We start from the raw sequence: 57,671 nt of genomic DNA, 5'->3' as shown, positions 1-57,671 counted from the left end.
TTTTCGAAAAGTTATAAGCAAAAGCATTATACTCGTTTATGGCGGACGGTAAAATGTCTTTGCCGAAATCATGGTTCGTATCTTTTTTTGCATCGTCTTCAAGTAGTTTTAACAGGACATCTGTGTTAAATACGTAGATACCCATGGAACAAAAAACCAGGTCCTTTTTATTTGGTATTGATTTCGGATGCTCGGGCTTCTCCTCAAAAGATTTTATCTTACTGTCTTTATCCACCTCAATCACGCCGTAAGAGCTCGCCTCTTTAACAGGCATGGGTATGGCGCTGACGGTGATGTGGGAACGTTTCCTTATGTGAAAGTTCAACATAAGCCTTACATCCATCTTGTAAATGTGATCGCCTGCAAAAACGCAGACCAGATCGGGGTTCTCATCATGGATTAGATTCAGATTCTGGTAAACGGCATCCGCGGTCCCTTTATACCAGTCTTTCCCTGTGCGCATCTGTGCCGGCACGAGATCTATGTAATGTCCTATCGATGTAGATAAATGCCATGCCCTGACTATATGGGAATTAAGAGACTCCGATTTATACTGTGTGAGAAGTTTCAATTTGTATAAACCGGAGTTGATAAAATTACTGAGAACGAAATCTATTATTCTATACCTGCCTCCAAAAGGCACAGCGGGTTTTGCCCTGTCTTTTGTAAGAGGGTACAATCTCTTTCCCTCACCGCCTGACATGATCATGACGAGTATCTTTTCAGTGAGCATGTAAAAAGTATACAGCTTTAAAATGACTGTAGTCAACAAAACCGTGCTTTATATCAAAACACCGGCAGCGATCTTTCCTGACGGCGTTATTTCACATGCACTTTGGAGTTAACCTTGACAGTCAAAAACCGGCATGATAGAGAACTACAAATATTATTTGGAGGTAATAAGAACAAATGGCACAAACTGGCAAAACAAGAAAACCGCCTAAGCGATCAAAATCGGTTTTGAAAAGGCAAAGACAGAATATAAAAAAGAGGGCCCGGAACGGCTCGTACATATCGGCAATGAGAACAGAGGTTAAAAAGTTTAACAGCTTAATTGAAAATAAAGATATTGATAAAGCAAAAGCATTTTTAAGTGAAGTTGTTTCCACAATAGCAAGGCTCGGGGCAAAAGGTGTACTGAGAAAGCAGACCGCGAGTAGACGCATATCAAGGATATACAAAAGCCTTAATAATCTTACAAACGTAAAAGCCCGGTGATAGTTACATAAAGTCAGTGAGTTGTTGAGTTTGTGCCGACGAAAAGCCTCAGATACTCATGCCCTGATATCGAATTCTGCCATAGGCCGGCGAGCATGGCTGTACCAACAATGCCAAAATAAATAAGAAGCATAATCAATGCGTATTGGCGTTGTGTTAAGCCTTTGGATTTTGATGTTAAGGAAAATTTTAATGTATCCTTTACAGGACAGATCTCTACACAGGAATAGCATGACGTACACTCTGGTGAATAGACCGTGCTAAGCTTATCAACCGGTAATAAAGAAGGGCATGCCGCATTACACTTCCCGCAATCAATGCATGTATCTGGATTTCTTCTGATCTTGAACGGGCTGATCGATCCCATCAGCCCGAGCATCGCACCGTAGGGGCATAGGTACCTGCACCAGAAATTTTCAAAGAAGATGGATAAAAGAAGCAGCATCCCGATAACCATCGCAGAAAGCTCTGAGATGTTCGCAAAAAACAGGAACATCTTTATGTCTGCTGACTTGTTGTAATTCGAGTGAATAAAGTTGTGTATCTCCGATACAGACATTGTTGAAATACTTATAAGAAAGAATGCCATTAGCAGATATTTTAGAGACCGGAGCGGGATATCAACCCATTTTGGTAATATAAAGTTTCTTTTGAAAATCTTATATCCAAACTTGTGCAGCCACTCGGATAACATACCGATCGGGCATATCCAGCTGCAGAATCCCTTCTTTAAAAAAATTGAAATCAATAAGACGGCTATAAGTATAAAAAATCCTGCGGGATGTATATGATTGATAACACCCGTAAACAAGAAAAACTTTAAGCTGATCAATGCACTGATTGGCAGGAAGCCTTCTACCCCGGCAGGCCTATGGATCGTAGGAATTACGCCGTTTTGAAGCTGATTTACAAATAAAACAAAATCAATGCCGATCCACAGACTTAAAAAGATGAAAAATAATTGAACGTAAACCCTGACATTGGATTTATCTCTTTTAAGCATGGACTTGTCTAATACCCTTTTTCTGTTTTGCTGTAACGGGGCGATCGTATTATGGGTTTGATGAGTTTGTTTTTTTCATGTTTGTATAATGTAAAATTGTCCATTGAATGAGCCGGTGCGGCAGGTTCGGGTTTTTAACACGTCCCTGCAATAAAATACCCGATCAGAAAAAGATTTTAAAACATACCGATCATTCTATCGAGGATCACGTCTGCAAGTTCCGCCTTTGACATCAATGGCAGTTCTTCCGCACTGTCATCTTTGTATATTAGCGTGGCTCTGTTCGTATCAACGCCGAACCCGCTGCCTTTAGCCGCAACATCGTTTGCAACGATCATGTCCATCCGTTTACTTTTCATCTTCTGCCTTGCGTATTTCTCCAGATCATCCGTCTCGGCAGCAAAGCCGATGATCACTTTTTTACCTTTATCTTTTGCTATGGATTCAAGTATGTCAACGGTGCGGTAGAGTTTTATTTCAAGAGAGTCATGCATCTTTTTGATCTTGTGCTGCTCTACCGTAACCGGGGTATAATCAGAAACGGCGGCAGACATTATTATTCCATCCGACTCGTTGAATAATTTGCTTACATGTTCGAGCATCTGTTTTGCCGATTCCGTTTCTATGAACTTTACTCCGTAAGGCGGTTTTACTGCTACCCTGCCCGAGATTAACGTTACCTCAGCACCTCTAAGTCTTGCTGCCCTTGCTATCGCATAGCCCATTTTGCCTGATGACGGGTTCGATATAAACCTTACGGGATCCATATACTCACGCGTAGGCCCTGCGGTAACGATGAGTTTTTTTCCTTTGATGTCCTTTTTACTTAAAATAGATTCGATCTCTTCTACGATATCCTCTGGCTCTGCAAGCCTTCCTTTACCCTCGTATCCGCATGCAAGCCAGCCCGAATCGGGCTCTATAAAATAAAAGCCGTACCGTTTTAGTTTTTTTATGTTGTCCTGAACTATGCCATTCTCGTACATGTGAACATTCATTGACGGTGCTATGAGTACGGGTTTTGTAATCGCAAGCATCATGGTGGTCAGAAGATCATCCGCAATGCCGCCGGCGGCTTTGCCGATAAAATCTGCGGTAGCAGGTGCTATGACAGCGAGATCCGTATCGCCTGGTATTGAGATGTGTTTTATCTCGGCACCGTATGCGAGATCAAAGGTATCCGGAATAACGGGATTCCCGGAGATTGTCTGGAATGTCAATCTTGTAACAAACTTCTCCGCATTTTCCGTCATTACCACGTTGACAGCGGCTTTTCGTTTCGTCAGCAGTCTGACAAGCTCTACCGCTTTATATGCAGCAATACCGCCTGTTACTCCGACAAGTATGTTTTTGCCTTCAAGTTTCATTTCTATAAAACTCTGTTAAAAACGGGTTGTACGCCTTCTCATGGCCCACCGTTGTTTCGTTTCCGTGTCCCGATAATACAAGCGTATCATCCGCCATCGTGAGTATACGATCTTTTATGCTGAGAAGCAATGTTTTGTAATCACCGCCAAAAAAATCTGTTCTGCCGATGGATTCAAGAAACAATAAATCCCCGACAACGGCTATGCGTTCCTGTTTGTTGTAAAGCGTTATGCTCCCCGGGGAATGCCCCGGCGTATCAAGCACCATAAATCCGTAACTTCCAACCTGTACGATATCCCCTTCTTTAATATAGCTGTCGATGCGGGGCACCTTTATCTGGGGAAACCCGAACAACGCTGCCTGTGACGGTGCAGCCTCTATCAGGGGTAAATCCTCTTTATTCGCGAGTACAGGGACTTTCGCCTTTGAACTTACGTAAGCAGCATCTTTTAAATGATCGAAATGACCGTGAGTTATTATCACCCGTTTTAAAATTATGTTTTTTTTGTCTATCTCATTCAGCAGCATTTCTCCCTCATCTCCCGGGTCAACAATAATCCCTTCCTTTGATTCCGAATCCCACAGGATATAGCTGTTCACGTAAAGCGGGCCGACAACCATGCGGTTTATTTTAAGCATGGCTTAATATCTCTTCTACCTTTTTTATAAACCGGTCTGCTTCTTCTATACGCCTCCCCTCCGCGTATATGCGGATCACGGGCTCTGTGCCGGACAGCCTTAAAAGCAGCCATGCACCGCCTTCGAGCAAAAATTTAAGTCCATCCGTTCTATCGATGTTTACGGGTTTAAGTGCATCTACAAGTTTGGCAGGATTTTCCATAAGTGCGCGTGCATTTGCAGCGCTGTGTTCGCTGAGTTCAATGTCCTTTCTTGCCGAGTATAAGGTACCAACCATTTTATAAACGTCTTCTATAAGAAAACCAACGGATTTATTCCTCCTTGACACGGCTTCGAGTACAAGCAGCCCCGCAAGAATGCCGTCCTTCTCCGGTACGTGCCCTGCGATGGAAAGGCCGCCGCTTTCTTCGCCGCCGAACACGATTTTTTCCTCCGTTAACAGTTTACCGATGTACTTAAAGCCTACGGGTGTTTCATAGATTTCTCTTTGATGCTGGCGCGCTATCCTGTCCATAAGATGGGTTGTTGCGATAGACCTGCCGAGACCGCCCTCGTAATCCCTCGTTGAAAGTGTGTATTCCGATAAAACGGCCAGAACGTAATTCGGCGAAATGAATTTGCCGCCCCTGTCCACGATACCAAACCTGTCTGCATCGCCGTCCGTTGCAGTGCCGAGTGCAATCGTCTCATCTTCTTTTAGAATCTTTATCAGTTCTGCCAGATGGGTCTCTTCAGGATCGGGTGCGCCGCCTCCAAAATAAGGGTCCCTCGCTTCATGTATTGAAACGCATTTTATGCCATAGGTATCGCATATGGATCTCATGTAGCCTCTGCCGGCCCCGTATAAGGGATCTACGGCTATCTTGAGATTGGCTTTTGTAATTATATCGAAATCGATCATGTCCGTTAATCCGTCGATATACCCGGACATTGGATCAATATACTCGATTCTGCCGGTCCTTCCGGCGTTTTGCCGGAACAGCCCTTCCCTGAGATAATGGTTTGCAAGCGTCTCTATCTTTTTTGTTTCCTCCGGCATCGCAGGACCGCCCCAGGACGGTGTGAATTTGATCCCTGTGTATGCGGGCGGATTATGGCTCGCCGTTATGTTTACGGCACCATCGAGCCCATGTTTTATGACATAGTACGAAAGCACCGGCGTGGGTGTATCCCTCATTGTCAGCAGGACGTCGATACCGTTTGCCGCAAGCAGTTCTGCAGACCTTTTTGCAAACACCTCGCCCATGAATCTTGGATCGTACCCGACTATAAGCCGCGGGGGTGTATTGAGCGGATGAGATCCCGCATAATCCGCTATTGCACGGACAGCAGCATCAAGAGTCTTAAAGTTAAAATCTGACGCGATAATGCCTCTGAATCCTGAAGTACCAAACCTGATCACATCATCCATATATAAAAGCTCCGTATTAGATTATTGTGCTATACCCATATTGCAGCCTTTGCTGCAAAGGTCACCTCATCGGTTGCAATAATGCTGTTAACACCTTTGAGCCCTAACTCTTCCGGATGCAAAACCATTATAAAGTTTATATAGTTATAATGCTGTTTTGTCAAACAAACTTTTCTCTTAGCTGGTGCACTTTAATGGTAAAAGAAACCCTTACAAAATCTGACTATATAATTATAATGAATGACCTGAATATGGGTGAGGTATACCCAATCGTTGCAAGACATAGAGGTATTGAACAGGCAGATCATTTTGTAGAGGATATACTCCAGTGCCTTCCTATAAAGGTTTTGTCCGGCAATTAATGAATTACTCTCGTTCTACCATGATCGGATCGTAAAATAGATTCTTTTTAAGAGGAGTTTTTCAACAGCCTGTTTCCATGCTGACCGAGAATTGCCTGGTACATCTCCGCAAGATACATGTATGCCGTATCACTTTCGTATCGTGCAGCTATCTTACGCCCGCTTCGCACCACTGTTGTATATCCATATAAAAGTAGCTTTAGTAGTATCCTGGGATGATAGGTGTTTTGTCCTAATTCACCGTATTTATTTTCTATACCTGAGGTATCCAATTCCTCTACCGTCTCATACACAAACTCTGTTATGTGTTCTTCGGGAACAAAATCTTCTAAACCGGGCGGCGAAGATATAATTGCTCTTTGCGATACGGTTTGAATTTAGACATCAATGCTCCTTTTGGTTTTGTATTTCATAGCTTGTTTATAACGCTTTCACTCTCGGAAGTGAAGAATATTTTGAATTTAAAAAGACTTCCCATTCTCAGTCAGCCTGTGTAGACCCCTTCCTGTTCTGCTTTCAATAGTGAAATTTTAAAACGCTGTGTTAACTTAATATTTCTGTGAAATACATTTTAAAGCTTCAGAAGGAAGCAAAAAATGAACCCCCTGGGACTGAAATGGCTCAAGTGTTTGAGCTAATCCCTCATACGAGTTAGACCAGACTGATGCAAAGAGAAAGGTTATAAGGGGCCTTTGTGAGGCAGGCTCATTTATAATATCAGTTATATGCTGGGCAATAGTCTGTGGGGTATCAGCATAGCTGTTCCCTGCCATAAGAACAGGCATACCTTTTTGTGTAAGAAAATAATTTGCTGCCCCGCCATAGCCGACCAGTACACCTGAAGGATAGCCATTTACAGTATTTCTTGAAATAGCATCCCACAGTGGAGCGGCCTGAAAATATGCTATTGGATCAATCGTCCAGTAGGTTGGGAAACCGAGCGTATAAATAAGCTGAAAACTATTTGATAAAAAGAAATCAATGTCGGGATAAAAGGATGGGAATGCATACCCTGCCCCGAGCATACCAATTAATTCATCCTGAGGGGTAGTCGTGGTTATATAATAGTTCATTGCCGCAGGTGCAAGCGTGTACAGTGCGGGAGAGATACTCCATCCCATGGGTACCTGTCCACGAAGAGAAGAATTCCAGTAAGTAGACCACGGATAACGAAGTAAGGGTATAGCTAAATTATCACCATCACTTATAGCAATAGTTACATTAACCTCTCCGGGATTGCATACTGTCGTTGACAGTAGATGATTTTGATAAATGCGAGTTTTTTTGGTTTCAGATGAATAAGGTAAGACTGCTACATGGAAAGAAAGATTTGGTGTGGTATCCGTTGGTATAAGGTATTTGCCCGCCTGTGAAAGTGTAGTTATAGCTACAAATTCCTCTTCACCTGTAAGTGAAAGGTAGCCAAAAACAGGTATATTAGGGGGAAGGCTCTGTATGATCTCTTTTACAGCAGGCCAGTCATTGGTTGTGGGCCGTCCAAAGATGGTAAAAATACCTTGCTGTATCAAAAAATCGCGCAAACGGTACTGTTCTGGATCAAGGATTGCTATAGCCGGGCTATCCATCTGCGGGTAATATTTTTGTCTTAAATCTAAATAACACTGGGATGAATCCGTCCATTTACCAATTAACGACTCTTTTAATTTAATCCCTGCTGCCTCAAGAAGAGGCTGTTGGTCACTAAAAGCTATAAGAGAGCCTGTAATACCTGCTATAGTTGTTCCTGCATTTATAGTCCATGGTTCATTATTGGAAATAAGTATATAGCCGTTTATATCATCCGAAAACTTTAAAAGTGCATTCTCAAGATTGCCTTCCCACACCTCTTTTATATTATACTGCTGTTTATAAAGATTAAGCCAGAAAAGTTCTGAAGCTTGTTCAGTTGTATCTTCCCATGGTCTGATACTTGTATTGGTACTTGAATCGCCGTCAAGAAGATATATCCTGGCTGATTTACGATTTACAATACCCTGCAGGCTTGCTGCAAGCACCTTATTTTCATAAGTTTCGCCTGTAAGATCAATTACATAAAGATTACCTATAGGAGGTCGCCGCACAATATAAAGTTTATCAAGGGTATTCATGTTATTAAGGGCAGGTAAACTTGAAAGCTCTCTACTACATCTTACGAAAGAGAGTAATACCAATAAAACAAAGATTATTTTATAAGGGCATCTCATCTTGAGAAAAGTATATCACAAAAAGATGTTTTTATAAACAGGCAGGTCATTTTTATTTTGTTGAAATAACTCAGGAAACTCCAGAGAATAAAATACTTGACAAAAATGTCAAAAAAAGATATCTCTTTTAGTAAGAGAAGATATGGGAAAAAATATAACCATTATAAATTTTCTAGTTGTAGGATGTTTTGAAATTTTCATAGTATCATGTTCAAATAGTAGTAAAGGAACAGCACCGATAAGCTTTCCAAAAGGCTTTTTATGAAGAGGTTGACGTGGCTGTTGATAGTTTTGCTGATACTTGTATATCAAGGCTGCAGCGGCAATGTGCCAGTAATGCAGCATCCAGAGGTTTTAGCTTTCTTTTATCCTTGGTATGGAACCCCTTTCTTTAGTGGGCAATGGAGACACTGGAACGAGGCAGGGCATGATCCTGATATTACTAATGCCCTTGGATTTAGAGATATCGGCACAACGGATTACCCATATCCCGATGTGTATGACTCAACAGATGAATTAAGAATAGAATGGCAGTTTGAGCTTGCAAATCGCGCAGGGATAAACGGTTTTATCGTTTCATGGTGGGGGATAAACAGTTTTGAGGATGATGCCCTAAAAAAGATATTTGAAGTAGCTCAAGATACTAATACACCGCCCAAGATAGCTATTTATTATGAGATTGTACCGGGACTAAATATAGGTAATGTAATCAGCGATATTACTTATATAAAAGAAAACTATTTTGGGATGAAAAACTATCTGAAGTATAATGGAAAGCCTGTGATATTTGTATACGGCAGGGCGATTTTCCCTGCATTATGGTGCACAGGAAACTGTCCATCTAATACGCCGGATGTGATAAACTGGAGTTCTGTAATTCACAAATTCCCTGATGTTATTTTTATTGGTGATGCCATGTCTTATTTTTTAACTTCTTATAGTGTCCCGCAGTTAAAAAACATGGGCTTTCAGGGTATTCATATATACAATCCGCTCCTGGATATACAGTCTGGAGCCAATATGGCTAATGCATATAAAGGATTTACAGAACTTGCAAAACAGGATGGGCTACTGTCTGCACTTACAGTAATCCCTGGATATAATGATTCAAATATCGGTAGAACTATAACTTCTGTCGTAGACAGGAACAATGGAGCCTTATATACCGCGCTTGTGAATGATGCTTTAAAAGCATCGCCAGCACCTAACTGGATTCTAATAACAACCTTTAATGAATGGCATGAAGGTACTGAGATAGAACCCAGTTATCAATACATGGAACAATACATAGATCTCACTAAAACATTGTTTAATTAAATTCAGACGGGTCGCCACTGAGGCCATATGTTTAAAAGAAAACCCCGTTTTGGCCTATGGATTTGGAGTAAAGAAGATCTGGAAATATAAACCAGGAGAGATATAAGTCGTAGTGTGGTTTCACACTACTTTTTTACAGGTAACTTGTTGTTAAATCAATACTTTTTATTTTAAGCTGCAAAAATGGGAAACTTAGGGAAAATCATATAAGACATTATTCAAAGGGTAAAAATAGGGTAGAGATAGTGCCTGTTATATCAAGGCTTATTGTAGAACCATTTATAACAGGTTTTCCTATTGGGTCTTCAAAGCTATCATCTATTGTTGCACCGGATGTGTTAATATTGCTGTCTGTAACAGTAATTGATGTCTGAGATGGAACTGGGGTAAGTCTGAATAATCTAAGAATAATGCCATTTCCATTCTTTGATTCTTTAACCGCTGTAATCAAGGCATTCGTATCATTTGAAGATGCAAGGCTATAAGACAATGGTAAACTACCGTTATGTACTGATGTTACTATTGCTGTTAAAGGTGAACTGAATGCATATCCTTCACGGACATCAAAGCTGCCTGATGCGTGTGATAACACAGCATAATCAAGTGTATGCGTATCATTATCTGTCCCACACGCGCCTTTTGTGAAACAACTACCATTTTCTGAAGGATTTCTTACCAATACCATTGTAATGTTGCCGGCTTTATCGAATGACCACATCTCATTGCCAATATCAAACATAGCAATACCCGCATTGGTAGAAGGATTTAACAGATCAACCCACTCTATCCCTGGCCAGAATTGAGGCGTGTACATGGATTCAAACGACCTTTGAATAATACCGTAAGGTATGGCTATCCGATCTATGCCATTGTTTATGGTGGTGCGGAACACCGCGGCAATTGTTGTTCCTGTTGGTGCGGATAAGGTTGTTGACATATCAATTCTCTTTAAAGATGCATACATCGTGTAGGTGCGGATTACATTGCCATATGGACTATTTGTCTGAACCTGAATTTCTATGTAAACAGGCCCAATTCCTAATACAGTATAAGTTGATACCGCTTGTGATAGTGAGTATATGGGTACGAATACGCCACAAGCATCAGGTTCAGACCCAATTGACCACATATCTCCAGTGTCTTCATAATACTCAATATCATTTGATGGACCTGAAATCATCTGCGTATCACTTGAATCATCAACAAGTGATGTAATCGCATATCCTGCATTTTTACCAAGCACAAGTGTTTCATATTGATTGGAAAGAACAACATCACCTTGTGCATCTGTTGTCATTGTAGGACCTGTTGAAGAAGAGGTGCCATTAGGTATAACAGAATAAACCGCATATCCAAGTGACGGAATGTTATTAACGTATAACATAACTATTGCATTATCAATACTCCCGTCATTGTATGTGGTTTCTGTAATAATCTGGGACGGAACAGTGCTACCATCCTGACCAACAATCCCGATACTTTTAGTCCCGGGATTATTAAAAGATACAGATACCTGAGCAACATCTGATCTAATAAAACCCGATGGATTAAACATAATTAAAGAGATATCAGTAGCTGTAATAGAGGATGTATTAATGTGATTTGCAATGTATGATGTAATTGTTTGCTCAAGTGCATCTGCCTCGTTTAATGTCTCCTGCATCACAGGAAGCTGTTCACTATAATAAACCGTATCTGTACCAGTCCCTGTAACCCAGTCATGATGATTTGATAATACAAATAATGACCACACATTGTTTAAGTTATCAGATGGATAAATGTAACCTGCATTACCAGCTATAATAGAGTATAGTTGTGCTGCTAATAGAGTATTTGTCGTTTCCCTTGAAAGCTTTTTTAGCTCTGGCCTACTGCCATAATAACCTGTCCAATACGGATTAAGGTCTACAGAATAAACAGGTAATTGAGCTTCGTGAAAGGAAACAAGTTTCATATAATCTTCAAATGTAGCCATGGTTATCCATACGCCTGTTGACTGATACATGGTCGCGTCCCAGTATGATATTATTTTAGGTAAGTTTGGAGCAGGCAGCATAAAATCAGCTCCAACCGGAACAAACATGTATCCTGTTGGTGAAACAGGTTTAAGTATGCTTATAAATTTGTTGAATACACCAACTGAAGTTGTATCTGTGGCAGCATAAAGTGCATCTCCAAACCCGTAGCTGCCAATTACAAAATGTGCAAGCACCTCTGCCCCGCCAATGCCTTTCCAGACAAAATCTAAAGAGCCGTTAGATATTAGTTTTGCTGCAAAACTATTTGGATCTGGTGGAACATATCCAAGCCACTGTGACATGGACTCAACTCCGGGTACCCTTGAAAACCCAACATATTTATAACCAAGTGAACCAAGTATATCAGGCAGGCTCTGTGCATGACCAAAGCTATCAGGCTGCCAGGCTGTAATAGGTTTTACTCCGGCAATGTTGTATACCCATTGATTCCCATAAAACCAATCCATCATTAAAGCCTCACCTGTTGGAAGGTTTATATCAGGACTTGTCATACCGCCGCCAACGATTCTTAATTGCCCATCTTTAAGATATTTTATGATCTTTGCATGATCTTCAGGGTGCTCATCCCAGAACTTTTTTAGATATGCTATCTCGCAAATTGAATAATAATAACCCTTGTTATTATCAAGCATGTTTAATGCCTGTTCAATTATTGGTTCTACAAATGTTGTATAATATCCATTGAACGTTTCAAGCCAGTCTATATCCCAGTGTGATGATTGGCTTACTATCATTACTTGTTTTGCGTTCAAAGGTACACCAAGCAAGTCCCTGATCTGTGATTCGCTATTCGCAGTTAGGATATTACTCTGATTATTACTATTTTTTGAACAGGCAATACTTCCAGTAATGGCAAATAATATAAGCAACAGTGATTTTAACTTCATGATTCCCCCTGAAAACATTTATTTGATTGTAAAAATGAATTATCCAATTGAAAAATATATCTCCCTTGCTTTACATCCTACACAATACAAAGTGCAGGTATAGCTCCACCAAACATAGAACCTATTATAACTGCATCATAATGCGTTATCACATCCCCTCTTATTGAGAGAGAAATATATATTTTTGACATTTTTGTCAAGATTTTATTTCTGGGTGTTGATTAAAATTGAAAAGTTATTAAAAAAAGCCCTACTATTATTTACCCTTATTTGAACCGAAAACCTGCTCATGAATATAATCAATGTGATTTAAATGACTTTCTATACCGAATCATTTATTGGTTAGAGCCCCGGCAAGCAGGTTGACCGTGTGCAGAACCTTTATGTCTGCCCCGTACCCGGCAGCTGTGGTTGATATGTTTATCATGCAGCCCGGACAGCCTGTTGCAACAATATCCACATTAGTCTCCCTTATACTGTTTATCTTTTTTTCCGATATATTGAGAGACAGGCCGTGATGTTTTATGCCGAATGCACCTCCGAGACCGCAGCACCTGTCCGCATCTTTCATCTCCACGATCTCCATCCCCGCTTTTTTGATCAGGTTTCTTGGCTGTTTATGAATGCCCATGCCCCGTTTAAGATGGCACGGATCATGGTATGTTACGGCCGCCGTATCCGAACCCTTATTTATCTTTGCCTCGTCTATGACCTCTGTTATATCTTTCACCCTCTTCGAGAACTCAACCGCATTCTTTTCATTATTAAAGAGTACCGGATAATAGTTTTTTAACATTGATCCGCACGATGCACACGCGGTTACTATGAGCTCTGTATCCTTGAACATGTCCATAACAGCCTCAGCCTGCTTTTTTGCAGCCGCCCTGTCTCCTAAACTGAAAGCTGGTAAGCCGCAGCAGGCCTGTTCATCCGGGATAAACGGCGTGATGTCCGAGGCACGCATAAGCTTTATGGAATCCGCTGCGATATCATGATAAACATAATCTATAAGGCATCCGGTAAAGAACCCCGTTTTTGTTCTGTGTTTATAGATGTTTTGTTCTGAACTGGAGAATGCCTTTTGTTTGATCCCGGGGATCAGGCGGTTCGAAGGAATGCGGTAGAATATGCCCGATCGCGTGCTTATTTCTTTGCCAGCAAATTTTTCTGCAATATGGATCAGCTTGAAGCTTAAACCCGTTTTTGAGAAACCAAATTTAGTAATGCTTAGTTCGGTATAATCAAACCCCAGTTTCCCGACAAGCATTTCCCTTGCAGATAAGATAAGCAAATCGGTTCTAACGTCGTTCGGACAAACGGAAACGCATGCTTCACACAAGAGGCACTGGGATATAAAAAGCTTTGATCTCGCAGACGGCTCAATGTTTTGTTCAAGCAGTGCCTGAATAATCGTTACCTTTCCCCTTGCAGAAGCCCCCTCATCGTTCAGTTCTTTGAAAACCGGGCAAACCGACCTGCATTTACCGCACTTTACGCATTTGTTATACTCATCATGGATATTAAAGTTCATAATTCAACTAATAATGATACTCTAATGCGGACAGCATGGCAAGCCCGATAAAAATTGTGCATCTGAGAATCAAGGTTGAACTGTTATACGATATTTCCCCGGGTCCGGTAATAACATCGCGTGCTCGTCTTTTTAAAGCCTGCCGCCTTTGATGGTTGTTTACAAAAAGATGGACGTAAGTTATATTTTTAAAAAAAGGCGCAGATTCCGGAGGTTAGACCGCCTCGTGATGAAAAACCTTTTTGTACCTTCGTAGGTACGGCCGGATGTGCCGCCTGAAAACAGGGCGATTCACCGGACCGCTCCTGCAGTTCTTATTGCATTCTTTGTGTTAAAACCAATAACGGATACAATGAGTATGAGGTTTTTATTCAACATAATATCGGGCATATCCGTCCTTGCAGAAGCGGATAACGAACGATTATTCGGGGCGGTAAGGACCTTTTTTGATGCATATCCTGTAGCCGCCGGGCATGATAAGGTGCAGAGCACGCTTATCAGACTGAGATTTTTTACAGATAAAAAACATGATATAAAAATCGATCCGGATAAGCCGCACCTGTTCTCTTACGGGCACCTGAAAGGTTATGAGATTGATGAGGGGCTTTTATTAAGTGATGGAACTACGATAGGGATTGTTGATAAAAGGAACAATATCTTTACAGGCTACGTCGGCGGGGCAATGCTCAAAAGGGGTTCCTGGTTCTCGTCCGTATTTTTAACGATCGGACTCATAGAATTATTGAGATGTAATGGATTGTATTATCTCCATGCGGCGGGTGTACGGGGTGCCGGACGCTCTATGCTGCTGTGCGGCATGGGTATGTCGGGTAAGACAACCCTGGCTCTCGGCCTTGTTTTTAATGGTTTTCAATTATGCTCCGATGACGCGGTATTTTTACGGTACGAAGATAAAAAGGCTTCAGCACTGGGGTTTAAAAAACCCATAAATGTTACCGGGGATACTATTAAGCTGTACGGCCGGTTTTTAAAAGGTGCGGTCATGCCGGACCCGCCGTTTAAAAAATCCAATATACCGTATTCTTATTTTAACACCGTGGAAGAGATCGTACCGGATACGATCATGTTTCTTGAGCGCGGGGGTGAAGATGGAACGATCATAAAGCGGATCGATAAAACGCGGGCAATGGCGATGCTTATTCCTCAGTCATTGATGCTCTTTATGGATGAGGAGTATGCCGGCAGGCATGCGGCGGTATTGAACGTACTTTTAAATCAGGTAAAGTCGTACGAAGCAATACTTGGCAGGGATGTTTTAAAAAATCCTCTAAGTGTGATAAGGGATCATTAGAAGGAGAACGGATGTCGTTTTATGAAATGAGTTTTGAGCTTACGAACAAATGCAACTTAAGCTGCCTGCACTGTTTAAGGGATAAAACGGATACAAGAAGCTACATATCTGTTGAGCTCTTCGACAGCATACTTAAACAGGCAAAGGCTTATAGTATGAAGCATGTTGCATTCACGGGCGGAGAGCCCACACTGCATCCGCAGTTCTCCGGTATAATAGATACGGCCGTCCGGTATGATTATACGTACCATTTTATTACAAACGCATGGAATTTCACTCAGGTGTGGAAGATGCTCAACGATCCTCAGCACCCGGGCAGGCGCACGAAACTCGCGGGGGTTTCCATTTCTATAGACGGGGCAGAAGAAGCATCGCATGACTACATAAGGGGCAAAGGCTCTTTCAAGCGGATAATGCAGGCTGTCAGCATACTCAGGATAAAGGGTGTAGAAACGAGCATTCAGATGACCATAAACAAAAAGAACTTTAATGAAATAGAACAAATGTCATTTTTAGCATCCGACCTGGGTTTAAAAAGGCTCTTCTATGCACACCTCGAGCCAACGCCGCCGTCATACGATCACGGCTTAGTACTCTCACCGGACCAGTACAGGGATGCAGAACAACGGGTTGAAAAGCTCAAAAGTACACTAAAACTCGAGATAAACTTTTCGCTGGGGCATTATGAACCTCTCGGTTTCCTGCAGTGCAGGGCACTCACCATGTACGCTCCGAACGTGGATTATAAAGGCAGGCTTACGTTCTGCTGCCAGCTTTCGGGCTATACGGGTTCTTCCGATGAATCCGATATTATTGCGGATCTAAACACGGCAAGCTTATACGAGGCGCACAAATTATGGGCTGATGCTATACACAAATTTAATGTTGATAAAATAGGGCTCATAGAAAAAGGCGGGCTCTCGGAGCTTGATCATTTCCCATGCTTTTACTGCTCCAAATATTTTAACAAGCTTGAATGGATGGAGAAGTACAGTGACGATCCGTGGGCGGCAGACTACACAAAAGCAAGAGACAGCCGTGCTCCGGCGAAAATACCTCGCAGGGCAGTTTCCGGGGACAGGCGGTCTACTATTTATTAATTTATCCGGGAGTGAAGTATGGTATTGGACGATGTGCGTGTTTAAACGTGATAACATGGGTTCAAATATGATAAACATGAGGAGGGAGTATGACAGAGTATATACTCGCAATTGATCAGGGCACTACTTCTACGAAGGCTCTGCTTGTAGATGCGTCGATGCAGATCGTCGCATCCGCTTCAAACGAGCTTCAGCAGATATATCCAAGACCGGGATGGGTTGAGCATGATCCTGCCGCCATATTGAAGATCACGGGCGACAGTATAAGATCGGTTATCGCAAAGTCTGGCATAGACCCGCATAAGATAGCGGCAATAGGTATCACGAATCAGAGAGAGACAACGGTACTCTGGGATAAAAAAACGGGAAAGCCGGTTTATAATGCCATTGTATGGCAGTGCAAGAGGACATCCGCGATTGTGAATAAGTTAAAAAAACACGGGTATGAAAAGATTTTTAAACGATCAACGGGCCTTGTTCTCGATCCCTATTTTTCGGGAACAAAGATCATGTGGCTGCTTGACACGATAACAGGGCTCAGGAGGCGGGCGGCCGCAGGAGAGATTGCATTCGGCACTATCGATTCATGGCTGCTCTGGAATCTGACAGGTGGTATAAACCATGCGACAGATGTCAGCAATGCATCGAGAACGCTGTTATTCAATATAAAGCATTTGAGATGGGATGATGAGCTTCTAAAGATAACAAATGTGCCGCAGTATATCCTGCCGGAGGTCAAGCCAACCTCAGGGATATTCGGTTATACAAGGGGTTTTTCGCCGCTTCCCGACGGGATTCCGATCACGGGTCTCGTGGGGGATCAGCAGGCAGCCCTGTTTGGACAGGCATGTTTTGATGGAGGCACGGCAAAGGCAACCTACGGCACCGGCTCTTTTGTCCTTTTCAATACATCCAATAAACCTGTAATGTCCAATCATGGGCTTTTAACAACCATTGCATGGCAGATCAAGAACAGGATTACCTATGCCCTTGAAGGAAGCGCTCTTATAGCAGGGGCTGCAGTTCAATGGGCAAGGGACGGGCTCGGCATCATAACCCGATCAGAGGATATTGAACCGCTTGCATCGCAGGTGACCGACAGCGGCGGCGTGATCTTCGTGCCTTCATTGAGCGGGCTTGGCGCACCGTGGTGGAAAAGCGGTGCAAAAGGCATAATAACGGGCATAACAAGAGGGACAACAAAGGCACACATCGCAAGGGCAATACTTGAAGGCATCGCATCGCAGGAATCCGCACTTCTGCAGGCAATGAAAGAGGATACGGGCCAGAAGATAAAAATACTTAAGGTGGACGGCGGTGCAAGCAATAATAATCTTTTAATGCAATTCCAGGCCGATATTCTCGGTATAACCGTTGTGAGGCCCATGAATGTTGAGACAACATCCATCGGAGCTGCCATGCTCGCGGGGCTTGCAATAGGCATGTGGAAGAATACTAAAGAATTGGAAAAGCAATGGAAAGAGGACAAAACATTTAAACCCCTCATGCCCGTTGCCCAGAGAAAATCGTATCTCGCAAGATGGGATAGTGCAATAGATATGCTGGTGAAACAAAAATAAAAAACGCTACAAAGGAGATAAAAAATATGAAAAAGAACTGCGTGTTTATTTTCCTGATGTTAATGGGTGCAGTATTGAGTTCGTGCAAGAGCTCTACATCATCAACGGTTTACGTCTCAAGCCTTGCGCCTCCGCTTGCACTGCAGGCAATAGAAAATAACGGGTCAATAACACTTGTATGGCAGACCAGCAATTACGAAGCATACTTTAACGGCTACAATGTATATATGGCACCGGGCAGTATAATTACGGCTACTGCCGATTCTCAAAAAAGTCTTGCATCCGCATTTACGGTTATAAATGGGCAGGCGCCGACAATCCCGTTAAAGCCGCCGGTAACGGGCCAACAAAGCTTTACCGTCAATGGACTCCAGAACGGTACTGTTTACGCCTTTGCAATAAGGGCTGTGGGAGAAAACGACTCTATCTTAAGCTACAGCAGTAATATTGTTCTTGCAGCACCAAGGCCGGAGGCATCAGCTCCGGTAACTTTACATGTATATTCGGCAGATGCCGCAAAATCAGGCCTGGTGTTAAACGGATTTACGGTTGTTGACTGCAGCTCATTGAATTCTAATACTTATAAGACGGCGACAGGCGGCAATATAATGGCGCAGGGGCTTACTGCTGGTACTGAATCTATATTGCTTAACGGCATAAACGGAGGCTCTATAATGGATCTGGGTTATATGTCTGACTGGGATCAGGCCGGCTCATTGCCGACAGAAGGCTATCCGATAACAGGCTATACAGTGCCGGCTTTAATCGGCCATGTGTATGCGGTGTGTACACAGCTTGTTCCGAAACCTAAAACTTATGGTTATGACTGCGCACCCGATGCCAATTATGGAAAGATACAGGTACTTGATGAGAATGATCCCAACTTTGGCGGACCCGGCACGGTGACATTTAATGCGGCTTATCAGCCGGTATCCGGGATGAATACGCTGTCCGTAAAGTAGAAGCAGCCTGTATTTATGTTCCCCGGCAGGGGCAGATACACGGTCTGCCCTGCAATAGAACTGCGATACGCTTCCCCCCCGTAACAGGCTTTTTGAAAGCGGAATTAAATGGGTGATGGTTAACCTGCTGTTATTTCATGCCGCGGTAGCCTATGCCTTCTGAAGGGCTGTTATTCTGGTGATTCATCATGTTCTCATGCTGCCTCATTTCCTGATTGCGGTTCTCCATCATTTCACGCATATTCATCTTCTCTTCATTCTGTACCTGTTCGTTTACATGCTGTGCTTCCCTTATCGCTTTTTCATTGTGCGTTTCTTTTGCGTTCTTTTCCGCCGCGTTGATGCTGGCATAAACGGATTTCATTACATCTCCGAGTTTGAGATTATACTTCCGGGCGATCTCCCCCCAGCCAAGCCCTTGTTTTCTTAAAGCGAGTATGCTGTCCACGGGCTGGTTTGTTTTCTTTGCTATCGCGGATGCGATAGCAATCTCGCCGCTGCCGAAATGTTTTGCCTCAAGCCCCTTGAGGGCTTTTGAGTTCATGCCTGTGATGTTTTCCATGGCGTTCTTGTTCACCTCTGAATTTCCCTGCGCATTTGCGTACAAACTGCAGGCAAAAACGAACGCAGATACCAATGTTATGACCGTTAAAAGCTTTTTCATATATACCTCCTTTCTTTATTGTTTAGACAAAATATAGATCAAAACGTTACGAACAGTCCAAGTGTAAATGTCGATATGGTTGAGGTGTAATAGCCGATGACAGGATAGCTCCCGCTGTCCCTGTTAGATGAACCCGGCATACCGGTACCCATTGCCATTGTACCAATGCCTCCTCTATTCTGGATCGGGTTATTGGCGGTAGTGTTGTTTGCAGGAGAGGTCGAAATACCCGTAGACAGCCTGTATATAGCATATACGCCAAAATACCGGATTATATTGTAGGACGTGCCGAGGCTGATCGCCGTATCCTGTTGAGATACATTCTGCGAGATGGCAGTGTCCATGGTTCCTCTTGCGATTATAGACCATTTATAAGCCGGATAAAGGTACAATCCGATGAATGCACCTATAAAACCTCCTATCCCGTACACATCATAATAAACAGGACCGGCTCCGATCTCTACATTATGAACCAATGAATACCTTGCTTCAAGTCTTGACAGGAAAAAATAATATCCATAAGCATTCGGTGTGGCTGCAAAAGTGTAGCTTGCAGAACCTCCAAGTTTCCAGTCTTTATACAATTTATGATAAAGGTCCGCACTGACGATATGAAATTCCATTGAGCTTGCCGTTTGAGTGACATCCCACTCATGGGTGTATCCTACGTCGGCGTACGTTTTTGGAGAAGGGGTATAGCCGAGTGTCCCGTACGCAGTATAGTATATATTATTTTGGTCCGTAAACGATACGTCGCCTCCTACTCCGGGATATATATCCGCATGCGCATTAACACCAGCACATATTACGACAAAAATGATCACCAAACAAAATCTCTTCATTTCAACTCCTTCTTGCCCTGTCTAAACAGGGGCAGTTCATGAACCGCTCCTGCTTTTCATAAGACTTTTTTATTGAAACGATATTACTGAATCGTTCATCATTCAAATTTCTCATCTACCTGCATGACGGTCTGTTACAAGGACATGCCATCCGAGTCAACTATATAAGTTTGAAAAAGTAAACCGGTTTGATTTTTTATGCACAATTTTAAACAGCAGCTGTTGAAAAAAATAGACTTGACAAGAATTTTATTGTACTGTATAAAAAACCCATAATAAAAAATTTTGGGAGGGAAATATGAAAAGCAAAAAAAGATTAGGGTTCTATCTTGCGCTCCTCATTTTAATAGGAGGGGTATCTTTTGCGAATGTAAAAAATTCTTATGCTCTGCCTGAGGTTGATCCGTACTCATTTACTCTTAGATTAACGAACAATGGACTGGGCTGGTTTAACACACAGCTCAACAACATACTCACATCCCCTACGGTTACTACCATGATCCAGAATCTGATCACAAAAGCATTTACCGATTCGACTACGGGAAATCCAAAGGCATTGGTAGATACGTGTTTGAGTATTCCGCTTGTCGGTATGACATGTCTTGCGGTTTATATTCAGGATTGGGATTATGATGGGTATGTATTTACATACACGGTAGGCCCTACAGGAATTTCTGCAAACCCGACCCCATCAGGCTTGCCAAACGCCCCGGCAGGTACCATGGGTGTTAATATCAACCTTGATAATGTTAAACTCGATGTTCATCTATACACAGGCACTGCATACACGTCGACAACCGGTGCGGCTATAACGGATTATGTACTTGCTCACGGTTGGGCAACCGTCCCGTATTTATCCATCGGTGCAAACCTTACGATCCTCGGTGGAAATCTCCCGACCTATTGGCCCACGGCAACAACCCAGCCGAACCCTCAGCCCGGTACCATGATCGGCATCCAGTTGCTTCAGGCAAATCTCGGCGTTGGATTCCACTTTGCGCTTACGCCAGATATGGCATGCCCTAATCCGCTTGTTAACGATGGGAGTCAAACCTATAAATCGTGTTTGATCTCGTCATTGATTCCTTACATAGATGCACAGTTTAATGCACAGGCACAGGACAACTTCAATTCGGCACTTGAATACTACTTCGGTCCAACGATGCTTTATGATGCCGGCACATTAATATCATCGCTAACATTTGCCGATCCGTTTGTAACGGGCGGAAAGATCACGCTCGATGCCGGGTTCTACTGGGGCTTTAAAGCGGACAACAACGGCATAGAATTCTATCCCGGCGGTTTAGGTCTCGGATTGAAATACAACCTCGGCTCCTGCGTAACAATGCCTACAGGTGCGGGACCGATTATTATGAATCCTATCCCGGCTCCGGGTTTTGAGATGGGAGGCACCACACCTACAGGCGGGTCCTACATGGCAGGTATTGCGGTCCATGAAAACGTGCTTTCAGAACTATTGTATAATGTCTACACAGATGGTATTCTGTGCCTCGACGTAAACAAGAATACTCCGACTCTCGGCAGTCTTGTGGGAACGTATCTTACCACCACCATATTCGGCTTACTTATGCCGGCACTTACCGAGTATTATCCCAAGATGCCGATGCAGATATCATTACGGCCAACGCTGATAAGCCCCGAATCGGGTGCATACAATCAGCTGATAGATACGCCGTACATAAAAACCGGTCCTGCAATGTATACAACCATGACAACGACCCTGGGTCCGGTACCGGCTCCATCTACAGGGCCTTCGGGTGTCTGGGGGACTTTAAACGCGGTTATTCCCCATTTTGTTACCGATTTCTATGTAGACACAACCGGGGCTGGTGATTATCAGCGGGTGTTCGGTTTGGATATAAGTCTAACCGCGGGTTTTGGAATTACCGTGTGGACCGATCCCAATCTTCCCGCAGCTGCGCGTGTTGTCAGGGTACTGCTTGCGGATCAACCGACTATTGAGGAATACATACCATATTCTGCAGCATTGCCGCTTACGGTTACCAGTATGCACAATGCAATCTCCCAGATACTGCCGACATTGCTGACAACCGCAATCAACGGCAGATTGGATCTCGCAGTCAATCTCGCACCGCTGCTTGGTATTACATTTGATGCACCCTACATCGGTCCCGCGGGTCTGATTGATCCAACCACAGGCAACCCGAGCTACTTTGCTTTTTATGCATCCATTGTCGGGAATATCGATCCGGGTCTGATCTTTACGCTGCTCAGCTCTACAGGGCTTACGTCTTCACTTGGTCTATCATCACCCCAGCCAAGCCCGATGCAGCTCGGTCTCCCGTATCCTGCTGCAGACGTGTCTGTAGGCGGTTTGAGCGGTTCAAACATCGTTTTGGACGCAAAACAGACGAAAGAAGCAGGCTTGACAGCATACTCGAGTGTTGTCGGCGTGTCCGGGTATGAGGTTAACGGGCAGAACACGGGGATCAACTATGTTTACAGCATGGATAACGGACCATGGTCATTCTATATTTCAGGAAATCACATTGAGCTTAGTAACTTGCTTGAAGGACAGCACACCCTTAGGGTTGAGGCGATTGATGCCAATAGTATGGAATCCGCATCCCCGGCAACGCTGACCTTTGATATTGATTCTATCCCGCCGACACTTTCTGTCACAGGTCCGCAGGGGACGGTGAATGGAAGCAGGGCAACCTTTGAGGTGCAGGCGTCCGACGATCAAACCCCGTCTAACGAGATCGCCATTTTATACAATCTTGATAACAAGGGCTTTACGACGCCGTCTACAAACAAAGATGTTGTACTATCCGGACTCAGCTCAGGCAGCCATTCGGTGGTTATACAAGCCGTTGATCTGGCGGGTAATGCGAGTGATGTCAGTGCCAACTTTAATGTGGTAAACGGTGCCAAATCAGGCTTCTTCGGCTGTTCAACGACATCCGATCAAGGGAATGCGGGCTTGTTAACGCTTCTGTTTATGATAATAGTTCCGCTAGTATTCGTGTACGTGTTGAAGAGAAGGGAAAAGGAAATAAGATAATCGTATTGGCGTCCTGCCTTTGGCAGGACGCTTTTTTAATATTTTTAAACTAAAAAAATGGTGAAGGCTGAAAAGTGAGCAAAAAACGGCGTCAAATCAGGTTAAGATTTACTTATGCACTATTTGCTGTAATTTTGATGTCAGGCTACGGGTGCGGCAGGGCATTTCTTGTAAGCCACACGAGTCCTCTCGGTATGAAAATGCTTTCAAGGATCATCGATAGCGGTACACAGATAGGTGCGTATTCTTCCCTTGCATATACTTCCGGCGGTGTGCCTTATGTGGCGTACAGGGATGGTTATAACGGTACGTTAAAGATGGCATGGCTTGACCGGTCCGGATACTGGGACAATGTTGTGGTTACCGGCGGGACCGGTTACATCGATGCGGGAAGTTACGGATCAATGGGGATATCGAACGGTAATAATTACTATATAAGCTACTTTGATCCCATTTCCAATGCCCTTGAAATGGTAACGGGCCCGTTGCCTTCAAATATAGGAAGTATTGCACAGCCTAAGATGTATACGCTCGATCATGTTACCTCGGCACAGCCTTACAATCAGACGGGCCTTTACACGTCTTTGAAACTCGGGCAAAACGACAAGGTGAACATCAGTTATATGCACGTCGTGCTTGACAGCAATGATCCTTCAAGGGTTGTTGCTGCTTATCCGCGGTACGTTTCATGGTCGTCTGGCACATCCATATCACCGCAGGTAGTTGATCCAGGCATAGAAGGCAGGGCACTGGCGCAGCCGCTCGCGTCCACGGCATATTCCACAGCTATTGCTGTAGCTCCTGACGGAACAATATGGCTTGCATATTATGATGTCTTTGATCATGCGTTGAAGATAGCGAAGAATAAAGGGGGTGCTTGGATAACACAGGTTGTAGACAATTCAGGCTACGATGACGGTCAATACCTTTCCCTCGCCCTCGACAGCAAAGGTTATCCGCATCTCTCATATACCGAGAATACGGGCACAGTAACGATAGCATTGAAGTATGCATGGTATGACGGCTCCGCCTTTCATAATGAGTATGTTGATTATGAGAGCGGTGTCAAGTTTGTCACAAACTCTATTATCCTTGACAGTAACGGCAACCCGGTTATAGCCTACTATGATTCTACGTTCAATCAGCTTAAGGTAGCATTCATATCCGACAACAGGTGGAACATCTCCATACTCGACTCTGCATTGCTGTCGGGGTTTTATCCGTCTTTGGCACTCGCACCGACAGGTACGCCCACTGTTACGTATCAGCAGTATGCACCCGGGTTTAACTTGTTTACAATAAAATTCGGTATTATTGATTACAATAACTTATGAAACGTATATATCTTTTTATTATATTGATAATGGCGGGGCTTTTTATAGTAAACTGCGGCAGAACAGGCCAGTTTACAAGCTCGGGCATGCTTCCCGGCAGTGTTATATACACGGTCGATACCACAGGGGACACAGGCTATTTTTCCTCGATGGCTTTTGATAACAATGGAAATCCATGGATAGCTTATTATGATGCCACGGACGGGGTGTTAAAGCTGGCGCATTATAACGGCGGCGGCTTTGTTACGGAGGTTGTGGATAAGAACGGCGACACCGGTCTATACCCGTCGCTCGCGATTGACGGGAACAATGTGCCGCACATCACATACTATGATGCCACTGACAGCGTATTAAAGTATGCCTATAAAACCCAGCAGGGATGGGTGATCAAGACAATAGATCCGTTTAATCCGAACGGCACATACAGCTCCCTCAAGCTTGATGTAAACGGCAATCCCCATTTTACCTACATAACCGCAGCCCCTCTTAATTACGAGTTGAAGTACGGCTTTATCAGCAGCAGTAACGGGCTTAATCTCCAGTTCGTGGACACCGGTGCTTCTTTGCAGCAGGGGTATGGGACCGGCGACATCAACTTCACGTCCTCGCTCCAGCTCACGCCACAGGGAATCCCGTACGTCAGCTATTATAACGCATCAAACGGGACACTTAAGCTCGGCAGCTATGATACGTCAACCCAGCAGTGGAACCTTCAGATCGTTGCCAACGGATCAGAGTTGCAGCCGTCGTCAAAAGACGTGGGCATGTATAATTCACTTGTGCTGGACAGCGCTAATAATCCGCATATCAGCTATTATGACGCTGATAATGGGACACTCAGGTATGCTTATAACGACGGGACGGGCTGGAATTATGAATACATAGACGCAGAGAGTTTTGTAGGGGCTTACAATTCCATTGCAATAGATCAATTCGGGAATCCCGTTGTTGCATACCAGGACGTAACGAATGACGCATTAAAATTTGCCATAAGAGGAAACAAGGGCTGGAGTACGTACTATGTCGACAGATCGGATATCTACAGAACAGGCTATTGGATAAGCATGGCTAAATCACCCGCAGGCGGGCTCGGCATAAGTTATAGAAACGCAACGAGTCATGCGCTTATGTTTGCATACATAAACTATTATTAAGATATTTTTATGCTATTGACATCCGTTATAGATTTATGTATAATGAGTTTAATAAGAAGGTAAAGGAGGGACAGCCATGGATAACAAAAAATTGTTAGTGGTTACCTTGAGTATATTTTTATACGTATTACTCATACATCCTTATAAAGGATTTGGGCAGACCTATTTTAATGGGAATCAAAACCAGCCTATCCAGCAATATGAACAGCAGCCTATGCCCACTCTTACAGGCGTCTCTCCAAAAGCATTGTATGAGCAGGGCTTTACAGAGGGCACTGCAATAGCTTTAAAGGCTTTTTCCGGCACAACAGCCACAACCCCGGCATTTACTCCGAACCTTACCATACAGGGATTGCCCAATCAATTCAGCCCTTACGGCGTTGCGCCTGACGGCGTTGTTTTAAGGCTTACATCCGGCGCTATAAACGCATTGCAGACACAGCTTGCGAACCTGTTAACATCGGAATACATGATAAAATATATAGGCACCTCACTTAATGGCGAGAACTTTGCAGGCGATTTTTGCTGGGCAACGGCAAACTGGACGTGTCCTTTTGGCTGTCTTGGAAGCTGCGGTTCATGCTCAGGCGGCACTTATACGCCGAATGGCTGCGGCGACGGCCCGTTCTCTCCTTGCAGCTACGGCGGTTCATGCTGTGCGGATGCCAAGTATGGAGTACAGCTTACGGATGATTGTCAGCCTTCAGGCTGTCCCCTGCCTGCGGGTGATGGCATCTTGATGTACTATGATAAGGCAAATGTAACCCTTGCATGGAGCCCGAACACATGTCCTGGCGGCGTGCCTACGAGCTTAAACATAGGCATTCAACTGTACTTCGACGGTAATACCCCTTCATGGGCAAGCCAGTGGTGGCCCAATAACTGTCCTGACAGCAATTGGAGCTCTGGCCCGGGATCTGCGCCGTTATATGTCGGTGATATCAACTATCGTGCCGACATATCTATAGTTGGAACGCTGACAGGTAATGGGTACGCAGCAGTAAATAACATCAGTATTAATGCGACAGCAACCCCCTCATTTACATCGGCAACCACCGCATGGGGTCCTGATACATACTTCAGCTTCCCGCCCGGTTCCGTACATGTAAACAGTGTATCTTTGCCAGGGTTCTATGTACAGGCATTAAACTGGAGCTGTAGCATCTTCGGCTGGAATCCATGTCAGTCGATTGCTACATGGATTAATGGGCTGGTATCAGGATACCTTCAGGGCACTGTTCAAAGCACGATACAAAACGCGTTAAACACCCAGCTCCCGACAATGCTGAACAGCGGGCTTGGCTTACCACTCGATATCAATAAATTGCTCGGAGAGCCGCTTAATCTCTCCACGAACTGCTATTTGTTCGGCGCCTATCCCGACCCTGCCGGCGGACTGTACGGGGATTGCTACGGCGTTAAATTCCCGCTCGATTTCGGCCTGTTGCCTGCCATATATACGCCGTACTATACGTCGAACAGTGCAAGCTGTGACAAATCCTGCGTGGACATGACGAGCTTTAATCCGACAAACGTTTTACTGACCAATCCGCCGACAACCGGCGTAAAGGTTGCGGCAAACGTATTCAACAGTACAACCGTGCCGTCCGGCACATACCTATTTGGAGGCAGTACCCATACGATACAATACGCGGGACAGCCTTATGATCTCGGCATAGGCATGTCCCAGGACGTGCTTAATGAGCTGCTTTACGACATATATCTGTCCGGGCTTGCGTGTATTGACATAAACATAAACACATACCCGTCGCTCGCATCGTATCTTAATATAAATGCGTTTGCGAGGTTTGCCCCTGCCATCGCACAGATAGCTGATCCGAATTCCTACGTTTCGATCTCTTTGATCCCGAGGTCGAGCGGGACGAACAACCCGCCTCCGACATCTTTACAGCTTGGACGCAACCTGTCCGAGACGTTTACGTCCGGTACACTTACCACGAGCATGATCTATGCGGCACTGCCGAACTATCAGATAGATTTCTATGCACAGGTAGGTGGTGTCCAGCAAAGGATGTTCACGTTAAACTGGAACCTGCAGGCAGGCGCGGACATAAGTTACCTTGTTCCCACGCCCTTGCCTCCGTCTACGTACGGCGCATTAATGGTTAATTTCCTGCTTGTTCCCAAGATTACGCAGGTAACGAACATATACCCCGGCATAACGCAGGATATGGTACACGGCATTGCCCAGATCATACCCGTTCTTCTGTCGACCGTGCTCGGCGGCTATATCCAGGCACCGATCAATCTCGGTGCGCTCGGTATAAACGTGGGTTTCTATTATATCGGTCCTGATCCGAATGCACTGGATGCCGATGCCGATGGTACACCTGATTTTCTATCGGCATACGCTTATGCGTACGGCCCGTTGAACTGGCAGGGCATACTCGGTGCGCCGAGGTACCAGGCATTGATGCAGAACGGTGCACCGCACGCTTATATACTGGTACCTGATGGACAGGACATTGGCAAGCAGACTTCAGGGCCTGTTGTCCTCAATACGCTGAATGTCAACGGCATTCAATCAAAGATGCTTGGGATAAGCTCGAGCAATACCGTGATCAATTATGCGGGCTATGATCCTATGAATTACAATGCACAGCTTGAATACACGTACAGGCTTGATGACGGCTTATGGTCGCCGTTTACTACGTCGACAGAGGCGACCCTGCCTGTTCTGACAGAGGGTGTGCATACGTTTGAGGTCATGGCAAAGAACAAGGGTAATTTCTCGGACCTTACGCCGGCATGCCTCACGTTCAGGGTAGACACTGTGCCGCCCGCGATATCCGTTACAAACATGCAGAACGGTGCAACAACGGGAACGAACGTGGAACTCGATCTCAAGGTCTCTGATTATCAGACGCCGTCGGACGAGATCGCGGTTGCGTACAGCCTTGACGGCTCTCCGTCAAAGTCCCTCGGCTCGTCGAGACAGATATTGCTCAGTTTCCTGAGTCCCGGTAAGCACAGTGTTATTATCACGGCAACGGATGCATCTGATAATACGTCAACGCTGGACTTCAGCTTTGCGACAAAGTCATCGTCAAGCTCCGGATGTGCATGGCTTGGTACGCAGGGCACAAGCGGCAGTTCCGGTATAATGTTCCTGCTCATACCTCTGACAGGCATAGGTTTTCTTATCCTTAGAAGAAGGCTTGTATTGCAGAGACACCGCAGGTAAAACATGGACTGCATGGGCAGGGCTTGCATTACCTGCAAGTATATCGCATATAACTATAACAAAGGGCGGCCCGGCGGGCCGCCCGGATAATTGAAAAACGATATTTGCGTCCACCGCATCTGCATTCCCTTTAACCACATAAGGGGAAAAGGGGTTTAAAAAATACCCTGCTGTTTTCTTTGATTGATGATGTTTACATCTGTTATAAAGTAGCGTATAATGAATCAAATGAGAAGGTAAAGGAGAATCAGTATGAATCACAAGAAATTATTATTGCTCAGCATGGGCATATTATTATATGTACTGCTAATATATCCTTATAAAGGATTTGGACAGACCTATATCAATGTAAATCAGGATCAGCCTATCCAGCAATTGCAGCAGCAGATGCCCACTATAAATGTCTCTCCAAAAGAATTGTACGCTGAGGGCATGGCAAACGGCAGGGCAGTTGCTTTAAAAGCCTTTTCCGGCACGACAGCCACGACCACGTCCTATACGCCGAACTTTACGATACAGGGATTGCCCAATCAATTCAGCCCTTACGGCGTTGCACCGGACGGTCTTGTTGTAAGACTTACGGCCGGTGCTATAAATGCATTGCAAACACAGCTTGCGAACCTGTTAACGACGGAGTACATGATAAAATACATCAGCAGCTCGCTCAACGGCATGAACTTTGCAGGGGACTATTGTTATGCAAAAACGGGCTGGAGTTGTCCTTTCGGCTGTATTGCATATTGCGGAACATGTTCAGGCGGCACTTATACGCCGAATGGCTGCGGCGATACCCCTTTCAATCCCTGCACTGTGGGCGGATCATGCTGCGGAGATGTTGCTTACGGCATGCAGCTTACGGATAACTGTGCACCGTCGAGCTGTCCTCTGCCTGTCGGCGATGGAATTCTTATATACTATGATCAGGCGTCTGTAACACTCGGGTGGAGTCCGAATTCATGCTCCGGCGGCACGCCCGCAACTTTGAATATAGGCATTAACCTGTCTTTTAACGGCAATACCCCTTCATGGGCGAGCCAGCCCTGGCCCACTAATTGTCCGGACAGCACATGGAGCCTGCTTACCGGTGCGCCGGTAAACATCGGAGACATTAACTATCGTATTGATCTGCCTTTTCTTGGGCCTATTTCCGGTGATATATATGCTGCTGTAAGCAATATTATAATCAATGCAACAGCAACCCCCTCATTTACATCGGCAACCGGTCCATGGGGGCCTGATACATACTTCAGCTTCCCGCCCGGTTCCGTGCATGTAACCAGTGTATTACTGCCCGGGTTTTATTTACAGGCATTAAACTTTAACTGTTCTATCTTCGGCATTAACGTATGCAGCCTTGTTGATAGTTATGTTAATGGAACAATATCAAACTATCTTCAATTCGTCGTCATGCTTGTGTTACAAAACGTGTTAAACAACCAGCTTCCTGTAATGCTGAATAAAACACTCGGTTTACCCATGGATATCAATGCAAAGCTCGGAGAGCCGCTTAATCTCTCAAAGAACTGCTATTTGTTCGGCGCCTATCCCGATCCTGCCGGCGGACTGTACGGGGATTGCTACGGCGTTAAATTCCCGCTCGATTTCGGCCTGTTGCCTGCCATATATACGCCGTACTATACGTCGAACAGTGCAAGCTGTGACAAATCCTGCGTGGACATGACGAGCTTTAATCCGACAAACGTTTTACTGACCAATCCGCCGACAACCGGCGTAAAGGTTGCGGCAAACGTATTCAACAGTACAACCGTGCCGTCCGGCACATACCTATTTGGAGGCAGTACCCATACGATACAATACGCGGGACAGCCTTATGATCTCGGCATAGGCATGTCCCAGGACGTGCTTAATGAGCTGCTTTACGACATATATCTGTCCGGGCTTGCGTGTATTGACATAAACATAAACACATACCCGTCGCTCGCATCGTATCTTAATATAAATGCGTTTGCGAGGTTTGCCCCTGCCATCGCACAGATAGCTGATCCGAATTCCTACGTTTCGATCTCTTTGATCCCGAGGTCGAGCGGGACGAACAACCCGCCTCCGACATCTTTACAGCTTGGACGCAACCTGTCCGAGACGTTTACGTCCGGTACACTTACCACGAGCATGATCTATGCGGCACTGCCGAACTATCAGATAGATTTCTATGCACAGGTAGGTGGTGTCCAGCAAAGGATGTTCACGTTAAACTGGAACCTGCAGGCAGGCGCGGACATAAGTTACCTTGTTCCCACGCCCTTGCCTCCGTCTACGTACGGCGCATTAATGGTTAATTTCCTGCTTGTTCCCAAGATTACGCAGGTAACGAACATATACCCCGGCATAACGCAGGATATGGTACACGGCATTGCCCAGATCATACCCGTTCTTCTGTCGACCGTGCTCGGCGGCTATATCCAGGCACCGATCAATCTCGGTGCGCTCGGTATAAACGTGGGTTTCTATTATATCGGTCCTGATCCGAATGCACTGGATGCCGATGCCGATGGTACACCTGATTTTCTATCGGCATACGCTTATGCGTACGGCCCGTTGAACTGGCAGGGCATACTCGGTGCGCCGAGGTACCAGGCATTGATGCAGAACGGTGCACCGCACGCTTATATACTGGTACCTGATGGACAGGACATTGGCAAGCAGACTTCAGGGCCTGTTGTCCTCAATACGCTGAATGTCAACGGCATTCAATCAAAGATGCTTGGGATAAGCTCGAGCAATACCGTGATCAATTATGCGGGCTATGATCCTATGAATTACAATGCACAGCTTGAATACACGTACAGGCTTGATGACGGCTTATGGTCGCCGTTTACTACGTCGACAGAGGCGACCCTGCCTGTTCTGACAGAGGGTGTGCATACGTTTGAGGTCATGGCAAAGAACAAGGGTAATTTCTCGGACCTTACGCCGGCATGCCTCACGTTCAGGGTAGACACTGTGCCGCCCGCGATATCCGTTACAAACATGCAGAACGGTGCAACAACGGGAACGAACGTGGAACTCGATCTCAAGGTCTCTGATTATCAGACGCCGTCGGACGAGATCGCGGTTGCGTACAGCCTTGACGGCTCTCCGTCAAAGTCCCTCGGCTCGTCGAGACAGATATTGCTCAGTTTCCTGAGTCCCGGTAAGCACAGTGTTATTATCACGGCAACGGATGCATCTGATAATACGTCAACGCTGGACTTCAGCTTTGCGACAAAGTCATCGTCAAGCTCCGGATGTGCATGGCTTGGTACGCAGGGCACAAGCGGCAGTTCCGGTATAATGTTCCTGCTCATACCTCTGACAGGCATAGGTTTTCTTATCCTTAGAAGAAGGCTTGTATTGCAGAGACACCGCAGGTAAAACATGGACTGCATGGGCAGGGCTTGCATTACCTGCAAGTATATCGCATATAACTATAACAAAGGGCGGCCCGGCGGGCCGCCCGGATAATTGAAAAACGATATTTGCGTCCACCACATCTGCATTCCCTTTAACCACATAAGGTGGAAAAGGGTTTAGGTCTATTTGTCATTGTCGGGGAGATAAGTGCTACTTGTTTATTGTCCAGAAATCATCGGCAAGGGTTTTAAGATATTGATAAGGTATTGTAAAATAGCCGTCCATGCCCCAGCTTTTACCCCATGAATTACGCACGAGAAAACGTTCTTTTAAATCATCATACCCGACAGCCATTACGGCATGGCCGCCGATCATCTTTTCTGAGGCGGCAGGCATATCTACAATACCGGTTTTTTTAACCTTATCCGATTCAAAACTCTCGTATACAGCAAAACCGAATATAAACGGATAGCCCCGGGCAAGGCAGGTCCGCATCTCATTGATATTGAGGATACGGTGGTATGACGTGATCAGGTGCTGCAGCCCGTCTTTGTAAGACTTTTGATCCGGTTTTTGGGCAAACCGATCGATATCGTACGGCCAGATGAGTTCATCACATGCGCCGAACCTGGCGCAAACCTTTATGCCGTCCCTGAGCATTGCACCGCTGTCTTCATCGACGTGCCCCTCAATCGCCCGTTCATTGTAATAAATAAAAAGCCTGCTTTTATCCTCGAACTTTTGTTTGAGAAGGTTTTCGATGAATTCAATGCTGCCAGCTATCGCGTTGGCAGTGCAGCTCCCAAGCTCTCCCTGATCCTCCACCCGCGAGCAGTACGCGCGCAGATCGGTCTTCTCCGGCAGTTTTTCGGGTACGCGTACAATCCTTGCATAAAGGAAATCCCTTTGATCCGGTACATCAGGCCTCCAGCCGTATTTTCTTTTTATCATATAACCTCCGTGTTTTTGCATACAATACGATTTATGTGCGTCGTGTCAACAAAATTGTTCTTTATACCTTAACCGTTATGTGATAAGTGGGAACACAGATCAACCCGTACAATGCATTCGGAAATACGGGTAAAGCCTCCATGCTGCGGTTTTGGCTTGAAGGGAAAATGAAAAAGCAAAGGATATGCGTAACAACACAATTGTATATGTTATATCGATAATGGCAGCGGCATCAATAGGCTGGTTTCTCTTTGACCCGAGATTCGGGGGGATGATAGAATACACGGTCATGCTGTTGTTCTTTGTGTTCATCGGCGGGTTTGTGATCGTGTTCTATGCTGAGAATGATGAAGAGAGAAGGTATTTATTTTTCATATTCGTTACCGCATTGTTTTTAAGAATGCTTGTTTCAATGCTTGTTCATTCACTGCTTCCGCAAGGCTATTTCGCACCCGATGAATCGGGCATTTTATTCAACGGGAAGATGATCGCGCATTATTGGTCAGGCAGCGGCAGCTATAACACAAAGATGATCGACGGGGTGCGTTTTTTTGCGGGCACCATATTTTACATCTTCGGATATAAACCGCACATTCTATTTTTATTTGTAAACTTTCTCGGTGCGATGTCCGTTCTGAACATCTATTTTATAGCCAGACGGTTATTCAATGAGCAATCTGCGAAATACTCCTCCATAGTGGCTGCCGTTTTACCGTCGCTTGTTTTATGGTCATCCCTGCCGTTAAAAGACCCTTACACACAGTTTCTTATAACATTTATAATACATCTTACATTAAGGCTCAAGCAAAGGCTGAGAATTAATAATGTATTTCTGCTTGTCGGTTCCATCTTGCTGTTAGGGTTCTTCAGGGCTTATCTGCTGTTAATGGTACTTGTTCCCATTGCCTCGTCTTTTATTCCGTACAGGCCGGATACGTTCATAAGAAATGTCGTGGTGATATTTGTGCTTGCGATTGTATTTGCTGCATTCCTTTCTTCTTATGAATCCAAACAGGTCCCGCTACAGGGGGAAAAACCGCAGTCCGTGTTTCAGACATTGGAACAGACGAGAACGGGATTTTATCAGGGCGGATCAAAAATACTCGGGCATATCAACGTATCAAATCCCGTTGATGCGATCATGTACCTGCCTCTGTTATTGACCGTGTTCCTCCTTGCCCCTTTTCCATGGAACATTTCGGGCAGTATTCTGCACAACGTTGCAACGGCAGAAGGACTGATCTGGTATTACTTTTTTTACTACGCGATAAAAGGGCTGATAAGGTCATTAAAAGAGGGCAGGTTTAATATAATGCCTGTGCTGGTGATCATAGGCGTGTTATCGTCTGCGTATGCGCTTGCAATAACAAACATGGGTGCCGCGTACCGTTTTAGAGGACAGGTGTCCATTCTGATACTCGTGTTCAGCGGATACGGGCTGTATCTAAAGCGTGTGGAGAAAGAAAAACGAATAGACAACCCCTAAATTGTCCGCCTCTTCTTGACATGTTCGTACACTTTAAATAGCATGATCCTATCATGTCCCGTATGATATTTGATGCAAAGGGTATAAGGAATTCGATTAAAGGTTATATATAAAGGAGGTTTTATGGCATTCCCATATACAGGTGACAAACAAAAGGCCGATGAGTTCTTGTATGAGTTTTTCCTGAAAACAAAAACGGACCCTTCATTGTTTGAGGGGTGGAAAAATCTCGGCATGATGGTCGGCGTTCAGATACCCGATTTAGGGCTCGGCTATGCAATCGACTGTTCGTCTCTTAAGGATGTCATCATCACAAGAGGCTATCCCGAAAAACCCAAAGCAGCGCTTAAACTGAACAGCGATGTATTCCACAGCCTATGGATAGGGAAGCTTAATATTGTATGGGCATTTTCAATGCGGAAGATCAAGACGGAGGGCAACATCGCGAGTATTATGAAATTAACATCACTTATGCCTAAAGGCATAGAGATGTATAAGGGTTATTTAAAGGAGAAAGGTATTCCAGAATAAGTGGAGGTAAAAAATGAGAAAAATGACGGAACAAAATCTCAGGTCGGCATTTGCAGGCGAATCTCAGGCACACATGAGGTATCTGATATTTGCCGAGAAAGCCGGGAAAGAGAATAAACCGAATCTTTCAAGATTGTTTAAAGCCGTTTCCTATGCGGAGCAGGTCCATGCGGCAAATCACTTCCGTGCTCTCGGTGATCTTAACGATTCTTCGAAGAACCTGCAGGCGGCTATTGACGGCGAGACTTATGAAGTAGAGGACATGTATCCTGCTTATAAGGCCGTTGCAGAGCTGCAGGGCGAGAAGTCTGCCGTAAGGTCGACCAATTTTGCGCTTGAGGCGGAAAAGATTCATGCCGTGCTTTACAAAAAGTCGAAAGAGGCGGTGGACCAGAAGGGCGGGGACATAGAGTTGAAAGATGTTTATATATGTGATCTGTGCGGATACACGGTTGAAGGCGAGGCACCGGACGTATGCCCGATCTGCGGTGCCAAAAAAAATGCATTTAAGAAGTTTTAGGTTTTTTTGAGGAGGTTTTATGGAAAAGGGTTTCCTTCTTGGCCTGTATGAAACGATGTTCAGAATAAGGAGTTTTGAAGAAGAGGTAAAAAGACAGTTTGAAGACGGCAACATCCCCGGCTTTATCCACATTGCATCAGGCCAGGAGGCTGTATCGGCAGGCGCGTGTGCAGCTCTTGAGAAGGATGATTATATAGGTTCTACCCATAGAGGACATGCCAATCTGATAGCGAAAGGCGGTAAAACGGACCGCATGATGGCAGAGCTGTTTGCAAGATCGACGGGCTATTGCAAGGGCAGGGGCGGATGCCTTCACATCACCGATATGAGCGTGGAAAGCCTTGGGGCAAACGGTATTGTTGCCGCCGGGATTATTGTTGCCAACGGGGCCGCACTGACGGCACAGCTTAAAAAAAATAAAAAGGTCGTTCTAAGCTTTTTTGGCGACGGGGCTGCAAATCAGGGTAAATTTCATGAGGCTTTAAATCTCGCATCCGTATGGGACCTGCCCATTATTTTTATCTGCGAGAACAACCTTTATGGTGAAGCGACGCCTCAATGGCAGCACATGAAGATAAAAGACATATCTGTCAGGGCAAAGGCTTACGATATGCCTGGCATCAACGTCGACGGCCAGGATGTATTAAAAATATACGAGACTGTTTCAGAAGCCGTTAAACATGCAAGGGACGGCAATGGACCAACACTCATCGAGGCGAGGACTTACAGATTCCACGGCCACCATATAGGAGATCCGGAAACCTACAGAACAAGAGAAGAGGTCGAGGAATGGATCGAAAAACGCGACCCTGTAAAATTGTATAAAGAGAGACTTAAAAAGGAATTTAAGATAAAGCCGGAAGATATAGATAAGATCGAAAACAAGATAGCAAAAGAAATCATTGATGCTGTGGAGTTCGCAAGCAGCAGCCCGACGCCGGATCCGTCAACCCTGACGGATTACGTCTATGCAGGATAGGAGTTAAAATATGAGTGAAAGATTGATTACAGGTAAGGATGCGATAAGAGAGGCTCTGATAGAGGAGATGAAAAGGGACAAAAACGTATTTCTTCTTGGAGAAGACCTTGTGCAGTCAACGTTCGGCGTTACGGAAGGACTTCTGGAAGAGTTCGGTAAAGAAAGGGTAAGGAATACGCCCATCAGCGAGAATGCAATTATCGGAGCATCGATCGGTGCGGCACTTACAGGCATGAGACCAGTGGCAGAGATCATGTTTGCCGATTTTCTTATGGATGCGATGGATCCGATTGTCAATACGATGGCGAAGGCGCGGTTTATGACCGGCGGCCAGGCAAAGGTACCGATGGTCATAAGGACCCCGTCTGGTGCAGGGCTTTCTGCCGCGGCACAGCATTCCCAGAGCCCCGAGGCAATATTCATGCACATACCCGGTATCAGAATTGCGGTGCCTTCGACCCCTTATGATATGAAGGGGCTGTTAAAAACAGCCATCAGAATGGATGACCCTGTCCTTTTCTTTGAGCATAAGATGCTTTACTACGAAGGTGGAGACGTACCCGAGGGTGAGTACACCATTCCTTTCGGTAATGCCGACGTAAAAAGGCAGGGCAGGGACGTAACGATAGTGGCCGTGCTCGTTATGGTGAAAAGGGCATTGATGGCCGCGGATACGCTTGCTGCGCAGGGCATTGACGTTGAGGTTGTTGATCCGAGAACCCTGAATCCTCTTGATATGGAAACGATAATTAACTCGGTAAAAAAGACGAAAAGGCTTATCACCGTAGAGGAGGGCGTAAAGACGGGAGGCATAGGTGCAGAAATAGCGGCAAGGGTCGCGGAAGAGGCATTGGATTATCTCGATGCACCTGTTAAAAGACTCGGGGCTTATGACATTCCGATACCGTTTTCACCTTTGCTTGAAGAGTTGATGTACCCAACCGAGGACAGCATAGTGGAAGCGGTAAAGAAGCTGCTCGGGTGACTGAAATGACTCATGATTTTTTCATCATAACGCTGCAGGGGCACCGCGGCTTCAATGACATAAGGAGGGCATTATGATTACGAATGTCCTGATGCCAAAACTCGGTCTTGTGATGAAAAAAGGCAGGATCATAAAGTGGTATAAGCAAGCCGGTGATTATGTAAAAGAGGGTGAGAAACTGTTCCAGATCTCGACAGAAAAGGTTACGATAGACGTAGAATCAAAGGGTAACGGGTACCTCAGGGCCATCTATGCCCAGACGGGAGCAATAGTTCCTGTTTCCGGCATTATCGGGCTTCTTGGAGATAAGGATGAACCTTTACCCGATATGAAATCCCCGGTTTATGAGATGGATAACGAGGGTATAGGTGACTACGCTGCGCCAAATAATGCAGGGGCAGGTTTAAAACCTGCCCCTGCGGACGTATATAAGGAGAATAACATCAAAGCCAGTCCCGCTGCAAAGAGGCTTGCAAAAGAGAAGGGCATAGACATCTTAAGGGTGAGAGGGACGGGGCCCGGCGGAAGGATCACCGAATCGGATGTGATTAACTTTAAGCCCGCGGAAACCGCGGGTATTAACGCTGAAGATTCTGTTGCACTGGCAAAGGACGCGCGGTCAACGCCTTATGCAAAAAAACTTGCACAGGAGTACGGCGTAAACATACAGCGGGTTTCACAGGCGGCTGGTGACAGGAAGATATACGCACACGATGTTATAAACCTCGCCCAATCATCCGGCTCCCTCACCAATGGAAGAGGGGCAGATAAAGGAGAGGCGGCCGGGGGTAATGAACAGTCGGCAATACTGCCGCTTACAGACATCAGGAAGGCCGTTGCAGAGCGGATGAGTTACAGCGCCCATACCGCTGCTCCTGTAACGCTCGGCATGGATGTCATCGCCGCAGAGCTTTTGAAGCTTAAGATAGCAATGGCGGTTTCGTATCCGTCCGATAAGATAACTATAAATGACATCCTTGTTAAGCTTGCCGCAATGGCACTGAAAAAACATCCGCTCGCGAATGCATCATTGGAAGATAACGGCATAAGGGTATATAACATTATCAATGTGGGTATAGGCGTTGCAATCGAAGGGGGATTGATCGTCCCGGCAATCACTGATGCGGATAAGAAAAGCATCGTCCGCATCTCAAGAGAATCAAGGGACCTTATAGAAAGAGCGAAAACGGGCAGGCTTACGTATGAAGAGTTGTCGAGGGGAACGTTCACGATCACTAACCTCGGCGCTTTTGGTATTGACATGTTTACACCCATTATCAATCCTCCGCAGTCAACGACACTCGGCGTCGGCAGGATAATTAAAAAGCCTGTTGTCATAGATGACAGGGTTGAGGCCGCACCGGCAATGGTTCTAAGTCTTACATTTGATCACAGGATTATTGACGGAGCACCTGCCGCACAGTTTTTGCAGACAATAAAGCTGTACGTTGAAAATCCTTACCTTGTATTAGGGGTATAGGCTATGGACTATGACGTTTGTATAATCGGCGGCGGGCCGGCAGGCTATCTTGCAGGCATAAGGGCAAGCCAGCTTGGTGCAAGGGCCTGCGTAATAGAAAAGGATCTGCTCGGCGGCGTATGCACAAACAGGGGGTGTATACCGTCAAAGGCATTGCTTGAGGTTGCGAATCCCATTTTAGCTGCTTCAAAATGGTCTGAAATGGGCTTCAGTATAGAACAATCAAGAATCGATTTTCCGATGGTAATGTCGAGAATGAACGGCGTCGTATCCTATGTGCGTGCAGGGATCAAAGCCCTGCTTGATTCAAACAGGGTGGACGTCGTCAATGCTAGAGCGGAGTTTATAGACAGGTACACGATTAAAATTAACGGAACGCAAACTATTACATCAAAATATATACTCATTGCAACAGGCTCTGTCCCGGCATTCCCGGACATTCCTGGTATTGAACTTGAAGGTGTTAGTTCAAGCGACGGGCTTTTCGCACTCAAAGAGATACCAAAAAGGGCCGGCATTATAGGTGCTGGTGCAATAGGCATAGAGTTTGCGACCATCCTTAAGGCGCTTGGTTCCGAAGTTACTGTTCTTGAGTACATGGACAGGCCTGTGCCTCTTATGCACCCCGATATCAGCACATTTATAGAGAGCCTCATGCGCGGCATGGCGGTTAACCTGTACACGTCATCACGGGTAACCGGCATAACGGCATCCGGAAGCAGCTTGAAAATTGAATTCGCAGGGCAGCACGGTGCAAAGGATTCAACATCTGTGGATCGCGTCTTCGTTGTAACGGGAAGAAAGTCCGGTACAAAAGGCATCGGCATCGAGGACATCGGGATATCCACGACGAACGGCTGGATCGATGTCAATATGGCAATGAGGACAAGTGTCGAGAATATTTATGCAGCGGGCGATGTGAACGGCATCAGACTGCTTGCACACGCAGCGTTTCATCAGGGGATAATCGCAGTAGAGAATATGTTTGGAATGAACGGGATTTATGAGCCGGAGCTTGTTCCGTCTGTTGTTTATTCAAATCCGCCCGTTGCACAGGTGGGCATGGATGAACCGGCATTGAATAAAAAGGGTGTGGAGTACAAGATCGGTGTGTTTGAGCTTTCAAACAGCCCGATGGCGATTGTTCACGGAGAGCCGTCTGGATTCGTAAAACTCATTGCAGATAAAAAGTATGGAACTATTCTCGGTGCTGTTTGTGCGGGCGAGTATGCTTATGAACTGTTACCTGTTTTTACGGCAGGCATCGCGGGTGAGATTACCGTGGATGAGTTGAGAAGGGCTGTTTACGCGCATCCAAGCCTATCGGAGGCGATAGGCGAATCGGCATGGGCAGTTGATAAACTGTCGATGCATACCGTTAAAAGAAGCGGTAGCTGAAACCGGTACGAAGCGGAAACCCTCTGTCCCCGGCTGCTGTTGTGTAAGGCCGGCTGCACCAGAGATGCGGTATCCATGCAAAAGCAAAAAAGATATCGCAGGGGCAACTCTGTGCAGCTGCTCCATTGACAAAAAAGCGATATTAAGAGATATGTAATAAGAAATGAGATTTAAGACAAAAATACTGATAGCTAACACGATAATAACGCTTATAGCCACATCCGCCATTTACTATGTGGCGAGAAATACGATCAGCTATACAAGAGAGCAATTAAGGATTGTAACAATGGCAGCGGCAATTATCGTCCCCATAGCCATAACAATCCAGTTCATATTAAGCATAAAGCCGTTCTCCATAATACGGGAGTTTGAAGACAGATTTAAGGACAATAAGCTTAATGAAAGTTTTGTTAAATTCGCATTCAAAACCGCACTGCATTTTCCTCTTTTATTTATGACTTTGTCGGCTGTACAGTGGTATACCGCTTCCGTAATATTTTTTATAATCGGATACGTGTTTGCACATGCAAGTCTGACCACCTCGGCAAGGATGGTCTTTGCTATAGTCAATGGTGCCACGATTGCAAACATATTTCAGTACTTTGTTTATCATAGGATATCGAGACCCCTGCTGAGGAAGATCCAGACTCAATTGCGGAATACAAATCTTGCAATAAAAATAAGGATGGGCGTAATGGCAAAGATATTCCTGAGTTTTGCCCTGCTCTCGTTACTGTTCCTTATTTTCATAAGCGATATAAGCAGTAAACTTGTTGAGAACATATTAAAAGAAGAAAACACGGCATCCGCAAAAATAGAGCTTTCCGTGTACGAACCGACAATAGATTCCATCTTAGCGGAACAGTTATCCTCAGATATAACGGCATATAAAATATCCAGATTAAAGCTTGGAACATCCGGCTATGCTCTTATAATGGACAATAAATTCAACGACGTATTGAACATATCCGATATTCATTCAACTTCATTGCCTTTAGACAAACTTTCAAACAGGGATGTTTATAACGATTATGCGGACAATGATACGTTGATCAAAATGCCTTACAAAGACGGTCTTTTTTTGGTCGGGGTTTTACCGTGGTCTGATTATGAGCCGATGCTTAATTCTTTTAATGAATCTTTAAGCTGGTTATTTCTGATAATAGGCGTATTACTGACTTTCTTTTCGCTCTTGACAGCGGTAGATACGTACTTGCCAATAAGAGCTTTGGCCGTGACCGTTGAAAAGCTTGCCTCCGGCGATTTCTCTGCCACAACAGGCTTATATGTGGAAGATGAGTCCGGTATAATGGCGAACAGTTTAAGAAAAATGATCAACGATATTCAAGAGACACTAAAAAACATAAAATCTTCGAGCTCAACGATATTGGAAACCTCGGATCAGCTGCTTAATTTTCTTGATACGTCAAAGGAAAGCATGTCCATGCATGGCAGCGAGGTAAAAGCTGGCATCAATTCCGTGATGTCCGTGCAGGATACCATTAATCAGCTTACTGAACATATAGACGGCTTGATGAATTCTATAAACGATACGATCGTAAACGGAAACAATCTTACCGAGTCTATAAAAAACACCAAAAATTCTGTGGACGCTGTAAAGAAAAACAATGATGAATACATGAAACTCAATAGCGATTTTTTGACAATCACATCGGGTATAAATAAATCTATCGCGGATGCCGTGTCCACGGCAGAGGGAGATAGAAATAACCATTTGAGGTATATAGAAGAGGAATCTTCAAAGTTTATTGCGGAGAATCAAAGTCTGATTGAGCAGATGAAAAACGATTATTCCGGTATGCTGCAGAGGCTGTCGTTAAGCTCGGGTTATTATAAAAAAGTGGAAGATAACTTTAATAAATTTACAAGCATAGCCCCTGTGTTAAACATAAACGTAAATAAAATAGTCTCGGACATTAACACGATCGATGCCGTTATAGACGATACGAACCTGCTCGCTATGAATTCATCCGTCATATCTGCCCAGGCGGGTGAAACGGGCAGGGGATTTGATGTTATTTCAGAGGAGATAACAAAACTCGCCGATGTTACCCAGAACAAGATATACGAATTCAAGGGTTTGACAGAATTACTTGTAAAAGAAAGGGATACGTTAATAACCAGCATAAATGAGAGTAGAAAATTCGTATCCATGTTAACTGAAAAATCGGGTTTATTCGAAAGCGAGGTAAATAAAATACCAGCTTCAATATCCTCTATCGATAACGGGTATGATAAACTTTACGATGCTATGAAAAATATTTTTTACGAGATACACAGCCTCATTAACCATAATTCGGCTTCCTCGGATGCGCTTCAGATCGTTAAAATGAAAACACCGAATATAGAAAATGACATAAAAAATATCTCAAAGATCTCATCGGAATACGGCGATACGTTTGACTATCTTTATAAGAACTGGTCCGACCTTACAAACAGCATGATACCGCTGCTGGCAGACCTAATAAAAATTCAGGATGCTACAAGCACGGTAAATGGTTACATGGGTACCATAAAAGATAAAACAACGGAGATCAAGAGCGTACTCGACAGCATGGTGATAATAGCCGGAGATATCGAAGACAAAATCAAACAAACCGGTGCGGAGACCTACGGTAAAGAATCCGATATTAGAAATGCAGTCTTGAAACGGGATGATAAAGATATTAAACAGGCTGATATAAGGAAACAGCTCAAAATGATTCAAGACACAATCAAAGAAGAGACAAGGATCTACAGAATGCTATGAAATACGCTAATAGGATACTGGCAGTATTTTTCTTTATAAATAGTTTGATCATTATCGGTTCATTCAGTGCGATACTGGCTTTCACATATTCGCTGCGGATAACGGACCACATCTATAACCTGATTATTATTGTTTCGGCGGTCGTAACGGGTACCGTGATTTTCTTAATCATAAATCCGTTTTTACTTAAAAGCTCTAAAGGCATATTGAACAATGATTACGGCAGTACCGATACAAAACAGATAGGCCGCATCGCATCTTACCCTTTTAGAGCCGTACCTTTGAACGTATTGATATTGATGTTCGTCATTTTCGTTTATCTCATCACCGGCAGCCGTGTTGGAGCCATAACATTGGAGATCAAGCCTGCCGGGTTTATCATCACGTTTGTTTTTATTGTGATAACAGCGGTTATCGCACAGGTATACTCGTTTAAGCTTTTCACCAATTTTTTTGTCACGCAGGCGATAAAAAAACTCAATGTCGTTAATTTGCACAGCGTATATGTACCGGTAAGATACAAGCTCATAATCATTTTCGGTTTACTCATAATCAGCTCATACTCTCTCATAATGTATGCCATCTATAAAACAGCCAACGATTATACCCGCCGCAACCTTTACGGCACTACGTATAATGTCATATCGCGCATAGACGGTCTTATAAACAACAATGTAAACGCCGACACCATACTATCCGGCATGTCGCATAGTTTGGGGAACCGGTACGGCATCTACCTGTATGACCCGGCAACAAAAAACGTAAAGAGTTACACCAATGATAAGATACCGGATGTTGTATTAACGCAGCTCGATAATAAAAACATAATAATTGATAAAAAAGATAAAAGCATATTTTTTCTTTCACAGGCTCCGGTTAATGTGGATGGGATTAAGTATTATCTTTTATTGGATGTAAAGCGGATTTACGAACAGTTGTACAGCGGGTTTATACAGGATATGGCGTTTACCGGTATATTGATGATAATCATTATCCTCATTACCGCTATACTCGTATCCGATGATATCTCATCGAATGAAAAGGAATTAACGGGTTATTCTATAAGGCTTTCAGATAAAGACCTGACAGGAGTGCCCGACGTTCTCTCAACCGATGAATTTGCTTCAATCGGGATTAGCATGAAAAAAGTCATCCTCAATTTTCGTGAGTCGTGGCGCAGGATGACCGCGGGTATTATCTCCATGAATAATTTAATAACTTCACTGTCCGAGGTCCTTTCGGAAGTGAAAACCGATATTTACAAACAAAAAAAACATACTCGGGAATTGTTGAGCACCTGTGATTTGCTGAAAGATTCCTCGCAGAGGATATTGCAAAACATAGTGCCATTGAGTGTGCAGGCACAGGATAAGAGCGAACGAATAAATACTATAATACAACACGAAAAGGAATTATCATCTTTCATTAATTTTACGCAGTCAGGCTTACAGAGGGTTCTCGGCATGATCGGCAAGAGCATCAATTTTTATGAGGAGATCAGACATAAATTATTGATCAGCAAGGATGAAATGCTGGGGCTCAATGAATTAAGCAAATCGGTTGATTCTAAGGTTGCAGCTCTGACTTCAGGAATAAATGAGATCGTCAATGAAAGTAATTCCGTAAAGACTTTTAATGAAGGGCTTACCGGGTTATCGGCAGGCATAGCAGCTGACGCTGAAGAGATAGACCATATTTTGGACAGATTAAATATTCTGTTCTCCAGTTTTTCATCGCACATACTGCAGGCAGACGATATGCTGGGCATCATTCATAACGTTGCGGAGAGAACAAACCTGTTGTCAATCAATGCATTTATACTTGCAGCCTCGCCGCAGACCACGAAGCAGAATTTTAAAGTGGTAGCAGAGGAGATCAAAAAACTGGCAGAGAGAGCAAGAAGCGGTTCGAGAGAAGTGTCCGAATCAACGAGTGCGGTGAGAAAAACTATTGAAAACGCTTCCTCCGGTATCAAGCTTGCGGATCAATTTACGGCGTTGATAAAGCAGTCATTCGATGACATGAGTTTTTCTGTAAATAAAATGAGTAATTCATTTGTAAAGCTTTCCGGGCATCTCGAGGAGGATAAAGAGATTTTCAATCGTTTGAAAACGTTAGATGCGGGAAACATGGCAGAGTCAATTAAGGCTGTAGATCGCTCGGTAGAAAAGCTGTCGTCTATCATTGAGCTATTAACAAAAATGAAAAATTCGGTAACCAATTTGCAGGATATCTTTATAAAACTTATGGAAACGAAGGAGAAAAATGGAGCAACATCAAACCTTCTTTACGATTCTGTCGATAACATGAAGGCATTCACGGGTTATATAAATGATACACTTGCTGCACAAATAAACGGTCAGATAGACGCAGCAACAGCTTTGGCACGGGAACTGGTTAATCACCTGGAGCTGAACGAAAAAAACGTAAATGAGCTTGAAGAGACCATTAAAACTCTTTCCACAGGGCTTGATTCATTAAGCGGTATCATCCGTATATTCCGGGTATAAATCTTCGATATGCATATCTTTAACTCGGAAGGTATTGTTTTAAACAAGATCAAGTACCTTGAATCGGATCTTATCGTTACTATCTTCTTGAAAGATGAAGGGAAGATAAAGGCAATTGCCAAGGGCGGAGCGAAAAGCAGAAAAAGGTTTGCCGCGGCGTTTGAGGTCGGGAATGACGGAGAATTCGGCATTGTAGAAAAACACATACATCAGCTTATGAGAATAGAGCATGCACATATAAATAATTATTTTCTTAATATAAGAAAGGATTACAATAAGTTGTTAATGTTGTTTCATTTCTTGAGTATTACGGACAATTTATTACCCGAGAAACAAAAAAACGAAAAATTGTTTGATGTGTTTCTCACGGCATTACGGCTCCTTGAGGAGGATCATCCCGTTTTGGCAATCAGGCTTTTTTACGAATCATATCTGCTAAAAATGAACGGCATATTACCCTATATCAAGAATTGCGAATCTTGCGGCGGCGGGCTTGATTATGACGATACTTACATTACGTTTAAAAACGGCAGGATAATTTGCAAATCTTGCATAATGAATGATATTGCGGTAAGGCGTATACCTTTGAACGTTATAATTCTGTTAAACAGCATTAACGAACGGATAGTGGATTTTAAGGAATTCCTGTCTATAGATATTCCATTGGATATGTTTGGGTTTACGATGAGGCACATATCCGATTACATAGGCAGACCTCAAACGATATGGCAGATGATCAACAATAATATATAAGAAGAGGAAAACATGAGCAGAGATTATATTGACAATATTCAGATAGACCTTGAAAAGCTTCATGACGATTATTATGGGTATAAACAGCCGGAGAAGGCAAAGATTAAAATTCTAACGCCCGCTATTTTATTCGTTATAACTTTTCTCGCAACAATAGTTGCAGGTGCACTTCAGGTTGGTGTGAATCCGATATCATCGCCTGGAAGTCTTTATCTGGGTTTACCTTTCGCCCTTACCATAATGGCCATCCTTTTATCTCACGAGATGGGGCATTTCCTTGTTTCAAGATACCATAATGTAGTTGCTACATTACCTTACTTTATTCCTGCACCTAACATACTCGGAACGTTCGGCGCTTTTATCCGTATGAAATCACCCATCCCGGATCGTAATGCGCTTATCGATATAGGCGCTGCAGGACCGATTGCAGGTTTTATTGTAGCACTGCCGGCCCTTATTGTGGGTATAAAGTTATCTCCATTATTGGCTTCATCGGGTGTAGAAGGTATAAAGCTGGGGAATTCGCTGCTCGTAAAACTTCTATCACACATATTAAGACCCAACATTCCGCCGGGCCATGAGATTGCGTTCGGACCAATAGCCTTTGCTGGCTGGATAGGCATGTTCGTTACAGCCATGAATCTTATACCGATAGGCCAATTGGACGGCGGCCATATCGCCTATGCATTATTTGGTAAATGGTATAACATGATTGCAAGGTTAGCCCTGATCGGGCTTGTTGTCATTGGCATAATGTCATGGAACGTATGGCTGTTCTGGGCTTTGATCATATTGATTCTCGGGATAAGACATCCAAGTCCCATGGATCCATTCCAGCCGCTCGATTCAAAAAGAAAGATCATAGGCTGGATCGCTGTTATTATCTTTATAATAACATTTATTCCTGTGCCTTTCTCAGGATTTTAATCCGTGAAATGCCTGGAGCGCCACCGGCACGCTGCTTCATCCCCCCTGCCGAAAGAGCGTTTGTGTTACGGTATTAAATCTGTTATTATAAAGCAAAAAGATGTATTTAAAAAAATTGGTTTAGACCTTACATTTTCCGGATAAACGGGTTTATGAGAGTTTTATTGATTAATCCTCCAAAGCTGACGAAGCTTACAGAACGCGTTTCTTATGTCCATGAACCACATCATGGGCTTGGTTATATTGCATCTTATTTAAGACAAAACGGTGCGGATGTCAGCATCATTGATGCACAGGCAGAACAATTATTGCTTGATGAACTCGAGACAAGGATTAGAGATGTCTCTCCCGATATTATCGGTATCACCGCTCCGACCTTTCTTATTAAATCCGCACAAGATGCGGCAAGGATCATAAAAGAAATTGATAAAAACATTATTACCGTTATAGGTGGTTATCATGCAACGGCAATGCCGGGACAAACACTTAGGGAATTCCCGCATTTCGATCTGCTCGTTCATGGAGAAGGAGAGCTGCCGTTTCTTAATCTTATTAATGCCATCAGGGATAAACGCGGCTTTGAGAGTGTGAAAGGAATAGCTTATAGAAAAGGTAATGATGTTGTAGTAAATCTGCCTTCAGAAGTCATTTTTGATCTTGATACCCTTCCGTTCCCTGCATGGGATTTGTTCAAACTCGACAGATATCATGCCCATTATTCTAAAAAAACGGATTTTCTTGAACTGCCCATATCAACAAGCAGGGGCTGTGTAAGCAGGTGTATCACATGTGCGAGGGTTACAGGCGGCAGGGTAAGACAGAGATCGATCCATAGTGTGATTAGAGAAATGGAAAGAATGATCGATAAATTTAATGCAAAAAGATTCGTTTTTATGGATGAGACCTTTACCATAAACATGAAACGAGCGGGCGAGCTGTGTGATGCAATGATAGAGAGTGGTTTGAATAAAAAGATAGAATGGCTGTGCCAGACAAGGGTTGACAGGGTAAACCCCGAATTACTTAAAAAAATGCGTTCTGCGGGCTGCTTTTTGATTGCATACGGTATAGAATCGGGGAATCAGGAAATACTAAATAAAATGAAAAAGGGAACAACCATTGAGCATGCCGTCAATGCGGTTAAATGGGCGAAGGCTGCAGGTTTAACAGTGGACACATTTTTTATACTCGGTTTGCCGCATGAAACAGAGGCTACCATAAATCAGACAATAAAATTCGCGATAAAACTTGATCCCGATTATGCAAACTTTTTTATAACGGTGCCGTACCCCGGCACAGAACTTTATGAAATGGCAAAGACGGGTGACGGGGGGTTAAACACCCTGACGGGTGATTGGGACATGTATGGATGGCAAATGGGCAGTGCGGCAGAGTTAAAGCAGGTATCAAGAAAAAGGCTTGAAGCATTGCAGCTCAAAGCGTACATGAGATTTTATTTAAGGCTGACCAAATTAAAGAACATGTTAAACATGGTCAATATCAAGGTACTGCCTACATATCTTAATAATATTGTCCGGAAAAAACTTGGTATCCGGTAGGCAGGGATAGTTCCGTAAGGTCTTGACGGGCATGGCTCCATCTTCGCTCACATCTGGAGGGGCAGCCGGTCAATCATAACCGCAAAGCTTGTGTGTATCCATCAATGAAGAATCAACCGGTACATTCACCCGTACATTTTTATAATGAACGGCGACCCTGTTATCTCCCCAATCGCATGTAACATGCATCGCCAGTGTTACACCGTCGATCGTATCATGATCTTTATAAGTGCAGGTTACGGTATCCCCGCTCATATATTGCGCCGTTGTTGATGTAAGTAATAAATCGTCGTTGAGTACGGAAGACCAGATCGTCCTGCCGGTTTTGCCGTACAGCATGATGCCTTTCTTAGTGTCGGATAATCTATCGGGTTTGCCGATAAGCCGTGCCGTTATAAGCCTCTCAAAATTCACAGGCTCTACATCCATGCGGGTGTATTGCCTGAGTACGCTTGATGAAGATATACTGCATGTACCTTTATTGACGTCCATCACTGCAGCCGTGCCGTTATAAATGATGATGAGGACCGGCTGATAAAAAATGTTCAGTGTTTCAAGACGCATCGCGTTACCGTCTATAATGATTGATTCCGGAAAGCTCATATACCTGCCGTTCACATGCATATTGACGCTTATCAGTGCTTTAATGCTGTGCAGATGGTTTTTATTCATTGCCGCAGCCAGCGCATCGGGATTATTGTAGTTTACATGGGCTGGTGTATAGACGCACCCTGCAAGAACAACAAAGGCAAGGATCAACCCAAAGAATACAGCAGGAGAGTATGTTTGTTCATTCATTGTTTCTCCGAATGCATCTTCCGGCTAAATCAAAGACGCGGTTTGCTTTTATCTGACGAGCTTATGAAGCTTCTCCTGTAACCGTTTCTTAAGCTTTTCATCGTTTATATTCTTATTCTTTAATGCAGCCTCATAGCTTATTATTGCCTTAGGTTTATCCCCTGCCTTGATATAAGCATCCCCGAGATGCTCGAGTATCTGAGGATCGCCTTTTGAATATTTAACAGCCTTCACAAGTGTGGCTATGGCTTTTTTTATGAAACCCTGTTTATAATATACCCATCCAAGACTGTCTGTTATGTAGCCGTCATCGGGCTTGATTTTTAAAGCCTTTTTTATCAGCTGTTTTGCTTCATTCAGCTTTATGCCTTCTTCTGCATAAGTGTAGCCGATATAGTTAAGTGCATCGGGATTATTCTCGTTGATCTTAAGTAAACTATGCATTGTGCTAAGTGCGGCCGTCTTATCCCCCGATTGATCGTAAACAACACCAAGGTGATAAAGTATCGATTGACTATCCGTGAATTTTTCTAATGCCGTGTTAAGTATGGAAACAGCACCCTTGTAATTCTTATCTGCTGCCAGGAATGATGCGTATAGATTATATATGTCCTTTGACGGTTTTTGTTTTAATAAAGGCAGGAGTGTGTTTTCGGCAGATTTATTATCTTTTCTGTCACTGTATATTATAGCAATCTCTACAACAGCATCGGGATAAACGGGGTCGCCTTCAGGAACTTTATTGAGGATATTTATTGCAGCATCATATTTCCTGTTTTCCGCAAGCAGCATACCGTAATAATAATACGCCCTGTAAAAATCGGGATTAGATCGTATTATATCTTTAAACACAACTTCCGCATTTTTGTAATCCTTCGCTTCAACGTATGCGATACCCGTTTTCAACTGTAAAGTTATTGATGAACGGGACGATTGCGCTTTCAGATAACTTCCAATGGCTTTCGTATAGTCCTTTTCCGAGAGATAGAGGTCGCCCATCTTTTCATAAATCACCGGTGTATCGGGGCTGCCTTCTTTGATCAGTTTATTGTAAGTCTTGACGGCATTGCCGTACTCTTTTAAATATGCATAAACATCAGCCTCTTCATAGAGTGCCGTATAAAAATCGGGTGCCACTTTGTACGCCTCATTGTAATATTCTATGGCGTCTTTGTACTTTTTTTGATCAACGGCTATCTTTGCCAGATAGTAGTATGAGTAAGGCGAAGAAGGTATATGTATGATCATATCTTTCAGTGCAGACTGGGCACCTTTAATATCCTCCGAATGATACTGTGTGAGTGCAAGTGCAAGATACGCATTTTCCGAATCCGGGTTAAGTACGACGATGTGTTTTAATATGCCTATTGCCTGTTTTGTTTTACCTTCACTGCTGTACAGATCGGCTTTACCATACAGGGCGGGGATATAATCCGGATCGATTTTTAAAGCCTGATCTATTGCTTTATCTGCGTTTTTAAACTCCTGCTTCAATCCATATAACTGGGCAAGTTTCAGATAGAGATATGGAGAAGACGGGTCGTTTTCTATTGCAGATTTCAGGTTTTTTATTGCAGGCCCGGCATCTCCGTTTTCTGCTTCCGTGTTCGAAAGCATCAGGTACGCTTCTGCTTTTGAGGTCTTGTCTATTGTATAAACGGGGATATCCGTTGTATGATAATAGTGTACGCAACCTGTTATGGGCATGAACAACATCAGTACTATAATTATATGTTTCATAGACAGAGAATAATGCCTGATTATGAATATTTCAATATATTTATTTGTCTTGCACGGCCAAATCTTTTGATGATAGCATTAACACAAAAGCGTATGATCCATCAGTACGAAAAACGGAATAATGAGTTTGCAGTATGATGGGAATGTTTTATCAATAAATGATCATATATTTATTTGCATTGCTTGTTATAGGGATTGCCGCCGGTTTTCTTGGAGCCCTGTTGGGTCTCGGCGGCGGGATCATAGTTGTTCCTGCACTAACACTGATTCCTTACTTTCACATGACCATACATAAGGCTATTGCCATAAGCATGGTGGGTGTGCTTGCCACGTCCCTTGGCGGGACTTCAAGGTTTATTTCCGAAGGCTTTACGGATCTTAAGCTTGGAATACTCCTTATGCTCGGCACGACGTCGGGTGCTATTATCGGTAGCCTTTTATCACATACGCTTAAAAGCCGCATGCTCGAAATGATTTTTCCTGTTGTTTTATTTTACGCGTCTTATGAAATGTTTAAAAAACGGTCTGCGGACGATAATTTTAACAACGGCTATGCGCATTATACGATCGGCATAGGGCTCGCCTTTTTTGCTGGGATATTCTCAGGCATATTCGGGGTAGGAGGCGGTGCCATTAATGTACCCGTAATGCATCTCGTAATGTATGCCCCTATAAAGGTTGCAACTGCAACAAGCAATTTTATGATAGGCGCAACGGCGTCGGCTGCAACGTTTGTATATCTGCTTAAAGGGGCCATAAACTTTTATGCTGCAACGCCTGTTACTGTTGGTGTTTTTACTGGTGCCAAGATCGGGTCGGGTATGCTTAAAAGGATCAATACCGCGCTATTGAAGCGCATATTTGCCGTTATAATGATACTCATAGCACTTGAGATGCTTTATCACGGGATTAAGGCGTATCTATGAATGATAGAAGGATCGTAAGCACGGTTATCCGGATAGGTTCTTATACAGGCATAGGGTTGCTTGTTCTTGAGTTTTTGCTTGAGTTGTTAAGTAATCTTATTCACATACAGGCCATTTATTTTAAGGCACTCGCCTTCTCGGGTATCATGATTTTGATATTTACACCTGTTAGTGCAATGGTTTCCGTATCCGTTTATTTTGCGTACAACAGGCAATGGAAATGGGCATTTGCATCCATATTTGCAGGTGTTCTTATTGCAGTAACGTATATTCTCGTAAGGTAAGGCTATCGCGTGTAATAATGCTTTTTCGTTCTCAGGCTCTTCGGTTCAACCGTGACAAACGCATTTGAGAAAACCGGTGAAAAAACACACTGGTCCCGCTGTTATGATTCCAGGACTTACTGAAAGCAGAAAAACATAATCTTGACATGAAGGCGTTTGTCATTGTAATCAAACAAAATGCAGAAAATATTCAAACTGGTTTTGATTTTAGGGATCATGGGTACGGGTATTGGGTGTGCCACTTCAAAGGTCATTGAGAAAGGGAGTGTAAATCCTGCGTTAATAGGTATAACATCAACCACAGCCGCAGGGTTGACAGCTACGGCTATAACATCGGTGTCTTCTGATTCTTGCACAACCACGTCGGAGAATAACGGGGATATAATCCATATAATGGATCACAGCAAATCGCCTTTGACAGGTGAAACCGTGACAAGCGATATAGATATTCCAACCGTAATGAATGAGAAGGTAAAATACTTTATTAATTATTTTTCTAATGTTCAGCACGATGTATTCGTAAAGTGGCTTGAGCGTTCCGAGAGATATATACCGGAGATGAAAGAAATTCTTAAAGAACACGGGCTTCCGGAGGATCTTGTATATATGGCTTTGATAGAAAGCGGTTTTAACACAAAAGCTGTGTCAAGTAAACGTGCATGCGGTCAATGGCAGTTTATAAGAAGTACTGCGAGGTTATACGGGCTTAAGGTGAATTGGTGGATAGACGAACGTAGAAATCCCGAAAAGGCTACACTCGCCGCCGCACTTTATCTGAAAAACCTTTATGACACCTTCGGTTCATGGTATCTTGCAGAGGCTGCTTACAATGCAGGTCCGATAAAAATAATGCATGCTATACAGCTAAAGAAGACAGATAATTTCTGGAAACTTTCCGAATACAGGTATTTAAGGAAAGAGACAAGAGACTATGTGCCGAAGCTTATTGCAGCAGCCATGATTGCAAAGAACCCTGTGATGTTCGGCTTTACTGAGCTGACGTACGAGAAGCCGATAATCGACGACAAGGTTGTTCTTGACCATCAAATAGATCTGCATGTGGCAGCAAGGCTTGCGGATGTAAGTTATAAAGTCATCAAAGAGCTTAACCCCGAATTGCTCAGATGGGCGACTCCCCCGGTAAAATCTTATACGTTAAACCTGCCTGATGGAACAAAGACTCAATTCCTCAAAGGATTAAAAAAAATCCCTCAGAGGGATTGGTTCACTTATAAAAGATATGTGATAAGGCAGGGAGACACACTATACGCGATTTCAAGGCTGTACGGCGTTCCCATAGCACGGCTTAGAGAGATGAATCGCATAAGATTTGTCAGGTATCTCAGGCCTGGACATGCAATCATAATACCGGTGAGTCCGTACGAGCACAGAAGGCCTATCGAATATACGGAGATACGGCATGCCAGGTATGTGACTATGCATAGTGCCTCAACGAATTATATATATTACAGGGTAAGGAACGGTGATACTCTGTGGGATATATCCCGTAAGTTTGATGTATCCATCCACAGGATAAAGTATATAAACCATATATACAGGACGAGTTTTATAAAACCGAATATGGTTTTGAGAATACCGAGAGTTTTCGCGAGTGAGGGATAGAAAGGAAATTCTATGTCGGATATCGAACTTGAAAGGGAAGTGCTTAAAGCGCTCAGTACAGTCGAAGATCCCGAGCTGAAGCGGGACGTTGTTAGTCTCGGGATGATCAGGGAGCTTAAAATAGAAGACGGAAGGGTTAGTTTTACTTTTGTTCTCACAACGCCTGCATGCCCGCTTGCGGATAGTTTAAACAGGGCGGTAAGGAAAGCTGTTGAGTCTATTGGATGGGTAAAATCGGTGGAGATCAGGCAGGAATCAAATGTGCCGAAGGCTAAGTCTAAGGTACCGAGGAAGCCGATTCCTTTAGACGGAATAAAAAATATAATAGCGGTGGGCAGCGGTAAAGGCGGAGTAGGTAAATCTACGGTAAGTGTTAATCTTGCTATAGCACTTGCACAGACGGGTGCTAAAGTAGGATTGATAGATGCGGACATATATGGCCCGAATGTGCCGTTAATGATGGGCATCTCGGAGGAGCAAAAAATAACAGCATTGAAGGAAGATCAAATTTTACCCGTTGACGTGTATGGGGTTAAAACTATTTCAATAGGCTTGCTTCTGCCGAACGAAACCCCTGTTATATGGCGTGGGCCGCTTGTCAGCCAGATGATAGAACAGTTCCTTACAAAAACGTACTGGGGTGAGATTGACTATCTGGTGGTTGATCTTCCTCCTGGAACAGGAGATGTGCAGCTCACGCTCGTTCAAAAGGTACCTGTAACGGGGGGCGTAATTGTTTCAACCCCGCAGGATGTATCTTTACTTGATGCAACAAAGGCGCTTAATATGTTTGTAAAGGTGGAGGTGCCCGTGATAGGAATGATCGAGAACATGAGCTATTTTGTATGCCCGCATTGTAATAATAGGACCGACATATTCGGAACAGGCGGGGTAGAGGCCGCTGCAAAAAAGCTCTGTGTTGATTTTCTTGGACAACTGCCGATCGAAACAAAGATAAGAGAGGGCGGCGACATCGGTAAACCGATAGTTGTTATGGATCCGGAATCAAAATCTGCAAAAGAGTTTCACCGGATTGCACAGAAGATCGCATCAAAGCTTAGTGTAATAAATATGGCAGAATAGCATCTCATTCTAAAAAATGGAGGAAAGCAGGCTTTGGCTGAACAGATTTATGATTTGGCAATTATAGGCGGAGGTATTAATGGTACGGGTATAGCGAGAGACTGTGCCATGCGTGGTTTAAAGGTTATCCTTTTTGAAAAGAATGATCTTTCCTCCGGTGCAACGGGTGCATGCACAGGCATGATTCACGGCGGTGCAAGGTACCTGTTGAACGATATTAACACGACGAGATTGTCGAGCCTTGATTCAGGATATATTCAGAAGATAGCCCCGCACCTCCTGTTCAGGATACCGTTTGTGACGCCAGTTTTAAAGACGGATGCAGTCCCGGAGATATACATCGAGCTGCTTGAAACATTTTTTGAGGCTTATGATAAGTTTGCACCATTTAAAAACAGCAAGCCCCATACAAGGCTAACAAAACAGGAACTTCAAAAAATAGAGCCAGGGCTTACCGATGACGCAATAGGCGGTGTTTCATTTGATGAGTTTGGCATAGACACATTCAGGCTGTGTGTAGAGAATGCCATATCCGCACAAGAACACGGAGCAGAGATATATAACCATACAAAGGTAAGCGATCTCATAATCAAAGATAAAACGGTTAAAGGTGTTAAAATAAAAGATGCTGTAACGGGTGAGGAAAGGGACGTTTTTGCACGAATTACCATGAACGCAGCAGGCCCATGGCTGCCCAAAGTTGCAAACCTTGCAGGCACGGAAGTAAGGGTTAGGCCCGGCAAGGGTATACACCTTATATTTGACAGGCGGTTGTCGAACACTGGGGTCGTTATAAAAGCAATTGACGGCAGACAGGTTTTTATGATGCCGCATGATAATACATTCATAGTGGGTACAACGGATGACGATTATTACGGTGATCTCGATAATCTATGGGCGACGAATGACGAGATCGAATATTTGATTCAGGCTGCAGAAAAATATTTTCCGGATATAAGAAAGTACAGGATCTCAAGAGTAATGATCGGTATCAGACCCACGCTTTACGAATGGGGTAAAAACGAGGATGCACTGTATAGAGAACACAGGATTTTCGATCACGAGTCGGAAGAGGGGATCAAAGGCTTTATGACAATAGCAGGCGGTAAGCTGGCGAGTTATAGACTTATGTCGGAAGAGGCCGCCGATCTTATATGTAAAAAACTCGGTATAACACAGACATGCACAACGCATTTAAAGCCGCTTCCAGGAGGGCATTTTATCCCAGACGTTAAAAAACTTTCTCAGATGTTTAAGCTTGATCCTTATACGGTTTCGAGAATCGCATACAGGCACGGCTCAAAAACGGAGAATGTACTCGGGCTGATAGACGAGGACCCTTCCTACAAGGCAATCGTTTGTGAATGTGAGCCGGTCATAGAAGCAGAGATAAGATATGCGATAAGATATGAGTGGGCAAAAACTTTACCCGATCTGAGAAGGCGAACGCGTCTCGGCACAGGTTCATGTCAGGGGAGGCGGTGTGCAGTTAGGGCGGGTTTTATACTCGGTGATGAGCTTGGACTTGATGCGGACAGCATAAAAAGGCATATAGCTGTTTTTGTAAAAGAAAGATGGAAAGGCAATGCCCCGATTCTTTCAGGCAAACAGCTTGCAGAAGAGGAACTCAATCTTGCAACCTATGTGCTTACCGACAGCTTTAATATAATGACGGAAAAAATATAGAAACCGCAGTTTTGGGAGGCAGGAGCGGGTTTTAAACCCGCTATCAGCTAAAAACATAAGGTCTTGAAAAGTAAGGTTTTTTCCGTGCAAACCCTTTATTCAAGCGGATTAGCGGTCTTTTATGTGTTCCTATGACTTACTACCAGTTTTTAC

43 protein-coding genes (1 of these 43 running past the window's edge) are annotated in these 57,671 nt (G+C 44.1%); 29 read left to right on the top strand and 14 right to left on the bottom strand.

The genetic code is table 11. The features are described 5' to 3' along the window. Positions 1 to 733, bottom strand: the 5' portion of a protein-coding gene (glgC, locus tag M1381_06130; protein MCL4478665.1) for a glucose-1-phosphate adenylyltransferase. 500 nt of this gene lie to the left of the window's left edge; the window shows 733 of its 1,233 coding nt (coding positions 1-733); the start codon lies at positions 731 to 733; its stop codon lies beyond the left edge, outside the window. A 176-nt stretch (positions 734 to 909) separates the two neighbouring features. On the opposite strand from glgC, the gene rpsT reads away from it, so the two are divergent. Continuing rightward, the gene (gene rpsT / locus M1381_06125; GenBank protein MCL4478664.1) at positions 910 to 1,218 is read left to right on the top strand and encodes a 30S ribosomal protein S20; all 309 of its coding nucleotides are present in this window, start codon (positions 910 to 912) and stop codon (positions 1,216 to 1,218) included. A gap of 13 nt (positions 1,219 to 1,231) precedes the next feature. Here the strand turns inward: rpsT and M1381_06120 are convergent, their stop codons facing one another. From M1381_06120 to M1381_06105, 4 genes are all read right to left on the bottom strand, one after another. Beyond that, positions 1,232 to 2,221, bottom strand: a complete 990-nt coding sequence (locus M1381_06120; GenBank protein MCL4478663.1) for a 4Fe-4S binding protein — start codon at positions 2,219 to 2,221, stop codon at positions 1,232 to 1,234. A gap of 176 nt (positions 2,222 to 2,397) precedes the next feature. After that, positions 2,398 to 3,588 (bottom strand): bifunctional phosphopantothenoylcysteine decarboxylase/phosphopantothenate--cysteine ligase CoaBC, encoded by a 1,191-nt coding sequence (gene coaBC / locus M1381_06115; protein ID MCL4478662.1) that lies wholly within the window; start codon positions 3,586 to 3,588, stop codon positions 2,398 to 2,400. Continuing rightward, a complete protein-coding gene (locus tag M1381_06110) occupies positions 3,578 to 4,228 on the bottom strand; it encodes an MBL fold metallo-hydrolase (GenBank protein MCL4478661.1) in 651 nt (216 codons plus the stop codon). Before M1381_06110 ends, coaBC begins: the two co-directional genes overlap by 11 nt. Then, the gene (locus tag M1381_06105) at positions 4,221 to 5,639 is read right to left on the bottom strand and encodes a phosphoglucomutase/phosphomannomutase family protein (protein ID MCL4478660.1); all 1,419 of its coding nucleotides are present in this window, start codon (positions 5,637 to 5,639) and stop codon (positions 4,221 to 4,223) included. The genes M1381_06110 and M1381_06105 overlap by 8 nt, the downstream gene beginning before the upstream one ends. A 194-nt stretch (positions 5,640 to 5,833) precedes the next feature. Between M1381_06105 and M1381_06100 the strand changes: the two genes are divergently transcribed. Further along, positions 5,834 to 6,001 carry a hypothetical protein gene (locus tag M1381_06100; protein MCL4478659.1) on the top strand — a complete coding sequence of 56 codons (168 nt, stop codon included), beginning with the start codon at positions 5,834 to 5,836 and terminating at the stop codon, positions 5,999 to 6,001. 47 nt (positions 6,002 to 6,048) lie between these two features. Here M1381_06100 and M1381_06095 read toward each other — a convergent pair whose 3' ends face one another. Together M1381_06095 and M1381_06090 are read right to left on the bottom strand one after the other, a co-directional pair. Further along, a complete protein-coding gene (locus M1381_06095) occupies positions 6,049 to 6,294 on the bottom strand; it encodes a transposase (protein MCL4478658.1) in 246 nt (81 codons plus the stop codon). 255 nt (positions 6,295 to 6,549) lie between these two features. Beyond that, positions 6,550 to 8,109 carry a hypothetical protein gene (locus M1381_06090; GenBank protein MCL4478657.1) on the bottom strand — a complete coding sequence of 520 codons (1,560 nt, stop codon included), beginning with the start codon at positions 8,107 to 8,109 and terminating at the stop codon, positions 6,550 to 6,552. A gap of 357 nt (positions 8,110 to 8,466) precedes the next feature. Here M1381_06090 and M1381_06085 point away from each other — a divergent pair, with 357 nt between their 5' ends. Further along, a complete protein-coding gene (locus M1381_06085) occupies positions 8,467 to 9,522 on the top strand; it encodes a glycoside hydrolase family 99-like domain-containing protein (protein ID MCL4478656.1) in 1,056 nt (351 codons plus the stop codon). 214 nt (positions 9,523 to 9,736) lie between these two features. Here M1381_06085 and M1381_06080 read toward each other — a convergent pair whose 3' ends face one another. Both M1381_06080 and M1381_06075 read right to left on the bottom strand, forming a co-directional pair. Continuing rightward, on the bottom strand, positions 9,737 to 12,448 hold the full coding sequence (locus tag M1381_06080; GenBank protein MCL4478655.1) for a hypothetical protein: 2,712 nt from the start codon (positions 12,446 to 12,448) through the stop codon (positions 9,737 to 9,739). A gap of 331 nt (positions 12,449 to 12,779) precedes the next feature. Continuing rightward, positions 12,780 to 13,979: a (Fe-S)-binding protein gene (locus tag M1381_06075; protein ID MCL4478654.1), complete on the bottom strand. Its 1,200-nt coding sequence runs from the start codon at positions 13,977 to 13,979 to the stop codon at positions 12,780 to 12,782. Between the two features lie 268 nt (positions 13,980 to 14,247). Between M1381_06075 and M1381_06070 the strand changes: the two genes are divergently transcribed. The 4 genes from M1381_06070 (at position 14,248) to M1381_06055 (ending at position 18,933) form a co-directional block, all read left to right on the top strand. Continuing rightward, entirely contained in the window at positions 14,248 to 15,291 is a 1,044-nt protein-coding gene (locus M1381_06070; GenBank protein MCL4478653.1) for a hypothetical protein, read from the top strand. 11 nt (positions 15,292 to 15,302) lie between these two features. Then, positions 15,303 to 16,391, top strand: a complete 1,089-nt coding sequence (locus tag M1381_06065; GenBank protein ID MCL4478652.1) for a radical SAM protein — start codon at positions 15,303 to 15,305, stop codon at positions 16,389 to 16,391. Positions 16,392 to 16,480: 89 nt separating this feature from the next. Beyond that, the gene (glpK, locus tag M1381_06060) at positions 16,481 to 17,971 is read left to right on the top strand and encodes a glycerol kinase GlpK (protein MCL4478651.1); all 1,491 of its coding nucleotides are present in this window, start codon (positions 16,481 to 16,483) and stop codon (positions 17,969 to 17,971) included. Positions 17,972 to 17,997: 26 nt separating this feature from the next. After that, complete coding sequence (locus M1381_06055; GenBank protein ID MCL4478650.1) at positions 17,998 to 18,933, top strand: hypothetical protein; 936 nt, start codon at positions 17,998 to 18,000, stop codon at positions 18,931 to 18,933. Positions 18,934 to 19,063: 130 nt separating this feature from the next. Here M1381_06055 and M1381_06050 read toward each other — a convergent pair whose 3' ends face one another. Together M1381_06050 and M1381_06045 are read right to left on the bottom strand one after the other, a co-directional pair. Beyond that, positions 19,064 to 19,597, bottom strand: a complete 534-nt coding sequence (locus M1381_06050) for a hypothetical protein (GenBank protein ID MCL4478649.1) — start codon at positions 19,595 to 19,597, stop codon at positions 19,064 to 19,066. 38 nt (positions 19,598 to 19,635) lie between these two features. Beyond that, positions 19,636 to 20,439, bottom strand: coding sequence for a hypothetical protein (locus tag M1381_06045; protein MCL4478648.1), 804 nt, complete (start codon positions 20,437 to 20,439; stop codon positions 19,636 to 19,638). Positions 20,440 to 20,737: 298 nt separating this feature from the next. Between M1381_06045 and M1381_06040 the strand changes: the two genes are divergently transcribed. From M1381_06040 to M1381_06020, 5 genes are all read left to right on the top strand, one after another. Beyond that, positions 20,738 to 23,485, top strand: a complete 2,748-nt coding sequence (locus M1381_06040) for a hypothetical protein (protein ID MCL4478647.1) — start codon at positions 20,738 to 20,740, stop codon at positions 23,483 to 23,485. 74 nt (positions 23,486 to 23,559) lie between these two features. After that, a complete protein-coding gene (locus M1381_06035; protein ID MCL4478646.1) occupies positions 23,560 to 24,819 on the top strand; it encodes a hypothetical protein in 1,260 nt (419 codons plus the stop codon). Next, positions 24,816 to 25,973, top strand: a complete 1,158-nt coding sequence (locus tag M1381_06030; GenBank protein MCL4478645.1) for a hypothetical protein — start codon at positions 24,816 to 24,818, stop codon at positions 25,971 to 25,973. Before M1381_06035 ends, M1381_06030 begins: the two co-directional genes overlap by 4 nt. Positions 25,974 to 26,049: 76 nt before the next feature. Beyond that, positions 26,050 to 29,178 carry a hypothetical protein gene (locus M1381_06025; GenBank protein MCL4478644.1) on the top strand — a complete coding sequence of 1,043 codons (3,129 nt, stop codon included), beginning with the start codon at positions 26,050 to 26,052 and terminating at the stop codon, positions 29,176 to 29,178. A 252-nt stretch (positions 29,179 to 29,430) separates the two neighbouring features. Further along, positions 29,431 to 32,550, top strand: a complete 3,120-nt coding sequence (locus M1381_06020) for a hypothetical protein (GenBank protein MCL4478643.1) — start codon at positions 29,431 to 29,433, stop codon at positions 32,548 to 32,550. A gap of 189 nt (positions 32,551 to 32,739) precedes the next feature. On the opposite strand, the gene M1381_06015 is transcribed toward M1381_06020, so the two are convergent. After that, on the bottom strand, positions 32,740 to 33,480 hold the full coding sequence (locus tag M1381_06015; GenBank protein MCL4478642.1) for a C1 family peptidase: 741 nt from the start codon (positions 33,478 to 33,480) through the stop codon (positions 32,740 to 32,742). Positions 33,481 to 33,664: 184 nt separating this feature from the next. Between M1381_06015 and M1381_06010 the strand changes: the two genes are divergently transcribed. The 12 genes from M1381_06010 to M1381_05955 all read left to right on the top strand — a co-directional run bounded on the left by M1381_06010 (position 33,665) and on the right by M1381_05955 (position 49,378). Further along, positions 33,665 to 34,966 (top strand): glycosyltransferase family 39 protein, encoded by a 1,302-nt coding sequence (locus M1381_06010; GenBank protein ID MCL4478641.1) that lies wholly within the window; start codon positions 33,665 to 33,667, stop codon positions 34,964 to 34,966. 123 nt (positions 34,967 to 35,089) lie between these two features. Then, on the top strand, positions 35,090 to 35,497 hold the full coding sequence (locus M1381_06005) for an SCP2 sterol-binding domain-containing protein (protein ID MCL4478640.1): 408 nt from the start codon (positions 35,090 to 35,092) through the stop codon (positions 35,495 to 35,497). 13 nt (positions 35,498 to 35,510) lie between these two features. Further along, on the top strand, positions 35,511 to 36,017 hold the full coding sequence (locus M1381_06000) for a rubrerythrin family protein (GenBank protein MCL4478639.1): 507 nt from the start codon (positions 35,511 to 35,513) through the stop codon (positions 36,015 to 36,017). A gap of 19 nt (positions 36,018 to 36,036) precedes the next feature. Further along, complete coding sequence (locus M1381_05995; protein ID MCL4478638.1) at positions 36,037 to 36,996, top strand: thiamine pyrophosphate-dependent dehydrogenase E1 component subunit alpha; 960 nt, start codon at positions 36,037 to 36,039, stop codon at positions 36,994 to 36,996. Positions 36,997 to 37,006: 10 nt separating this feature from the next. Continuing rightward, positions 37,007 to 37,981: an alpha-ketoacid dehydrogenase subunit beta gene (locus M1381_05990; GenBank protein MCL4478637.1), complete on the top strand. Its 975-nt coding sequence runs from the start codon at positions 37,007 to 37,009 to the stop codon at positions 37,979 to 37,981. A 73-nt stretch (positions 37,982 to 38,054) separates the two neighbouring features. Further along, entirely contained in the window at positions 38,055 to 39,461 is a 1,407-nt protein-coding gene (locus M1381_05985) for a 2-oxo acid dehydrogenase subunit E2 (GenBank protein MCL4478636.1), read from the top strand. A 3-nt stretch (positions 39,462 to 39,464) separates the two neighbouring features. Further along, complete coding sequence (gene lpdA / locus M1381_05980) at positions 39,465 to 40,859, top strand: dihydrolipoyl dehydrogenase (GenBank protein ID MCL4478635.1); 1,395 nt, start codon at positions 39,465 to 39,467, stop codon at positions 40,857 to 40,859. Positions 40,860 to 41,022: 163 nt separating this feature from the next. Then, a complete protein-coding gene (locus tag M1381_05975; protein MCL4478634.1) occupies positions 41,023 to 43,629 on the top strand; it encodes a methyl-accepting chemotaxis protein in 2,607 nt (868 codons plus the stop codon). Next, positions 43,626 to 46,139, top strand: a complete 2,514-nt coding sequence (locus M1381_05970) for a methyl-accepting chemotaxis protein (protein ID MCL4478633.1) — start codon at positions 43,626 to 43,628, stop codon at positions 46,137 to 46,139. The genes M1381_05975 and M1381_05970 overlap by 4 nt, the downstream gene beginning before the upstream one ends. A 9-nt stretch (positions 46,140 to 46,148) precedes the next feature. Continuing rightward, on the top strand, positions 46,149 to 46,892 hold the full coding sequence (gene recO / locus M1381_05965; protein ID MCL4478632.1) for a DNA repair protein RecO: 744 nt from the start codon (positions 46,149 to 46,151) through the stop codon (positions 46,890 to 46,892). 12 nt (positions 46,893 to 46,904) lie between these two features. Beyond that, positions 46,905 to 47,819, top strand: coding sequence for a site-2 protease family protein (locus tag M1381_05960; protein ID MCL4478631.1), 915 nt, complete (start codon positions 46,905 to 46,907; stop codon positions 47,817 to 47,819). 152 nt (positions 47,820 to 47,971) lie between these two features. Beyond that, on the top strand, positions 47,972 to 49,378 hold the full coding sequence (locus M1381_05955) for a B12-binding domain-containing radical SAM protein (protein MCL4478630.1): 1,407 nt from the start codon (positions 47,972 to 47,974) through the stop codon (positions 49,376 to 49,378). A 69-nt stretch (positions 49,379 to 49,447) separates the two neighbouring features. On the opposite strand, the gene M1381_05950 is transcribed toward M1381_05955, so the two are convergent. Beyond that, on the bottom strand, positions 49,448 to 50,176 hold the full coding sequence (locus M1381_05950; GenBank protein MCL4478629.1) for a hypothetical protein: 729 nt from the start codon (positions 50,174 to 50,176) through the stop codon (positions 49,448 to 49,450). A gap of 48 nt (positions 50,177 to 50,224) precedes the next feature. Continuing rightward, a complete protein-coding gene (locus M1381_05945; GenBank protein ID MCL4478628.1) occupies positions 50,225 to 51,916 on the bottom strand; it encodes a tetratricopeptide repeat protein in 1,692 nt (563 codons plus the stop codon). 158 nt (positions 51,917 to 52,074) lie between these two features. Here M1381_05945 and M1381_05940 point away from each other — a divergent pair, with 158 nt between their 5' ends. The 5 genes from M1381_05940 (at position 52,075) to M1381_05920 (ending at position 57,518) form a co-directional block, all read left to right on the top strand. Then, entirely contained in the window at positions 52,075 to 52,842 is a 768-nt protein-coding gene (locus tag M1381_05940; GenBank protein MCL4478627.1) for a sulfite exporter TauE/SafE family protein, read from the top strand. Beyond that, complete coding sequence (locus M1381_05935) at positions 52,839 to 53,126, top strand: hypothetical protein (protein MCL4478626.1); 288 nt, start codon at positions 52,839 to 52,841, stop codon at positions 53,124 to 53,126. Before M1381_05940 ends, M1381_05935 begins: the two co-directional genes overlap by 4 nt. A 177-nt stretch (positions 53,127 to 53,303) precedes the next feature. Next, entirely contained in the window at positions 53,304 to 54,749 is a 1,446-nt protein-coding gene (locus tag M1381_05930) for a LysM peptidoglycan-binding domain-containing protein (protein MCL4478625.1), read from the top strand. Positions 54,750 to 54,761: 12 nt separating this feature from the next. Further along, positions 54,762 to 55,832: an iron-sulfur cluster carrier protein ApbC gene (gene apbC / locus M1381_05925; GenBank protein MCL4478624.1), complete on the top strand. Its 1,071-nt coding sequence runs from the start codon at positions 54,762 to 54,764 to the stop codon at positions 55,830 to 55,832. 33 nt (positions 55,833 to 55,865) lie between these two features. Beyond that, a complete protein-coding gene (locus tag M1381_05920; protein MCL4478623.1) occupies positions 55,866 to 57,518 on the top strand; it encodes an FAD-dependent oxidoreductase in 1,653 nt (550 codons plus the stop codon). Positions 57,519 to 57,671 lie beyond the last annotated feature (153 nt).

This window comes from Deltaproteobacteria bacterium (assembly GCA_023382265.1).
Lineage (GTDB): Bacteria > JAMCPX01 > JAMCPX01 > JAMCPX01 > JAMCPX01 > JAMCPX01.
Note: the sequence above shows the minus strand (reverse complement) of the source record. Positions and strands in the feature narration are given on the sequence as shown.

Coding starts and splice junctions, on each gene's coding strand:
- M1381_06110 (MCL4478661.1), bottom strand. CDS start 4,228: ATGCTTAAAATAAACCGCATGGTTGTCGGCCCGCTTTACGTGAACAGC.
- M1381_06015 (MCL4478642.1), bottom strand. CDS start 33,480: ATGATAAAAAGAAAATACGGCTGGAGGCCTGATGTACCGGATCAAAGG.
- M1381_06120 (MCL4478663.1), bottom strand. CDS start 2,221: ATGCTTAAAAGAGATAAATCCAATGTCAGGGTTTACGTTCAATTATTT.
- M1381_06075 (MCL4478654.1), bottom strand. CDS start 13,979: ATGAACTTTAATATCCATGATGAGTATAACAAATGCGTAAAGTGCGGT.
- rpsT (MCL4478664.1), top strand. CDS start 910: ATGGCACAAACTGGCAAAACAAGAAAACCGCCTAAGCGATCAAAATCG.
- M1381_06100 (MCL4478659.1), top strand. CDS start 5,834: ATGGTAAAAGAAACCCTTACAAAATCTGACTATATAATTATAATGAAT.
- M1381_06085 (MCL4478656.1), top strand. CDS start 8,467: ATGAAGAGGTTGACGTGGCTGTTGATAGTTTTGCTGATACTTGTATAT.
- M1381_05940 (MCL4478627.1), top strand. CDS start 52,075: ATGATCATATATTTATTTGCATTGCTTGTTATAGGGATTGCCGCCGGT.
- M1381_06025 (MCL4478644.1), top strand. CDS start 26,050: ATGGATAACAAAAAATTGTTAGTGGTTACCTTGAGTATATTTTTATAC.
- M1381_06055 (MCL4478650.1), top strand. CDS start 17,998: ATGAAAAAGAACTGCGTGTTTATTTTCCTGATGTTAATGGGTGCAGTA.
- M1381_05960 (MCL4478631.1), top strand. CDS start 46,905: ATGAGCAGAGATTATATTGACAATATTCAGATAGACCTTGAAAAGCTT.
- M1381_06065 (MCL4478652.1), top strand. CDS start 15,303: ATGTCGTTTTATGAAATGAGTTTTGAGCTTACGAACAAATGCAACTTA.
- M1381_05955 (MCL4478630.1), top strand. CDS start 47,972: ATGAGAGTTTTATTGATTAATCCTCCAAAGCTGACGAAGCTTACAGAA.
- M1381_05985 (MCL4478636.1), top strand. CDS start 38,055: ATGATTACGAATGTCCTGATGCCAAAACTCGGTCTTGTGATGAAAAAA.
- M1381_05990 (MCL4478637.1), top strand. CDS start 37,007: ATGAGTGAAAGATTGATTACAGGTAAGGATGCGATAAGAGAGGCTCTG.
- M1381_06010 (MCL4478641.1), top strand. CDS start 33,665: ATGCGTAACAACACAATTGTATATGTTATATCGATAATGGCAGCGGCA.
- M1381_05930 (MCL4478625.1), top strand. CDS start 53,304: ATGCAGAAAATATTCAAACTGGTTTTGATTTTAGGGATCATGGGTACG.
- M1381_06050 (MCL4478649.1), bottom strand. CDS start 19,597: ATGAAAAAGCTTTTAACGGTCATAACATTGGTATCTGCGTTCGTTTTT.
- M1381_06030 (MCL4478645.1), top strand. CDS start 24,816: ATGAAACGTATATATCTTTTTATTATATTGATAATGGCGGGGCTTTTT.
- M1381_06020 (MCL4478643.1), top strand. CDS start 29,431: ATGAATCACAAGAAATTATTATTGCTCAGCATGGGCATATTATTATAT.
- M1381_06080 (MCL4478655.1), bottom strand. CDS start 12,448: ATGAAGTTAAAATCACTGTTGCTTATATTATTTGCCATTACTGGAAGT.
- M1381_05950 (MCL4478629.1), bottom strand. CDS start 50,176: ATGAATGAACAAACATACTCTCCTGCTGTATTCTTTGGGTTGATCCTT.
- M1381_05935 (MCL4478626.1), top strand. CDS start 52,839: ATGAATGATAGAAGGATCGTAAGCACGGTTATCCGGATAGGTTCTTAT.
- M1381_05975 (MCL4478634.1), top strand. CDS start 41,023: ATGAGATTTAAGACAAAAATACTGATAGCTAACACGATAATAACGCTT.
- M1381_06105 (MCL4478660.1), bottom strand. CDS start 5,639: ATGGATGATGTGATCAGGTTTGGTACTTCAGGATTCAGAGGCATTATC.
- M1381_06045 (MCL4478648.1), bottom strand. CDS start 20,439: ATGAAGAGATTTTGTTTGGTGATCATTTTTGTCGTAATATGTGCTGGT.
- apbC (MCL4478624.1), top strand. CDS start 54,762: ATGTCGGATATCGAACTTGAAAGGGAAGTGCTTAAAGCGCTCAGTACA.
- recO (MCL4478632.1), top strand. CDS start 46,149: ATGCATATCTTTAACTCGGAAGGTATTGTTTTAAACAAGATCAAGTAC.
- M1381_05995 (MCL4478638.1), top strand. CDS start 36,037: ATGGAAAAGGGTTTCCTTCTTGGCCTGTATGAAACGATGTTCAGAATA.
- lpdA (MCL4478635.1), top strand. CDS start 39,465: ATGGACTATGACGTTTGTATAATCGGCGGCGGGCCGGCAGGCTATCTT.
- M1381_06090 (MCL4478657.1), bottom strand. CDS start 8,109: ATGAATACCCTTGATAAACTTTATATTGTGCGGCGACCTCCTATAGGT.
- coaBC (MCL4478662.1), bottom strand. CDS start 3,588: ATGAAACTTGAAGGCAAAAACATACTTGTCGGAGTAACAGGCGGTATT.
- M1381_05970 (MCL4478633.1), top strand. CDS start 43,626: ATGAAATACGCTAATAGGATACTGGCAGTATTTTTCTTTATAAATAGT.
- glpK (MCL4478651.1), top strand. CDS start 16,481: ATGACAGAGTATATACTCGCAATTGATCAGGGCACTACTTCTACGAAG.
- M1381_05945 (MCL4478628.1), bottom strand. CDS start 51,916: ATGAAACATATAATTATAGTACTGATGTTGTTCATGCCCATAACAGGT.
- M1381_06040 (MCL4478647.1), top strand. CDS start 20,738: ATGAAAAGCAAAAAAAGATTAGGGTTCTATCTTGCGCTCCTCATTTTA.
- M1381_06000 (MCL4478639.1), top strand. CDS start 35,511: ATGAGAAAAATGACGGAACAAAATCTCAGGTCGGCATTTGCAGGCGAA.
- M1381_06005 (MCL4478640.1), top strand. CDS start 35,090: ATGGCATTCCCATATACAGGTGACAAACAAAAGGCCGATGAGTTCTTG.